The following is a 57130-nucleotide window of genomic DNA, read 5'->3' as shown; positions in this document are numbered from 1 at the left end:
GCCGCGCTCGTAACGCTGTCCGGCGGCACCGGCGCGCTGATCGCCTCGGGCGCGATCGGCATTGCGGTGGCGCTGCTGCTGATCATCATGAACATACCCGATGCCGGTGCGCACAAGAAGAAGCCCGGCAGCGAGAGCGCGCCAAAGCAGGCCATCATCACGCCGGCGCTGATCACGCTTACTGCGCTGTTCATGCTGCTCAGCCTGTCGGTGGCCGGCATCAACAATTTCGGCGTGGTGGCGCTGATGAGCGGCTACGGCGCCTCCTACTCTGCCGCCAACATCGCGCTGACGGCTTTCCTTGGCGCCAGCGCCATTGGCGTGCTCGCGGGCGGCTTCCTCGCCGACCGCACCGAGCGACACGGCTATGTCGCCGCGGCCTGCTTCGCTGCGAATGCAGCCATCGTGCTGCTGATCGCGCTTGTAACGCTGCCGGGCTGGGTCCTGATGGCGACAATGGCGACCGCGGGCTTCCTCTCCGGCGTGATCGCGCCATCCCGCGACATGCTGGTGCGCAATGCCGCGCCTCCTGGCGCAGCGGGACGCGCCTTCGGCATCGTCTCCACCGGCTTCAACCTCGGCGGCATCGTCTCACCGCTGCTGTTCGGCTGGATCATGGATCAAAGCGCGCCGCATTGGGTGTTCGGCGCGTCCGTGATCTTCATGGTGGCGACGGTGGTGCTGTCACCGTTCACGGAGCGGCGGCCGCCGAAAGCAGATTGAGTGGCGCGACGTCCGCTTACCCTCCCCTGGAGGGGGAGGGTCGGCACGCGATCGAGCGAAGCGAGATTGCGTGACGGAGTGGGGTGATCTCTCCACTCGGGCACTGTTCGTCGCGGAGAGACCGTCACCCCACCCCCGCTCGCGCTGCGCGCGATCGACCCTCCCCCTCCAGGGGAGGGTAGAAGAGAGCCGCCGCTTACGTCGGCGACACTGCGCCCTTCAGCGCCGTGCCCTGCGCCGCCGCACCACGCGTCAGCCTGGCCTTCTCCGTGTTCGGCCACAGCAGCAGCAGGCCGATGACGCCGGAGCCGATCATGACCACCGCGTTGATGGTGAAGCCCGTCAGGTAGCCGTCGAGCATGCTGCCGGCGCGCTGGATCACGGTGCCCATCACGCTCGGCGCGATGATCCCTGAAAGCGTGTAGAGCGCGCCGTAGATCGCGAGCACTGCACCGCGCTGCGAGGCCGGCGTGAACTCGCCGAGCATCGGCGGGCAGACCACGTAGATCGCTCCGCAGAGTCCGGAGCCGACGACGAGCAGCGCGATCTGCAGGCCGGCGCCCTCGACATGCGCCATCGCGGTGAGGATCAGGCCGCCGACGATGAGCGGCACCGAGCCGAGCACGCCGCGCGAGACGCGCGTGGTGTAGCCGCGGGCCATCATCACCTGCGAGATCCAGCCGGTGAGGATGACGATGGTGGCGCCGAACACCCAGGGCAGGATCGAGATGAAGCCGGCCTGGCTCTGCGAGAAGCCGAGCCCCTTGACGATGAAGGGCGTGAACCAGGTAAGGCCGAGCGACAGCGCCCAATAAGCGCCGAAGGTCGCGACCACGCACCCGAGGAAGGTGCGCGAGGTCAGCAGCTGCACGTACGGAATCTTCGGCTCGGTGGCGGCCAGGACCTCGGTATCCTCCAGCGGGCCTTCCTTGCCGAGCGCGAGCCAGGCTGCGACCCAGATCAAGCCGACGACCCCGAGCGCGCCGAAGGCGTAGTGCCAGGAATGGTTGACGATGATCCAGTTCAGCGCCGGCACCGCCAGAATGACGCCGAAGGCCGAGCCCTGTGACAGGATCGCGGTCGGCAGCGTGCGCTTCTCGTCGGGGAACCATTTGTAGATGGCGTGCGCGGCGACCGAGAAGGCCGGCCCTTCGCCCGCCCCCAGCACGATGCGGCAGATCAAGAGCGTGGTGAAGGAGACTGTGCCGACCATCGGGAACTGCGACACCGCCCAGATCACCGCCAGCGTCAACAACACCCAGCGCGTCGGCACCTTGTTGACGATGAAGCCGACCACGATGGCCGAGATCGAGAACAGGAAGAAGAACGAGGACCCGAGCAGGCCGAACTGCTCGGCGCTGAGCTTCATGTCGGTCATGATCGGCACGCCGGCGAGACCGACCACGATCTTGTCCGCGAAGTTCACTACCATGAAGAGAAAGAGGAGAAATGTAACAGTCCAGGCGCCCTTTGGCGTTTTGGTCGTCTTAGCCGCCACATTCGGCATTTCCTGCGCGCTCATCATTCTCCCCGTATGTCTTTTCGGTACCTATTTGATTTGGCCGTCTTGGAAGCTAACAGCGGCTTCAGGGCCAACGCAACCCCGGCATTTCCGCATCAGGTGTGCTAGGCAGCAATTCCGTTAATTCCGTCCGGCGCCATCATCGTGCTGAGCATCCGAAACCTCTCAAAGACCTTCTCTTCGGCCGGCGAGCCCGTCCATGTTCTGCGCGGCGTCGACCTCGATCTCGGGGCTGGCGAGCGCGTCGCGCTGACCGGTGAATCCGGCAGCGGCAAGAGCACCCTGCTGCACCTGATCGCCGGCCTCGACGCCGCCGATGGCGGCTCGATCCGGCTGGGTGACGCCGAGGTCACCACGCTATCGGATGCCGGACGCGCCAGCTTGCGGCGGAATCGCGTTGGCCTGGTCTTTCAGCAGTTCAACCTGATCCCGAGCCTCTCCGTCGCGGACAATCTCGCCTTCCAGGCGCGGATCGCCGGCCGGCATGATGCGGCCTGGACGAAAGAGCTTGTCGAGCGCCTCGGACTCGGCAGCCTGCTCAAACGGTATCCAGAGCAGATATCAGGCGGCCAGCAGCAGCGGGTCGCGATCGGCCGGGCGCTGGCGACAAAGCCCGCGCTGCTGCTGGCGGACGAGCCGACCGGCAATCTCGACGAAGCTACCGCCGAGGAGGTGCTGGCGCTGGCGCGCGACCTCGTCGCGCGCACCGGCTGCGGCTTCCTGATGGTGACGCACAGCCTGCATCTCGCCGCCACGCTCGACCGTCATCTCACGTTGCATGCGGGGCGCATTTCATGAAGCGCGCGCTCTGGGTTCTCGCCGTGCTGCTCAGCCATTGGCGGCGCCACAAGATGCAGTTCGCGACGCTCCTGATTGGCCTGATTGCGGCGACCGCGCTGTGGAGCGGGGTGCAGGCCATCAATCAGCAGGCCCGCAATGCCTATGACCGCGCTGCAGCGACGTTCGGCGGCGTGCGCACCGCGATGCTAGTCGCTCCCAACGCGGCGACTTTCCCGCAGGAGCTGTTCATAAAGCTCCGCCGCGCCGGCTGGCCGGTGTCGCCGGTGCTGGAGGGACGCGTCCAGATCAACGGGCATTCGGTGCGGCTGCTCGGCATCGAGCCGGTCACGCTGCCGGTCGATGTCGGCAACGCGCCACGCCTGGGTGCCACGGATCTCAGCAGCTTCGTTGCTCCGCCCGGCCAGACGTTGGTGGCCCGGGAGACGCTGAGGGGCTTGCAGCAAGCAGAGGGCACGGCCCCGGCGATCAGCAGCGGCGCAAGGCTGCCGCCGCTGCGGGTCCAGCCGCAGCTCGCACCCGATGTGCTCGTGGTCGATATCGGCGTGGCACAGCGGCTGCTGAGCAAGCCCGACCAGGTCTCGCGGCTGCTGATCGGCAAGCCGAGGGGCAAGCCCGCACCGCTCGCGAGCGTGGTCGGCGAGCAGTTAGAGCGAGTCGAGCCCAATGCGGAGACGGAGCTCGAGCGTCTCACCGACAGTTTTCATCTCAACCTCACCGCCTTCGGCCTGCTGTCGTTCTTCGTCGGCCTGTTCATCGTCAATTCGGCCGTCGGCCTTGCGTTCGAGCAGCGGCTGCCAATGCTGCGCACTTTGCGGGCCTGTGGCGCCTCGGCGCGGCTAGTCAATACGGTGCTGGTGCTCGAGCTGGTGGCGCTGGCGCTGGTCGCAGGCCTGATCGGGCTCGCGTGCGGCTATTTCATCGCAGCCGCCCTGCTGCCCGATGTCGCGGCCTCGCTGCGCGGACTCTATGGCGCGCAGATCCCTGGGCAGCTCAGCCTGCGGCCCGAATGGTGGCTCGCCGGCATCGGGATCAGCGTGGCGGGTGCGCTTGTGGCGGCGGCGACCAGCCTGATCAAGGCGATCAGGATGCCGGTGCTGGCGACGGCGCAGCCGGGCGCCTGGCAGCAGCGCCAACGCCGCTGGCTGATCCTGCAGAGCTGTGCGGCCTGCGGCGCGTTCGCCGTCGCGCTGCTGCTGCTCCACTACGGGCAATCACTGATCGCAGGGTTCGGCGTGCTGGCCGCGCTGATGTTCGGTGCGGCACTGATCCTGCCGGCCTTCCTCGACATCATCCTGCTCGTAGGCCAGCGCTTCGCGCGAGGCCCGCTCGTGCTGTGGTTCTGGGCGGACGGCCGGCAGCAGCTCTCCGGATTGTCGTTGGCGCTGATGGCGCTGCTGCTCGCGCTTGCCGTCAATGTCGGGGTCTCCACCATGGTGGAGACCTTCAGCCGCACCTTCATCGGCTGGCTCGACGGGCGCCTTGCGGCCGACGTCTACATCAGCGCCTCCGACAATGCGCAAGGTACGGCGATCCGCAACTGGCTGAAGGATCGCAGCGATGTTCAGGCGATCCTCTCGGGCGGGCGCGCGGAGGCGCAGGTTCAGGGCCAGCCGGTCGAGTTGCTCGGTCTGCCCGATCACACGCTCTATCGCGAACGCTGGCCGCTGCTGGACACGGCGCCGCGGGCCTGGACGCGGCTGGTGCCGGGCAATGCCGCCTTCATCAGCGAGCAATTGAGCCGCCGGCTGAACGTGCAGATCGGCGACGTCGTCGAGGTGCCGGCGCCGGGCGGGACCTGGGAGCTCGACATCGTCGGCATCTATGCCGATTACGGCAACCCCAAGGGGCAGCTCACTGTGAACGTCGCCGCATTGATCCGGCAGTTTCCGCAGACGCCGCAGACGCGGATCGGCCTGATCGTCGCGAGAGAGAATATCCCCGGCCTGATTGCGGCTTTGCAGAAGCAGTTCGGGCTCGACGACCGCAGAATCGCCGACCAGGCGACGGTGAAGGCGGAATCGATCCGCATCTTCAACCGCACCTTTGCGGTGACGTCGGCGCTGAACGCCTTCACGCTCGGCGTCGCCGGAATCGCATTGCTCACGAGCCTGCTGACCCTGGCGAACTCCCGACTGCCGCAGCTTGCGCCGCTGTGGGCGATCGGCCTGACCCGGCCGCGCCTTGCCGCGATCGAGCTGACCAAGACGCTCTCGGTCGCGCTGTTCACGGCACTGCTGGCCGTGCCGCTCGGACTACTGGTCGCCTGGTGCGTCATCGCGATCGTCAATGTGAAAGCATTCGGCTGGCGGCTGCCGTTCCATGTGTTTCCGCTGCAATTGGTCGAGCTGGTCGCGGTGGCGCTGTTCGCCTCGCTGCTTGCGGCGCTGCTGCCGATGGTGCGGCTGGCGCGGATGCAGCCGGCGAACCTCGTCAAGGTGTTTGCCAATGAGCGTTGAAAGAATCACGCGGCGCGCCTTCGCCGCCGGCATCGTCGCCCTCGCCCTCCCGCGCCGCGCCGGCGCACAGGGCTATGCCGGGCTCGGCGAGACCGCCGATGGGTTTGCAAAGGTAACGCCGGGAAAGACATTCACCTTCCCCGAAGATCACGGACCGCATCCGCAGTTTCGTATCGAATGGTGGTATCTCACGGCAAACCTCGTCGACGCGCGCGGCGCGGCGTGCGGCCTGCAATGGACGCTGTTCCGCCAGGCGGCGCAGCCAGGTCCGCAAGGCGAGGGCTGGGCCAATCAGCAGGTCTGGATGGCGCATGCCGCGGTGACGCGCGCCGAGACCCACCGCTTCTCCGAAACGTTTTCACGGGGTGGCGTCGGGCAAGCCGGCGTGACGGCAAAACCGTTCGATGCCTGGATTGACGATTGGGAGATGAAGAGTTTTGACCGCACCGATGACCGCGCTTTGGCGCCGCTGTCGCTGAAGGCAGCTGGCACCGATTTCAGCTACGCACTGACGCTCGAGGCCGACCGGCCGGTCGTGCTGCAGGGCGATCGCGGCTTCAGCCGAAAGTCGGAGCGTGGGCAGGCCTCGTACTACTACAGCCAGCCGTTCTACCGCGCGCGCGGTACGCTCAGCATCGACGACAAGCCGGTCGAGGTCTCGGGCCAGGCCTGGATGGACCGGGAATGGAGCAGCCAGCCACTCGACGCCGACCAGACCGGCTGGGACTGGCTGTCGCTGCATCTGTCATCCGGAGACAAGCTGATGCTGTACCGGCTGCGGCAGAAGGACGGCAGAAATTATCCGTTCGGCAATTGGATCAGCGCGGCCGGCGAGACGCAGATGATTGCAGGCAGCGACATCCAGATGATGCCGAAGGCGACGGCTGAGATTGCGGGACGCAAGTTGCCGTTGCAATGGCAGATCGCGATCCCCGCGCGATCATTCTCGATCCTCTGCAAGCCGCTCAATCCGAACGCCTGGATGGGGACCGGTTTCTCGTACTGGGAAGGGCCGATCAGCTTTGCCGGCACACATGATGGCATTGGCTATCTCGAGCTGACCGGCTATTGAGGCGCGATTTCTATGAAGGAACCGACGATGTATCATCTCACCGCCCTCGTCACGCTGCTGGCGATCGCGTTTTATTTCTTCACCTCCATCAACGTCTCGCGCTCGCGCACCAAGACCGGCGTCAAGGTACCTGCGATGTCGGGGCATCCGGATTTCGAACGGGCCTTCCGCATCCAGATGAACACGTTGGAATGGATGCCGATCGTCCTGCCAGCCCTTTGGCTGTTCGCGATCTATATCAGCGACGCCATCGCGGCGGCGATTGGCGTGATCTGGATCATCGGCCGGATCGTCTATTTCATCGGCTATTCGCAAGCCGTGGCCAAGCGCGGCACCGGCTTTGCGATCCAGGCGCTCGCGGCAATGGCGCTGTGGGTCGGGGCGCTCGGGGCGGTGGTGCTGCGGTTGGTGTGAGGCAATCCGCCGCCACACATTCCGCTGCCGTCCCGGACAAGCGTAAGCGCCGATCCGGGACCCATAACCGCAGGAAGATGTCGTGATGCGAGCTGATCACTCCGAGTCCCCGTAACCACGCGTGCCTGTGGTTATGGGTCCATGATCGGCGCGCGCTTGAGGCGCGCTTGTCCGGGACGACAGCGAGGGTGTGGCGCTCGCTGTGCCACTTCCCTACTTCGTCAGCGGACAGCCGCTCTCCTTGGCGGTGAAGAAGGCCTTGTCGCCGGGGACGGTGGCGAGCAGCTTGTAATAATCCCAGGGCTTCTTCGATTCCGAGGGCTTCTTGACCTCGAACAGATACATGTCGTGGATCATGCGGCCATTCTCGAGCACCTTGCCGCCTTGCGCGAAGTCGTCGTCGACCGGCAGCTCCTTCAGCTTCTTGGCGACGGCATCCGGATCCTTGGTGCCGGCAGCCTTGACGGCCTTGAGATAGCTCAGCGTCGCCGAATAGGTACCGGCGTGGATCATGCTCGGCATCCGCCCGGTGCGCTTGAGGAAGCGCTCGCCGAGATTGCGCGTCCTGTCGTTGAGATCCCAGTAATAACCTTCGGTCAGCACCAGGCCTTGCGCGGCCTGCAAGCCGAGGCCGTTCACCTCGGCAAGCGTCATCAGGAGGCCCGCGAGCTTCTGGCCACTCGCGACGATGCCGAACTCGGACGCCTGCTTGATCGAATTGGTGGTGTCGAGGCCGGCGTTGGCGAGGCCGACGATCTTCGCCTTCGAGCTCTGCGCCTGCAGCAGGAAGGAGGAGAAGTCCGACGAATTGAGCGGAACGCGCACCGAGCCGAGCACCTTGCCGCCATTGGCGGTGACGATCTCGCTGGTGTCCTTCTCCAGCGCGTAGCCGAAGGCGTAGTCCGCGGTGAGGAAGAACCAGGTGTCGCCGCCGGCTTTGGTCAGCGCGCCGCCGGTGCCGACGCCGAGCGCGCGGGTGTCGTAAGCCCAGTGGAAGCCGTAGGGCTGGCAGGCATCGCCGGTGAGGCGCGATGTCGCGGCGCCGACGACGATGTCGATCTTCTTCTTTTCCTTGGAGAGCTCGTGGATCGCGAGCGCGACCGAGGAGGTCGTCAGCTCCGTGATCATGTCGACGTTCTCGACGTCATACCAGCGCCGCGCGATCGAGCTTGCGAGGTCAGGCTTGTTCTGGTGGTCTGCAGTGACGAGCTCGATCTTCTGGCCGAGTACTTCGCCGCCGAAATCCTCGATCGCCATCCTGGCCGCTTCGACCGACCATTTGCCGCCGTAATCGGCATAGACGCCGGACTGGTCGTTGAGGATGCCGATCTTGACGCCTTGCGCGGAGGCGGGAACCGCAATCAAGAGGGCCGAGGCCGCTGCGGCCCAAAGTGCTGATTTCATATGTTAACTCCCGGCATTCTTCTGTGAAATCGCGCGGATAGTAGTGAAGAACCCCGCGCGCGCCCATCCATTTCATGTTGGTCGTTAGTATGGGATTCTGCGTGCCACATTCTCCACCGTCGTCCCGGGGCGTGCGCAGCGCGAGCCCGGGACCCATAACCACAGGATGGTGTTTGGCGAAGACTCGCCGCTGTCGCGCTAAACCCCTCCCTGTGGTTATGGATTCCCGCGTTCGCGAGGATGACAGCGGAGGATGTGGCGGAGTCTTTGGCCATCGAGAGAGACGTCAGGCCATCGCCTCCGGCTTCTTGTCGCGCCGCCCTTCCGCCAGGTTCCGCACCACGACGTAGAAGATCGGTGTGAACAGAAGGCCGAACAGGGTGACGCCGATCATGCCGAAGAACACGGCGACGCCGACGGCCTGGCGCATCTCCGAGCCAGAGCCGGTCGAGATCACCAGCGGCAAGACGCCGAGGATGAACGCGAACGAGGTCATCAGGATCGGCCGCAAGCGCAGGCGGCAGGCATCGATGACGGCCTCCAGCCGCGGCTTGCCTTCGTTCTCGATATCGCGCGCGAATTCGACGATCAGGATCGCGTTCTTCGCCGCCAGTCCCACCAGCACGACGAAGCCGATCTGGGTCAGAATGTTGACGTCCTGGCCCATGACGCGAACGCCGATGGTGGCGGCGAGCAGGCACATCGGCACGATCAGAATCACCGCGAACGGCAGCGTCCAGCTGCCATATTGCGCGGCGAGGACGAGATAGACGAACAGCACGCAGATCGGAAATACGTAGAGACCGGCATTGCCGCCGGTGACCTGCTGATAGGACAGGTCGGTCCATTCGAAGGTGAAGCCGCTCGGTAAAGTATCGTTCGCGAGCTGCTTGATGGCGTTGAGCGCGGTGGTCGAGCTCGTGCCCGGCGCCGGCTCGCCCTGGAGTTCGGACGCCGCATAGAGATTGTAGCGCGCGACGCGGTCGGGTCCCGAGACGTCCTTGAACTCGACCACGCTGCCGAGCATCACCATGTCGCCGGAAGCGTTGCGCGTGCGCAGGCGCGCAAGGTCGCTCGGTTCTTTCCGGAACGGGAAGTCGGCCTGCGCGGTGACGTGGTAGGTGCGGCCGAACAGGTTGAAGTCGTTGACATAGGTTGACCCGAAATAGGTCTGGATCGTCTCGTTGATGTTGGAGATGGGCACGCCCAGCTTCTGCGCCTTGGTGCGGTCGATGTCGACGAAGAGCTGCGGCGTGTTGGCCGTGAACGGCGAGAACACCGAGGGGGCGAGCAGCGAGGGCGATTTGCGCGCGGCGGCGACAAGCTCGTCGGTGGCGGCTGCGAGCATTTCAGGCCCGCGGCCCTGGCGGTCCTGGATGCGGATGGCAAAGCCGCCGCCGGTGCCGATGCCGGGCACGGCCGGCGGTGGAATCACGATGATGAAGGCACCCTGGATCGCGGACAGGCGCTTGCGCAGCTCGGCCGTGATGGCATTCGCGGACAGGCCCTTCTTCAGCCGCGCCTCGGGCTCGTCGAACACCGGGAACAGCGCCGCCGCATTGCCGGCCTGCGTGCGGGTGGCGCCGGAGAAACCGGCAAAGGCGGCGACTCGAACGATGCCCGGCGTATCCAGCGAGATCCGCTCGATCTCGCGCACGACCTCGGTGGTGCGCGCCAGCGACGCCGCGCCCGGCAATTGCACGGATATGATGACGTAGCCGCGATCCTGCGCCGGGATGAAGCCCTGCGGCGTGGTCACGATCAGCCAGCCGGCGCCGCCGATCAGCACGACGTAGATCAGCAGCATCACCACCGAATGGCGAATCGCGAAATTGGCGAGGCCGGCATAGCCATGCGCCAGCCGGTCGAACACGCGATTGAACACGCCGGTGAACGCATTCCAGCCGCGCGCGATGATGTTCCAGGCGGCCGGCGGCCGCTTTTCTTCGTGTGGTGTGAGGATCTGCGAGGCTAGCGCGGGCGAGAGCGTCAGCGAGCAGAAGCAGGAGATCGCCGTCGCAACGGCGATGGTGACGGCGAATTGCTGGAAGAACTGCCCGGAGATGCCGCCGAGGAACGCGGTCGGGACGAACACCGCGCATAGCACCAGGGCGATCGAGACCAGTGCGCCGCCGACCTCCTCCATCGTCTTCAGCGCGGCATCGCGACGACTGAGGCCGTGTTCGAGATGGCGTTCGACATTCTCGACCACGACGATGGCGTCGTCGACCACGATGCCGACCGCGAGGACGAGCCCGAACAGGGTGAGATTGTTGATGGAGAAGCCGAGCGCCGCCATCACCGCGAACGTGCCGACCAGCGAGACCGGAATCGCGATGATCGGAATGATCGCGGGCCGCCATCCCTGCAGGAACACCAGCACGACGACGACCACGAGCAGCATGGCCTCGTAAATGGTCTTGATCAGCTCGTGGACCGACTGGGCGATGAACTCGGTCGGGTTGTAGCCGATATTGAAGTCGAGCCCCCTGGGAAAGCTCTCCTTGAGCCTCGTCATGGTGTCGGAGATGTTCTTTGCGGTCGCGAGCGCGTTCGAGCCCGGCCGCTGCGTCACCAGCATCGCGACCGCCGACTTGCGCAGCAGGAAGCTGTTGGTGCTGTAGGCCAGCGCCCCGAGCTCGATGCGGGCGACGTCGCGCAGCCGCACCGTGCGGCCGTCAGGGCCGGCCTTGATCAGGATATCCTCGAACTGCTTCTGGTCCTTCAAACGTCCGGTGAAGGTGAGATTGGGCTGGAAGGCCCGATCGGTGATCGGCGGCTCGGCGATCTGGCCGCCGGCGATCTGCACGTTCTGGGCGCGGATGGCCGCGAGCACCTCGGCCGAGGTCAGGCCGAGATTGGCGATTCTGTCAGGATCGAGCCACAGCCGCATCGAATAGTCGCGGGCGCCGAAGATCTGGATGTCGCCGACGCTGTCGATGCGCAAGAGCTGGTCGCGGACCTGGAGCAGCGCATAATTGGAGATGTAGAGCTGGTCGAACGTGTCGTCCGGCGACAGCATGAACACGACCATTAGGATGTCGGGCGAGTTCTTGCGGGTGGTGACGCCGTTGCGCTGCACTTCCTCTGGAAGGCGCGGCTGCGCGATGGCGACGCGATTCTGCACCAGCACCTGGGCCTTGTCGAGATCGGTGCCGAGCTTGAAGGTGACGGTGATGGTGAGCTGGCCGTTCGAGGTCGCCTGGCTGTAGAGATACAGCATGTCCTCGACACCGTTGATCTCCTGCTCGATGGGAGCTGCGACCGTGTCGGACACGGTCTGGGCGGAGGCGCCGGGATATTGCGTCGTGACGACGACGGTCGGCGGCACCACTTGCGGATATTCGGAGACCGGCAGCGTGGTGTAGGCGAGTGCACCGACGATCAGGAGCACGATCGACAGCACCATCGCCAAAATGGGCTGGTTGATGGAGAGGCGGCCAAGATTCATGACTTGCCACCGGCCGGCGCTTGCGCGGTCTGGGGAGCGACCTTGGCGCCGACGCGGGCGCGCTGGATGCCGTTGACGATGACGCGATCGTCCGGCTTCAGCCCTTCACGGATCACGCGCAGGCCGTCGTCGAGCGGACCGAGCACGACGGGGCGTGCCTCGACCGTATCATCAGGCTTGACCACGAACACGATCTTGCGGGACTGGTCGGTTGCGATCGCAGCGTCCGGAATCAGCAGCGCCTCGTAAGGCGCGCTGCCGATCAGGCGGACGCGGCCGAACTGGCCGGGCAGGATCGAAAGATCCGTGTTCTTCACCACCGCGCGGCTGCGCAGCGTGCCGGTCGACACGTCCAGCCGATTGTCGAGGAAATTGACGGTGCCCTCGCGCGAGGGCTTGGTCTCGCCGGCCAGCGTCACTTGCACCGGGTTCGCGGTATCGCGCGAACTTGGCCGCCGTCCTTCGAACCACAATTTGCTGTATTTGATGAACGTCGCCTCATCCATGTCGAAATAGATGTAGATCGGATCGAGCGCGACGATCGAAGTCAGCAGCGTCGAGGTGCCGGTGTCGCTGCCCTGCACGAGATTGCCGGGGCTGACGAGATGGCGGCTGACGCGGCCGGTCAAGGGCGCTGCCACATGCGTGAACTCGATGTTGAGCTTGGCGGCCTTCAGCGCGCCCTCGGCCTGCATCTCGGCGGCGTGCGCAGCCTGCAAGGCCTGGCGGCGCTGATCGACGACCTGTTCGGAGACCGCGCTGGTCTGCACGAGGCTGAGACCACGGTCGAGCTCGCGCTTGGCGAGCTCCACTCGCGCCCGTGCGTCTGACAGCTGGCCCTCCGCCTGAGTGGCCACCGCCTCGAACGGGCGCGGATCGATCACGTAGAGCAGGTCACCCTGACGCACGATGGCGCCGTCCTGGAATTCGACCGAGTTGACGAAGCCGCCGACCCGCGGCCGCACCTGGACCTCCTCCACCGCCTCGAAGCGGCCGGTGAACTCGTCCCAATCGGTGACTGTGCGCTTGACCGGCTGGGCGACCGTCACCGCCGGCGCCGGCGGAGCCGCAGCCTGCGATGCCGGCTTGTCGCAGCCGGACAGGGCGAACGCGGCGGCGAGAAGCCCGGCAATTGCGCTGACCTGAACGAAATCGTGCTTTTTGATCAACTGCCTGCTTCCGTCCGGTCCGCTCATCCCCAGGTCCTCGCATCAAAGCCGCAGAAGATGCAGGGTACGCCTCTACCTGCGGGCGCCACAAGATGTGTTGCAAAGATGAACTCTTCAAGACCAATGCGCGCGCAATGCTCCGAACGGCGCCCTGACCGGATGACGGGTTGACAGAGAGAGAGACGGTGCCGGGCAAGGCAGTTGCGGCAAGCCGAACCCTGCCGTGAACGACGGGCACTCGGAATTGCGAGCTTTTCCCGGCGGCTGTCCTTCGAGACGCCCGCTTCAGGCGGGCCCATCCTGACAAAGAGAGCTACTTACGCAGCCTGGCCTTGGCGCCGGCGACGATCTGCATGGTGACGCCGGCCATCCAGCCGACCAAGACGAGCCAGGTCCAGGCCATGTGCGGATCGAGCCGGAGCACGATCACGGCGACCGAGGCGAAGGCGGTGAGCGTGGCGGAGAGCGTGCCGGCGGCGCTCATGAGCTCGGCGGCGTCAATTTGGCTGTGCGCATCGTCGAAAGGCATCTGCGGCGTGTCGATGCCGAGATAGAAGCCGATGCCGCCGAGCAGCATCATCAGCAGCAGGAAGCCCTGCGTGGTGAGGGTGGGGATCGCCGAGCCGACATAGGCGCCGACGAACAATCCGCACGCGGCCCCCGCCATGGCAAGGCCAACGCGCTCGAACACATGGGCAGTTTTACGAAAACGAAAGCGCATGGCCAGCCTCCGCGAGGCGTTGAGTATGGAGAGGTTAGGCCAGTTTTGGGGGGCATGGAAGGTGAGGAGGTTTACGGATGCGTGAGGGGTGGCAGCGCGCGCACCCCACTCGCTCTCACCTCGCCCCGAACGTGGTCTTGCCGAACAGCGCCTTTTGCGTGGACGGCTGCGAGCGCCAATATTGCGGCGGCGCCTCGACCACGCCGCCGAGCTCGGCGGCGGCGTGCCAGCCCCAGCGCGGATCGTAGAGCAGGCCGCGGGCGAGCGCGACCATGTCGGCCTTGCCCGACGCGACGATCTCCTCCGCGTGCTTCGACTCGGTGATCAGGCCGACGGCAATCGTGGGCAGGCCGGTTTCGCGCTTGATCGCCTCTGCAAACTGCACCTGATAGCCGGGGCCGAGCGGAATCTTCTGCAGCGGCGAGACGCCGCCGGACGATGCATCGATCCAGTCGACGCCGCGCGCCTTCAGCGCGTTCGCGAATTCGATGGTCTGTGCCAGATCCCAGCCGCCCTCGACCCAATCGGTCGACGACACCCGCATGCCGACCGGCTTGTCGGCGGGGAACGCGGCGCGCACCACGTCGAACACCTCCAGCGGAAAGCGCATGCGGTTCGCGAGGCTACCGCCATATTCGTCGGTGCGCTTGTTGGAGATCGGCGACAGGAATTGATGCAAGAGATAACCATGCGCGCCATGGACCTCGATGGCGTCGATACCGAGCCGCGCGGCGCGCTCGGTCGAATGGACGAAGGCCTCGCGGATGCGCTTCAGGCCTGCCGCATCCAGCGCCAGCGGGGCGGCCTCGCCCTCCTTGTGCGGCACCGCCGACGGCCCGACCGTCTGCCAGCCGCCCTGCCCTTCCGGAATCAATTGGCCGCCGTCCCAGGGGCGCGCGCTCGAGGCCTTGCGGCCGGCATGGGCGAGTTGCATCGCGATCGCGGTGGAGGAATGCTTGCGCACCGAATGCAGGATCGGCTTCAGCGCGGCCTCGCAGGCGTCGCTGTAGAGCCCGAGGCAGCCCGGCGTGATACGGCCGATCGCCTCGACATGCGTCGCCTCGATGCAGAACATCGCCGCGCCCGACAGGCTGAGATTGTTGATGTGGGTGAAGTGCCAGTCGGTGGCGACGCCGTCATCGGCCGAATATTGGCACATCGGCGACACCACGAGGCGGTTCTTCAACGTCAGGCCGCGCAGCTTGATCGGGGAAAACAGGGCGCTCATGCGAGGGTCCGGGGCTGGAGAAATGGAAGCGATTGCATGAAGTTTAGTGGGTGGGCGGCGAATTGCCAGCCGCACGGGCAGCATGGCGACCAGCAGCGGCATGCATTGCGCTGGAGATGCCGCGGCGAACATGTCTCCCTATTGTCGTCCCGGATCCGCGCTTCGCTTGTCCGGGACGATGGAGGAATGCGGGCGTAACCCGCCCCTACGGCTTGATGCCGGCGGCCTTGATCAGCTCCTGATTGGCCGCCAGCTCGCGCTTGACGAGGTCGTCCATCTCGGCGGGCTTCATCGGCCTCGGTTCGAGCCCGAGCTTTGTCAGGCTCACCTGCGTCGCCGACGTGGCCAGGACTTTCTCGGCGGCCGCGTGCAGCTTGTCGACGACCTCGCGCGGGGTCTTCGCCGGCACGAACACGCCGAACCAGATCTCGCTGTCGGCGTCCTTCAAGCCGATCTCGGCCGGCGTCGGCACATCGGGCAGCTCGGCAACGCGCTTCGATGTCGAGACCACCAGCGCGCGCACTTGGCCCTCGCGGATCAGCGGCAGCGCGGTCGCCAGCGGGCAGAAATACAGATCGATGCGCCCACCGAGAATGTCGGCGATCACTTCCGGGCCGGCGCGATACGGCACATGAATAGCCTCGATGCCGGCGGCGTAGCGGAACTTCTCGCTCGAGATGTGCACGGCGCTGCCGATGCCGACCGAGCCGAACGAGATCGAACCGGGCTTTGCCTTGGCAGCGGCGATGAAGTCCTGGATGGTTCTCCAAGGGCGCTCCTTCGGCACGATCATCACATTGGCACCGGATCCGATCATGAACACCGAGGCGAGATCGCGGCTGGGGTCGAAGCTCGCATTCGGGAACATCAGGGGCGCAATGGTCAGCGCCGACGACTGGGCGAGCAGGCTGTAACCATCGGGATCGGACTTCGCCACCGCCGCCGAACCGACCACACCGCCGCCGCCGGCGCGGTTTTCGATCACGATCGGCTGACCGAGTTCGGCGGAGAGATGCTCGAACACCAGCCGCGGCACCACGTCCGCCGCGCTGCCCGGACCGAACGGAATGGTCGCCTTGATCAGTCGCGCCGGCCAGTCTTGTGCCTGGACTTGTGTTGCAGCGGCGATCCAGAAGGACGCATATAGACAAAACACGCGAAGGAACCTGGTCATCGAAATCTCCGGTCGACTCTCGCGATCGCTGCAAGAACCGTTCCGGCGCGATCTCTACTCCGCCAGCGTGAATTGCAGCAGCAGGGTTCGCTGCAGCATCGAGAAATTGTCGTCGGAGATCAGGGTCAGCACCGTCTCGCCGTCGGCGGTGACGTGGGCGTCGATGCCTTCCATGTTGTCGATCTCGTGGCCGAGATCGGCGGCGAACAGCGTCAGGCCGTCGACGACGGCGCCCGGCGCGATTCCCTTCAGCGGGATCGCGCGGATGCGGATGTTGACGCCGGTGAACCAGGAAAATTTACGTTCGAGGATGAGCAGATCGCCCGAGGGCAGCAGCACCGCGTCGCTGATGTCGAAATTCTCCGAGCGCCGCACGCTGAATTGGCCGGGCGTCGAGCCGCCGATCAGGAAAGCGAGGAGGTTGCCGTCGGCATCGAGCCCGCGCTCGGAAAAGGCGATCAGCGTGCCCGCGAGCGGCTGGGCCTGGCTCTTGCCCGGTCCCTGCGCTTTGGGCACGACGACCATCGCCTCCAGCCCCTTGTTGTAGGGCAGCTTGCGCAAGGCCGGCGGGACGGCGATCACTTCGCCGCGGGCGCCGGTAGCACCCTTGGCGAAATCATAGCGCAGGATCTGGTTGACGCGTTCGAGCCCGACATAGACGAGGTTGCCGTCGCGCGCGAGCGACTCGGTATCGTACCAGAGCCGCTTCTCGGTGATCGGCCGCCCGTCGGCGCCCAGCACCGGCGCGGCCTCGACGTCGGCGAGCCCAATCATCTCGCGGCCGGAATAGCGGATGCTGCCGGTGAACCAGCCGCCCTGATCGGAGATCGCGAGAAAGCGCTCGCCCTTGCCGTCGAGGAAGCGGAGGCCCGACAGCCCGCCGAAGCCGCGATAGGGCGAGGTCAGCACCAGGCCGCTGCGAAAATCCAGCGAGCCGAAGCGCGTGCGCGAGCGGTCGCGCGGCTCGAAATTGGCAATGCTACGCGCGTTGACCTCGACGCTGACCGGCGCGGTGACGGCATGCTCGAGCTGGAGGGCGCGCGGCGGCGGCTCGGTCTTGGGCTGCAGCTGCGCCTGCGCCAAGCGCGGCAACGCGAGAGTGGAAAATCCCGCCGCCGCGAGGCTGACGAAGCTGCGGCGGGATGGATGCGTGCTCACGAATGCAATTTGCGTCGCGGGCGACCGGCCGCTTGCGTTGGCGCCGTGTTGGTCTCGCTGAAGAGCTCGGCAAGCTTTTCGGTGATCGCGCCGCCGAGTTCTTCCGCGTCCACGATGGTCACCGCGCGGCGATAATAGCGCGTCACGTCATGGCCGATGCCGATCGCGATCAGCTCGACCGGCGAGCGGGTCTCGATCTCCTCGATGATGTGGCGCAGATGCCGCTCGAGATAATTGCCCGGATTGACCGACAACGTGGAATCGTCGACCGGCGCGCCGTCCGAGATCATCATCAGGATCTTGCGCTGCTCGGGCCGGCCGAGCAGGCGCTTGTGCGCCCAGTCCAGCGCCTCGCCGTCGATGTTCTCCTTCAAGAGGCCCTCGCGCATCATCAGGCCCAGGTTTTTCCGCGCACGACGCCACGGGGCGTCCGCGGACTTGTAGATGATGTGGCGGAGATCGTTGAGGCGGCCGGGATTGGCCGGCTTGCCGGCGGCAAGCCATGCCTCGCGCGATTGCCCGCCCTTCCAGGCCCGCGTGGTGAAGCCGAGAATCTCGACCTTGACGCCGCAACGCTCCAGCGTGCGCGCGAGGATGTCGGCACAGGTCGCGGCGACCGTGATCGGGCGGCCGCGCATGGAGCCGGAATTGTCGAGCAGCAGCGTCACTACGGTGTCGCGGAACGTCGCCTCCTTCTCGTGCATGAAGGACAGCGGGTGATAGGGATCGGTGACGACGCGCGACAGCCGCGCAGGGTCGAGGATGCCCTCCTCGAGATCGAACTCCCAGGCGCGATTCTGCTGCGCCATCAGGCGGCGCTGCAGCCGGTTGGCGAGACGGGCGACGATGCCCTGCAGATGTGCGAGCTGCTTGTCGAGATAGGCGCGCAGCCGCTCCAGCTCGTCATGGTCGCAGAGATCCTCGGCGGCGATGACCTCATCGAACTTGGGCGCGAAGGCGTGATATTCCGGCCCACGCGGCTCGTTCCTGCCGTGCTGGTTCGGGCGCGTCGCCTCGCCCGGCGTCTCGTCATCACCGAGCTCGCCATCGTCGAAGGTGTCGGAGGTGGAGGCCTGCGCGCTTTCCATCGCGCTCTCGCTCATCTCCTCGCTGGTTGCCTGCGCCTGGTCGGCGCTCATTTCCTGCGCGGCGTCGGAATCGGGCGAGCCTTCGGCGCCGGACTGGTCGTTGTCGCCGTCCTGGTTCTCCTCGTTCTCGTCATTGTCTTCGCTGTCGGCGTTGCGCTCGTCGCCGAGCTCGAGTGCCGACAGCAGGTCATGCACGGCATCGCCGAACTTGGTCTGATCCTCGAGCACGCCGTCGAGCCGATCGAGCCGCTTGCCGATCTTGTCTTCGAGGATCGGTCGCCAGAGATCGACCATCTTCTTGGCCGCCGTCGGCGGCGCCATGCCGGTGAGGCGCTCGCGCACCAGCATCGCCAGCGCGTCCGCCAGCGGCGCGTCGGCGCGGTCGGTGATCTCGTCGAACTTGCCGCGGTGGAAATGGTCGTCGAGCATCGCGGTGAGGTTCTTGGCAACGCCCGCCATGCGGCGCGCGCCGATCGCCTCGACGCGGGCCTGCTCCACCGCCTCGAACACGCCGCGCGCCTGCGGATTGCCGGGCATCAGCTTGCGGTGAACCTTGGGATCGTGACAGGCGATCTTGAGCGCGATGGAATCGGCATGGCCGCGCACGATCGCGGCGTCACGCTTCGTCATCTTGCGCGCGGGCTCGGGCAGCCGCGCCTTGCCGGGCGCAAGTCCCGGGCGCTCGGCCGCGAAGGAGACGTCGAGCTCGGGCGCCTTTGCGATCGCCTTCAGACAGGAGGCGACCGAGCGCTTGAACGGCTCGGTCGGTGCTTCCTTGTTGCTGCGGAATTTGGAGTTGGAGGTGGTCATCTGACCCTATCTGTCGTCCCGGCGAAGGCCGGGACCATAACCACCGGCCGCTCTTGTGTCAGGAAACTATCAGCGTCGCTTCAATCGAGACATCACGCGGTATGGGTCCCGGCCTTCGCCGGGACGACACACCGTGAGAGATCAGCTCAGCGCGACGTTGATTGCCGATTCCGGCAGCTCGGCATTGAAGCAGCGCTGGTAGAACTCGGCGACCAGGGGCCGTTCGAGCTCGTCGCATTTGTTGAGGAAGGTGACGCGGAAGGCGAAGCCGATATCGCCGAAGATGTCGGAGTTTTCCGCCCAGGTGATCACCGTGCGCGGGCTCATCACCGTCGACAGATCGCCATTGGCGAAGGCGTTGCGGGTGAGGTCGGCGAGGCGCACCATTTTGTTGACGATGTCGCGGCCCTCCTGGGTGCGATAGTGCTTGGCCTTGGCCAGCACGATCTCGACTTCCTCGTCGTGGCTGAGATAGTTCAGCGTGGTGACGATCGACCAGCGGTCCATCTGGCCCTGGTTGATCTGCTGGGTGCCGTGATAGAGGCCCGAGGTGTCGCCGAGGCCGACGGTGTTGGCGGTGGCGAACAGCCGGAACGCCGGATGCGGCTTGATCACCTTGTTCTGGTCCAAGAGCGTCAGGCGGCCCGAAACCTCCAGCACGCGCTGGATCACGAACATGACGTCCGGGCGGCCGGCGTCGTATTCGTCGAACACCAGCGCGACGTTGTTCTGCAGCGCCCAGGGCAGGATGCCGTCGCGGAATTCGGTGACCTGCTTGCCGTCGCGGACCACGATCGAGTCCTTGCCGACGAGGTCGATACGGCTGATGTGGCTGTCGAGGTTGACGCGCACGCAGGGCCAGTTCAGACGTGCCGCGACCTGCTCGATATGGGTGGATTTGCCGGTGCCGTGATAGCCGGTCACCATCACGCGGCGGTTCCTGGCAAAGCCCGCGAGAATGGCCAGCGTGGTGGCGCGGTCGAAGCGGTAATCGGAATCCACTTCGGGCACATGAGGATCGACTTCGGAATAGGCCGGGACTTCGAGATCACTGTCGATCCCGAACACCTGGCGCACCGACACCTTCATGTCGGGCAGGCCGGAAACTTCCTCAACTTTGGACAGGGCGGCGGTCGTCATCAATCCTCCGAGGTCCCGGGCGGTCCCGAAACCGGTTATTCGCACGTTGGCTGCGGCTGGGTGCTGAAAATCAACCTATCAGAGACAACGAGCCGGCAGAAGCCCGCCCACCAATCAAAGTTCCGTTGTCTTTTCATTTAGATAGGCAAGGAACGCAGTTTTTGGAGGGCTGCCTTGCGAATCACGCCGAAATTCGGGCGGGTCGGCCCCAATCCGTGCGAATGGTACTTTGGCCGTATGCAGTTACTTATGTAGGGTCCGAAGTCCTCATGCTCCAGCCCTTCAAGAGACGACGTGACGTCCTTCCTCGATCCCCTCATCGCCTTCGTTTCCGCCCATGCGTGGCTGGCCTATCTGACCCTGTTCCTGGCGGCGCTGCTCGAAGCCGTTCCGGTGGTGGGATCGGTGATCCCCGGCTCGACCATCATCCTGGCGCTGAGCGCCCTGATCCCCGGCGGCGAATTGCAGCTGCCATGGGTGCTCTTGGCGGCCGCAACTGGTGCCGTACTCGGCGACGGGGCGGCCTATTGGATCGGGCACAGGCGGCAGCGCGAGATCCTCAACACCTGGCCGCTGACCAATTATCCACGCGTGGTCGCGGAGAGCGAAAACTTCTTCAACCGCTTCGGCACCTGGGCCGTGTTCTTCGCCCGCTTCGTGCCGCCGATCCGCGCCTTCGTGCCCGTGACCGCCGGCGCGCTGGGCATGGCGCCCACGAAATTCTATGCCGTGAACATCCCGGCGATCCTGGCCTGGGCGCCCGCCCATGTGCTGCCGGGCGTCTTGGCCGTGTCGGCCCTGCATGAATATGCCGGGCTGCATCATCATGCGCATGTCGGCAAGCACATCTGGATGCTGACCGTTGCAGGGGTTGCGATCGTGCTGGGCGTGGGGATGTGGATCTATCGCCGACGGTATGGCGGCGCGACGGCCAAGCCGCAGGTTTAGGCAGACGCTACATCACAACCGTCGTCCCTGCGTTCGCAGGCACCGAGTTTGTGCGAGAGCATCGCACCCATGACATCCGTGTGATTGACCTGCTCCACCGCTAGCGGCACGTTGGCCCGGATCCTCGCGCCCGCCACCCCATGTTCACCATCGCCAGCCTCTGGATTCCCTTCACCATCGTTGCCGCGCTCGGGCAGGTCGCGCGCAATGCGATGCAGCAGTCGTTGACGAAGCCGCTGGGGACCTGGGGCGCGACCAATATCCGCTTCCTGTTCGGCTTTCCGTTCTCGCTGCTGTTCCTGGGGCTGGTGCTGCTCGCGACCGGCGATCATCTGAGCCCGCCGCCAGCCGTGTTCTGGCCATGGCTGCTGTTGGGCGCGCTCAGCCAGATCGTCGCCACCGGGCTGATGCTGCTCGCGATGAACGACCGCTCGTTTGTCGTGACGACGGCCTACCTGAAGACCGAGGCGATCCAGACCGCGATATTCGGCTTCGTCTTCCTCGGCGATCACCTGACCTGGCTGAAGGTGCTCGCGATCATGATCGCCACCGTCGGCGTCGTCATCACCGCGCTCCGCCCCGGCGGCGACAAGAGCTTTGCCGAGCTGAAGCCGACCATCACCGGCCTCGTTGCCGCGGCGGCCTTCGCGCTGTCAGCGGTCGGCTTTCGCGGCGCCATCATCAATGTGCCCGACGTGTCCTTCGTGACCGCGGCGTCAATTACGCTGGCGCTCGGCCTGTTCGTGCAGACGCTGGTGCTGACGATCTACCTGCTCTGGCGCGCGCCGGACGTGCTCCGAGGAATCCTCAGGTTATGGCGACCGTCGATGCTCGCCGGCTTCATCGGCGCCTTCGCTTCGCAATTCTGGTTCCTCGCCTTTGCACTGACGGCGGCCGCCAACGTCCGCACACTCGCGCTGATCGAGGTGCTGTTCGCGCAAGCCGTGGCGTATTACTCGTTCAAGCAGCCGATCGCGCCGCGCGAGCTTGCAGGCATTGCGCTGATTGTCCTGGGCGTCGCTGTGCTGGTGGGAGCTTAATTCCGGTCTTCCGGCAGCGTCGGCAGCGGTGAGACCTCGATGCCTTCGTCGATCAGCGACTTCGCCTCTTCGGGCGAGGCTTCGCCATAGATTGGGCGGTGCTCCTTGTCGCCGTAATGCATGGCGCGGGCTTCGTTGGCGAAGCGCTCACCGACATTGTCGGCGTTCTTGACGATGTGGTCGCGCAGCTCTTTCAGCTTGGCGCGCAGCTCGCGCTCCTGCGCCATCAGCAGCGAGGTCGGCCCTGACGGCGCAGCCTCGGGTGTGGTCGCGGCCACGGGCTCCGGCGGCGGCGTGGCGCGGCCGCGCCCCTTCTTGCCGACGATGCGCGGCGCCATGATCGCCTTGTCGACCTTGGCTGAGCCGCAGATCGGGCAGGTCACGAGCTTGCGCTTCACCTGCGAATCATAGGCCGACGAGCTCTGGAACCAACTTTCGAAGGCGTGATTGCGGTCGCAGTGGAGCGCGTAGCGGATCATGCCGAGCCCCGCACGAGGTGCAAATGGTCCGGCCCGGCCTTGGGATCGGAGACGCCGAAGCGGCGGCCGTGCTGGAGCGAGGGAATCGCCCGGCGCGCGGTCTCGACCTTGGCCGGGTCGATCCTGGCCATGATGATGCCCGGCTCGACATCGCCTTCGGCGAGGATCTCGCCCCAAGGATCGACGATCAGCGAATGCCCGTAGGTCTCGCGCTTGTTCTCGTGGGTGCCGGCCTGCGCCGCGGCGAAGACGAAGCAGCCGGTCTCGATCGCACGGGCTCGCAGCAGCACGTGCCAATGCGCTTCACCGGTCTTGCGGGTGAAGGCGGACGGCACGGTGATGAAATAGGCGCCGCTTTCTGCGAGCGCACGGTACAGCGCCGGGAAGCGCAGATCGTAGCAGATCGTCAAGCCGATGCGGCCCCAGGGCAGATCCGAGATCACGGCGGTCTCGCCCGGCTGGTAATTGGCGGATTCGCGATAGCTCTCGCCGTCCGGCAGCTCGATGTCGAACATGTGGATCTTGTCGTAGCTCGCGAGCACATTGCCCTCGGGCCCGATCAGGAAGGAGCGGTTGACCGCCTTCTCCGGCGAGAAGCGCAGCGCCAGCGAGCCGACATGGAGGTGGATCTTCAGCTCCGCCGCGAGCGCCCGGTAGGCCTTCAGCGAGGCGTCGTCCTCTTCGCTCTGGAGGTGCTCGAACAGCGCCTTGCGGTTCAGCTGCATCATGTTGCTGACTTCGGGTGTCTGCACGTAATCGGCGCCATCGGCCGCAGCCTGCCGGATCAGCTTCGTAGCCTGCTCGAGGCTCGGCCCGGGCATCAGGCCGGTGCGCATCTGCACCATGGCGGCCGTGAACGTGCGGTTCTCGCTCATGATACCGCCTTCACGCTTTCGAGCATGCCATCGAGCTTGCCTTCGCGATCGAGCGCATAGAGGTCGTCACAGCCGCCGACATGGGTGCCGCCGATCCAGATCTGCGGGAAGGTCGAGCCCTGGCCGGCGCGGCCGTACATTTCCTGGCGCCAGGACGGGTTCTTGGCGACGTCGAATTCGGTGAAGGTCGCCTTCTTGCGGGTCAGCAGTGACTTGGCGGCGGAACAATAGCCGCAGCCCGGCCGGGTGTAGATCTCGACAGCAGCAGTCATTCGTCTGGCGCTCTCATGTCATGAATTCATTGAATTATATGGGACGGGGCCCGCTCTCGACAACCCGGGCAAAGACCAGCACGTCGACCTGGGCCGCCTTGGCGCGGAGCAGGGCCCGCGCGCAGGTGTCGAGCGTAGCCCCTGACGTCAGGACATCGTCGATCAGGACAACGCGGCGGCCCTGGATCTCGGCCTGACGGTCGGGAGATACCTGAAATGCGCCCTGCACATTGGTGGCGCGCTGGGCCCGCGACAGGCCGATCTGCTGCTCGGTGGCGCGCACCCGCCGCAGCACGTCGCCCCGCACCTTGATCCCGCTCTGCCGCTCGATGACACGCGCGAGCGCGCCCGACTGGTTGTAACGGCGCCGCCAGGCCCGCCGCCAATGCAGGGGCACGGGCACCAGCATGTCGGCGCCGGTCAGCAACTCGCGGCCCGCGCGCGCCATCCAACGGCCCATGGCCGGTGCCAGATCGGTACGGTCCTGATATTTCAGCGCATGCACCAGCGTGCGCGCGACGTCGTCGTAGCGTACCGCCGCGCGGGCGCGCTGGTAGGTCGGCGGGCTCGCGATCGCCTCCATCGACAGCATCTCGGGGCCGGGGTCGTAAACGAAGGGAATGCCGAGCCGCGGGCAATAGGGCCGCTCGATGAACGACAGCCGCGCCCAGCAGGAAGCGCAAACGCCCTCGCCATCGACCGGCTCCCGGCACGATACGCACTGTGTCGGCAGGGCGATGTCGAGCGCGAGCCGCGCCGCCCGCGCCAGCACGTGGCGGCCGGCCGTCCACGCGCTCCGCAGCGGTGCGGCGATGGAACGGATGGGGGGAGCGTCGGCTTCCATGTGGGGAGGCTAACGCTGCACGCAGCGGATTGCCAGAACTGTGGAGATCGGCGTAACCAGCGGCATGGTCCGGACCGCTCAAATCCCGCCCGCCTTGTTTGATCGTGCCTTGCTGCAGAGGCGGCAGCAGCGCGCCCAGGCCCAAGGCGCGGTCACATTCCTGCTCGAGCGGGTCGCCGAGGACATGTCCGACCGCTTGGCAGCGGTGATGCGGGAGTTTCAAGCTCCCGCCGACCTCTGGACGCCCGGCGCGGGACTGGCGGCGTTGCGCACGCGGCTTCCCTCCATCGAACACATCGCGCTCGACGCGGCCGGCGCGGAGAAGTTGCCCCTCGCGCCTGAGAGCCTCGATCTCGTCGTCTCGGCGCTGGCGCTGCAATACGTCAACGACCTGCCGGGTGTGCTCGCGCAAATCCGCCGGGCACTCAAGCCGGACGGGCTGCTGCTTGCTGCCATGATCGGCGGCGACAGCCTCACCGAGCTGCGGCAGGCCTTTGCCGCGGCGGAAGCCGAATGCGAGGGCGGTGTGTCGCCGCGCGTGGCGCCGTTCGCTGACCTTCGCGACATCGGTGCGCTATTGCAGCGGGCGGGCTTTGCGCTGCCGGTGACCGACGTCGACCGTGTCGTGGTGCGCTATGCCAATGCGTTCGCCTTGATGCAGGATCTCCGCCGCATGGGTGCGGCCAACGTGCTGATCGAGCGGCGGCGGACACCGACGCGCCGCGCGACGCTGCTGCGCATGGCCGAGATCTACGCCGAGCGTTTTGCCGATGCCGACGGCCGCATCCGCGCGACCTTCGACATCGTCTGGCTCTCGGGCTGGGCTCCGCATGCGAGCCAGCAGCAGCCGCTGAAGCCGGGGTCGGCGAAAGCGAGCCTGGCGGAGGCGGTGAAGAAGGCGGGGAAGGAGTGATCTTTCTCTTCCGTCATGGCCGGGCTTGTCCCGGCCATCCACGTCTTTCAGGCTGGCACGAAGGCCGTGGATGCCCGGGACAAGCCCGGGCATGACGCCAGAGAGCGGCACCCTTCGACCTCACATCAACAAATCGATCAGATGCGGGATCAGCGGAATGTCCGCGGGCGGCATCGGGTAATCGCGCAGCTTGTTGGCGCGGACCCAGGCAAGGTTCTGGCCCTCGCGTGCGGTGACCAACCCCTCCCAGCGCCGGCAGATATAGAGCGGCATCAGCAGATGGAAGGTCTCGTAACCGTAGCTGGCGAAGGTCAGCGGCGCGAGGCACGGCTCGGCGACGTTGATGCCGAGCTCCTCATGAAGCTCCCGGATCAGGCTCTGCTCCGGCCGCTCGCCCGGCTCGAGCTTGCCGCCGGGGAATTCCCACAGGCCGGCCAGGGCCTTTCCTTCCGGGCGCTGCGCGATCAGGACGCGTTTGTCGGCGTCGACGAGCGCGCAGGCCACCACCAGTGTCAGTTTGAGATCGGCCATGCGCGTCTGTCGCTCGCTGAGATCGTTTGCAACGGTTTGTTAACCTCGTTGCAGTCTACGTTTCCAAGGTCACCATAAGTCATATTTAATCCGCAGTTCCTAGAGTGGGAACTCTTTAAACCACTCCAGGCCACCTCATGCGCGCTGCGCCTTCGGTTCTCGTCCGCCGGTTCGTCCACGACCGGAGCGGCAATATCGCGGTGATTTTCGCGCTCGCCTGCGTTCCCCTGATCAGTGCGGTCGGCTGCGCCATCGACTATTCGCGCGCGACGATGATCCGGTCCAAGCTTCAGGCCGCGGCGGATGCCGCCAGTGTCGGTTCGATCGCCAAGGCTTCGCCCGCCTTCAAGGCCGCCGGCAACATGACTGCGGACGGCTCGATTTCGGTCGGCATCACGGACGCCACGAACATTTTTAATGCCAATCGCGCCAGTCAGTCCGGCTACACGCTGACCGGCCTCACGCCGACCGTGGTCAAGTCCGGCTCGACCGTCACCGCGACGGTTTCGTTCACCGCAACTTTGAACACCATGTTCCTCGGCGTGATCGGCAAGTCGGTGCTGACGTTGAGCGGCACGTCGAAGGCGACGGCCAGCATGCCGCTCTATATCGATTTCTACCTGCTGCTGGACAATTCGCCGTCGATGGGCGTCGGTGCGACCCCGGCCGACGTGCAGAAGATGGTCAACAACACGTCGGACAAGTGCGCTTTCGCCTGCCACGATCTCAAGGACAAGAACAACTATTACGACCTTGCCAAGAAGCTTGGCGTGACCACCCGGATCGACGTGCTTCGGAGCGCCACCGAGTCCTTGATGGATACGGCAAACGCCACCGAGACCTATTCAAACCAGTTCAGAATGGCGATCTATGATTTCGGCGGCTCTGCAAGTTCGCTCGGCCTGCGCAGTCTGTTTTCGTTGTCGGCCTCTCTCTCCAGCGCCAAGGCGGCGGCCGGCAAGATCGACTTGATGTCGGTGAACGGCCAGAACGAGAATCACGATCAAGATACCCCATTCACCGCGGTCTTTCCCGCGATCAACGGCGAGATCAGCTCCCCCGGAAGCGGCACGTCGGCCAGTCCGCTCAAGTATCTGTTCTTCGTGTCCGACGGCGTGGCCGATGAGAGCAACACCGGATGCCTGAAACCGCTCTCGGGCAGCACGCGGTGCCAGTCGCCGCTCAACCCTGCGCTTTGCAAGACGATGAAGGATCGCGGCGTCAAGGTCGCGGTGTTGTACACGACGTATCTCGCGCTGCCGACCAACCCCTGGTACATGAAGTGGATCGATCCATTCAATGCCGGCCCCTATGGCCCGTCGCCGAACAGCCAGATCGCACAGAACATGCAGAGCTGCGCTTCGCCGGGCCTGTATTTCGAGGTCAGCCCGACGCAAGGCATCGCGGACGCCATGAACGCGCTGTTCAAGAAGGCGGTCGCGGACGCGCGGATCTCCGGATGAGGGCGCTCACCTCTCCCCGTAAGAACGGAGAGAGGGAGAAGGCCTACGACCTGTAGTCCCCGTTGATCGCCACATATTCCTTGGTGAGGTCGCAGGTCATGACGCGGTCGCGGCCTTTGCCGAGGCCGAGCGAGACCAGAATCGCGATCTCCGGCGCCTTCATCGCTTCCGACACCTGCGCTTCGTCATAATCGGGATCGCGCGCGCCGCGCTTGGCGACGCGGATGCCGTTGAACGAGATCGACAGCTTGTCGCGATCGGCCGGCTCGCCGGCCTTGCCGACTGCCATCACCACGCGGCCCCAATTTGCGTCTTCGCCCGCGATCGCGGTCTTCACCAGCGGTGAGTTCGCGATCGACATCGCGATCTTGCGGGCGGAGGCCTTGGTCTTGGCGCCCTCGACGGTGATCTCGACCAGCTTGCGCGCGCCTTCGCCGTCGCGGGCGACCTGCTCGGCGAGATTGGCGAGCACCTGGTTGAACGCCTTGACGAAGGCCTTCAGGCACGGGTCGCTGGCGCGGCTGATCTTCGGCGCGCCGTGCTCGGCGGCGGCGCCGGTCGCAAACGCCAGCAGCGTGTCGGAGGTCGAGGTGTCGCCGTCGATGGTCACGGCGTTGAACGTGTCCTCGACGCCGCTCTTGAGCAGCGCCTGCAGCGCGGCGGGCGCGATCGGCGCGTCAGTGAAGATGAAGGACAGCATCGTCGCCATGTCGGGCGCGATCATGCCGGCGCCCTTGGCCATGCCGTTGATGGTGACCTTGGCCTTACCGAGCTTGACTGTCGCGGTCGCCACTTTCGGGAAGGTGTCGGTGGTCATGATCGCCTTGGCCGCGGCGAGGTAATCGCCGGGCTCGGCGGCTTCGGCGAGGCGGCCGAGCACGCCGTCGAACTTGGTGGCATCCAGCGGCTCGCCGATCACCCCGGTCGAGGCCAGGAAGATCTCGCTCTCGCTGCAGCCGACCGCCTTGGCCGCGATCTTCGCCGTCAGCGCGGTGGAGGCGCGGCCGGTCTTGCCGGTGAAGGCGTTGGCATTGCCGGAATTGACCACCAGCGCGCGCGCCTTGCCGCCCTTCAGCTTGGCGCGGCACCATTCCACCGGGGCCGAGGGACACTTCGACCTGGTGAAGACGCCGGCGACGGCAGTGCCCTTGTCCATCACCGCGAGCAGCACGTCGGTACGGTTCTTGTAGCGGATGCCGGCTTCAGCCGTCGCCAGACGGATGCCCGCGATCACGGGCATATCAGGGACGGTTTTGGGGGCGAGCGGAGAGACGGAGGAGGACATCGCGGGCGCCTTGGTAGGGTCTGGACATGCAGATGGCCGGGGGAGCCCCGGCCATTGCGACGTTAGATATACTTGGCGTCCGCGAAGTGACAGCGAATTCTTACTTCTTCGCCGGCGGCGCCATCTTGCTGTCGGACGGCTTCGCCTCCGGCTTGGCGTCCTTCGACGCATCCGGCGCCGGCTGGTCCAGCCGCTCGACCTTGGCTTCGGTACGCAGCTTGGCGACATACTCGGCCTGGGCCTTGCGGGTCACGTACTGCTCGATCTGGGCCTTGACCTGCTCGAAATCGGGCGCCTTGCGGTTGCGCTTTTCCTCGACCTTGATGATGTGCCAGCCGAACTGCGACTTCACGGGGTCGGAGATCTTGCCGGGCTCCAGCGAGAAGGCCACGGCCGAGAATTCCGGCACCATCTGCTCCTTGGTGAAGAAGCCGAGGTCGCCGCCATCGGCGGAGCCGGGGTCCTTGGACTTCTTCTTGGCGAGCTCGGCGAAATCGGCCCCCTTCCCGAGCTCGGCCTTCACCGCCTTGGCCTCGTCCTCGGTTTCGACCAGGATGTGGCGGGCGCGCACCTCCTGCTCGCCGGTGATCTGCTTGGCGGCCTCCTCATAGACCTTCTTCATGGCGTCCGGCGTGGTGGCGGCCTTGCCCTCGCTGGCGAGCAGGCTGTCCATCAGAAGCCGGTTGCGGGCGAAGGCCAGGCGCTTCTTGAACTCCTCGCCGTCGGCGATTTTCCTGTCTTCGGCAGCCTTGCTGACGATCTTCATGTCGATCAGGAACGACAGGACGTTCTCGTCCTTGGTCGCTGGGTCCATCTGGGCGAGGCTCGGCCCGAGTTCCTCCTCGGCCATGGTGACGTCGCTCTTCTTGATTTCCGCGCCATTGACCTTCGCCAGCACCGGATCATCGGCGGCCCGGAGCGGGCCCGCAAACGCCAGGGACAGCGCCAGAGCGAGGCTGCCAGCCAGGGCGGACGCGGAGCGGAAGCGCTGGGTTGCCGGGAACGAGGTGGTCATGGAAAATCCTTATGTTGAAGCAGGGGGCTGCTCGAGCGGGGCGGACACTCGCCCAATCAGGGGGGCTTGGCAACGCGAAAAGTCTGTCAAAATGATGAATTAGCCGCACTGCGCCCGCCGTTGACAAGGCCCCGACCGGGCCATATCTCTGCGCGGTCGCGACCATGGCGATGGCGTTTATTTTGCTGCGTTTTTGGCCGTTGAACCCAGACTTGCCCAATTCCCACCCATATGGCGGATGTCCCCCGCAGTCCGGGCTCTGACGCCGCGAAGCGTCACGGTGAGTTGATAGGCGGGCGGGTGACAACTTCTTAGGCCCAACGCGGTTGAATCGCGAACACAGGAACCTGGCATGATCGGCGCGCTCGCCCGCAAGTTTTTCGGCTCCGCCAACGACCGGCGGGTGAAGGGATATCAGTCCCGCGTCAACGCGATCAATGCGCTGGAGCCCGAGGTCTCGAAGCTCTCCGACGAGGCGCTCAAGGCCCGCACCGCGGAATTCAAGCAGCAGCTCGCGAACGGCAAGACGCTGGACGATCTCCTCGTCCCGGCCTTCGCCACCGTGCGCGAGGCCGCCAAGCGCACGCTCGGCCAGCGCCATTTCGACGTCCAGCTGATCGGCGGCATGGTGCTGCACGAGGGCGACATCGCCGAGATGAAGACCGGCGAAGGCAAGACGCTGGTCGCGACGCTTGCGGTGTATCTGAACGCGCTCGCCGGCAAAGGCGTCCACGTCGTCACGGTCAACGACTACCTCGCCCGCCGCGACTCCGGCTGGATGGGCCAGATCTACGGCTTCCTCGGCATGACCACCGGCGTGATCGTGCACGGTCTCGACGATGCCGAGCGCAAGGCGGCCTATGCCTGCGACATCACCTACGGCACCAACAACGAATACGGCTTCGACTATCTCCGCGACAACATGAAGTACCGGCTCGAGGACATGGTCCAGCGGCCGCACTTCTTCGCCATCGTCGACGAGGTCGACTCCATTCTGATCGACGAAGCGCGCACGCCGCTGATCATCTCCGGCCCGCTCGACGACCGCTCCGACTTCTACAACACCATCGACGGCTTCCTGCCGAGGCTCGACAAGACCGACTACGAGGTCGACGAGAAGCAGCGCACGGTGACGCTGACCGAAGGCGGCATGGAGAAGATCGAGACGCTGCTGCGCGATGCCGGCCAGCTCAAGGGCGAGTCGCTCTACGACGTCGAGAACGTCTCCGTCGTGCACCACATCAACCAGGCCCTGCGCGCTCACACGCTGTTCACGCGCGACAAGGACTACATCGTCCGCGACGGCGAAGTCGTCATCATCGACGAGTTCACCGGCCGCATGATGCCGGGCCGCCGCTATTCGGAAGGCCTGCATCAGGCGCTGGAGGCCAAGGAGCACGTCCAGGTCCAGCCCGAGAACCAGACGCTGGCCTCGATCACCTTCCAGAACTACTTCCGCATGTACGAGAAGCTGGCGGGCATGACCGGCACCGCCGCGACCGAAGCGGACGAATTGTTCGACATCTACAAGCTCGAGGTCGTGGAGATCCCGACCAATCTGTCGATCGCGCGCCTCGACGAGGACGACGAGGTCTATCGGACCCAGAAGGAAAAATATCAGGCCATCCTCGCCGAGATCGAGCGCGCCAATGCGCGCCTGCAGCCGGTGCTGGTCGGTACCGCCTCGATCGAGAAGTCGGAGGTGCTCGCCGAATTCCTCAAGAAGAACGGCTACAAGCAGATCGATTTCGGCAAGGAGGGCGCGCTCGACAAGCTCTATGCCGCCGCCCGCGCCGGCAAGCCGGCGAAACTGTTCGCGGTGCTGAACGCGCGCTTCCACGAGCAGGAAGCCTACATCGTCGCCGAAGCCGGCGTGCCGGGCGCGATCACGATCGCCACTAACATGGCCGGCCGCGGCACCGACATCAAGCTCGGCGGCTCGCTGGAGATGCGCATCCAGCAGGAGACTGCTGATATCGCCGACGAGGCCGAGAAGGCCAAGAAGATCGAGCAGATCAAGGCCGATATCGAGCACTTCCGCGACATCGTGCTGAAGGCCGAGGAGACCGTCGAGGTCGAGCCGGCCAAGGGAAGCAAGCCTGCCAAGACCGTGAAGAAGCCCGGCGGCCTCTACATCATCGGCTCCGAGCGCCACGAGTCCCGCCGCATCGACAACCAGCTGCGCGGCCGTTCCGGCCGTCAGGGCGATCCCGGCCGCTCGAAGTTCTTCCTGTCGCTGGAAGACGACCTGATGCGCATCTTCGGCTCGGACCGTCTCGACAGCATGCTGCAGCGTCTCGGCCTGCAAGAGGGCGAGGCCATCATCCATCCCTGGATCAACAAGGCGCTGGAGAAGGCGCAGCAGAAGGTCGAGGCGCGCAACTTCGACATCCGCAAGAACCTGCTCAAGTTCGACAACGTCCAGAACGACCAGCGCAAGGTGATCTTCGACCAGCGCGTCGAGCTGATGAAGGACGAGAGCGTCGCCGAGACCGTCGCCGACATGCGCCACGCCTTCATCGACGACCTCGTCGCCAAGCACGTGCCCGAGCATGCCTATGCCGAGCAGTGGGACGTCGCCGGGCTCAAGGACGAATTGAAGCGCGTGCTCGATCTCGACCTGCCGGTCGACGAATGGGCCAAGGAAGAGGGCATCGCCGACGAGGAGCTGCTGACTCGCATCGAGACCAAGGCCGACGAGCACATGGCGGCGAAGGTCGCGCAATGGGGTCCCGACGTGATGCGTTACGTCGAGAAGACCATCCTCTTGCAGACGCTCGACCATCTCTGGCGCGAGCACCTGATCATGCTCGACCATCTGCGCCAGGTCATCGGCCTGCGCGGCTACGGCCAGCGCGATCCGTTGCAGGAGTACAAGACCGAAGCCTTCAATCTCTTCCAGGAGATGAGCGCTCACTTGCGCGAGGCCGTCACGGCGCAGCTGATGCGCGTCGAGATCGTCCCGCCGGAGCAGGAGGCCCCCGTCCTGCCGCCGATGGAGGCGCACAAGTTCGATCCGAACACCGGCGAGGACGAGATGGCTCTCGCCAGCGTCACCCTGGGCGCCCAGGCCACGGATGCGTCGATGCGCGACCCGAAGAACCCGACCAGCTGGGGCAAGGTCGGCCGCAACGAGGACTGCCCGTGCGGTAGTGGCAAGAAGTACAAGCACTGCCACGGGCGGTATGCTTGATCGATGACCTCAAAACCCAGCGAACTCGCGGTGTTGTCTTGGCCCACGAGTTCGCCAGGCGTCGAATGCTTTCGATCCATATGATGCCTGCTGGTCTTCCGTTGCATAACGAATGGTAGGCGCACGCCATTGAGGATGGCTGGCGCACAATTGTCAGACGGTCCTTTATCCGTCACGCGCGGCTGAGCACGCTTCAGTCATCTGGCAACCCGCCTCAGCGCCTGTTCCTGTGATCACTCCGGAGTGCTGCTGCTTCTGCAGATGGCCGGCGGCCACTCGCTCGCGCGGCTGCGTCGCTGAAGAACTCTTCGCCGGGAGAGCCAATGGTCAAACCGCGGCATCGTGTCTCGGCGAACGCCCTCGGGTAGACCATCCAACTTTTTACCACTGCTCATTGTGATCTGGATCACCGCTACAGAGCTCAATCCGTGGTTTGATTGATTCACGAGACGCGGCCTGAAAATTGGAGCCAGACAATGCCCAAACGCGCGCTGCCAACCGCCTTTTGTGTCCTTGCCCTGAGTCTTTACGCCTGCGGTTCCGCCCCTGCGAGCCAAGTGGGCGGATGGTGGGGCGGAACATGGTCGTGCAACATCGACGGCCGCCCGGCCCGGATGAAATGGGCCGCCGTCGATGACAGTCAGACAACCTGCAACGGCAACACTTGCACCAGCACTTCGGGAGCACGCTGGTCAGGCCGCTTCTCAGATAATGGCTCGCGATGGGTGAAGTTGACAAATCCACGCAGCGGAACCCAGGGCGGCGTGTACTTCAACCATGCCGACGGCAACAGATGGTATCTAGCCAAGCCGGTCAGCAACAAGGCCGTGGGCTGGACGACATGGAATGGCCAACGCTATCGCCTCTCGTGCTGGCGATGATGCGCGAGTGCTTTCCTCTGGCTATGCATTGAAACGGCAGATGTGTGTGTGCGCTTCGCAAGGCGCCACGCTCCACTTCACGAGGTCTAATTCGAGCTGTCGATCAAGCTCTCCAGCAGCCGCTTGAGCTCGCTCGTCGACTTGTCGCCGTAGCTCTCCAGGATGTGCTCCTCCTGGTCGACCGCGAGCGAGTTGAGCTTCTTGCACAGCACCTTGCCGCGGTCGGAGATGAACATCAGCACCTTGCGGCGGTCGTTCGGGTCCTGCACGCGGTAGACCAGCGTGTCGGAGACCATGCGGTCGATCATCTTCGTGAGCGTCGGATGGTTGAGCAGCACGGCGTCCGCGAGCTCGCCCATCGAATGGCCCTCGCCGTCCGACAGCACTTTCAGGATGCGCCATTGCTCGACCGGCACGCCCTCCTTGCTCAACCTCAGTTCGAGCTGCCGGTTGATTTCCCGGTTGGCTTGCGCGAGCAGGTAAGCGAGGTGTTCGGTGATTGGGGAATTTTGTTTCGGCGGTTTTGCCACGGCTGAGACTTCGCCTTGACCCAAATGAGTGAATGTCTTGCAATCGATGCTGCATCTATATGCACTTCAATTCTTGAATATTCAATATTTTCAAAATAAGATCATTGCCCAACAAAAGGGCGGAAGCCGCGGCCGCCTGCTCAATGTGCTTTCAGGTCTGGCCTCAGACAGGAGTTGGCGTGCGCGCGACGGTGAACTTCCCGGCTCACGGCGGCTCGGCGTTACCGCCGTCCTTGCTGTTCAGGAATCTGTCGTCTTCGGCAGCTGGCGGTGCCTTGTCGCCGCACGGTGACGCCTTGTTCAAGCGCCGCGGCGTCAACAAGCTGCGCGTCGGCGGCTTCATCTGCTGCACCGGCTCGCCTGGCGTGTGGGGCCCGTGTGCCACGAACAGCGCGCAGCTTGCCGTCGCCGAGATCAACAAGCGCGGCGGCATTCTCGGCCGCGAGCTCGAGCTGTCGATCTACGATGCCGGCGGGCCGCTGGATGAGGTTCTGGACCGCGCCGAGCAGGCAATCGCATTCGACGAGGTCGATCTGATCGTCGGATTGCACACCAGCGCGGTTCGCGTGGGCCTCCGCGACGTCACCACACGCCACCGCATTCCCTATATCTACACGCCGGTCTACGAGGGCGGCGAGCGCACGCCCGGCGTGATGGCGATCGGCGAGACGCCGCGCTGGCAGAGCCGCCCCGCCATCCATTGGCTCGCGGACGTCAAGAAGGCCAAACGCTGGTACCTGATCGGCAGCGACTACGTTTGGCCCTGGCAATCGCATCGCGCGGTGAAGAACTACATCAAGGAAACCGGCGGCCGCGTCGTCGGCGAAGAGTTCGTCCCGCTCGGCGAAGACAATCACGGGCCGCATCTGGCGCGGATCCGCGCCGCCAAGCCCGATGTCGTGTTGATCTCGCTGATCGGTACCGACAGCATCACCTTCAACCGGGCCTTCGGCGAATGTGGGCTAGGCGCCACGACGCTGCGGCTCGCGGGCGCGATGGACGATACCGTGCTACTCGGCATCGGCGCCGACAACAGCGAGAACATGTTCTGCGCTTCCGGCTACTTCACCGGCACCGGCGCGCGCGCCAATGACGACTTCCAGAGCCGTTATCACGCGATGTTCGGGCCGAATGCGCCGCCGATCGGCTCGGTGGGGCAATCGAGTTACGAAGGCCTGCGCTTCCTCGAAGCCGTTGCGAACAAGGCTGGTTCGCTGGCGATGCGGCCGCTGCTCGCGGCCGGCCGCAACATCGTCTACAGCGGCGCCCGCGGTCGGGTTACCGTCTGCAACGGGCACGTGCGGATGCCGATGCATCTCGCCGAGGCCGACGGTCTCGATTTCAAGCTGATCAAGCCGCTCTGACCGCCTCGCGGCTTGACCGGCCGGCGCATTTGCAAAATAATACTTGAAAAGGAAAATATTTCCGTTTTGAATGTTTCGGCGAGGCCGCGGGTGCGTGCGTCGCGCCGGGGCGGCCACGCCCAACGTTGCAAAGAACTTCAAGGAGAGCGCCGTGACAGTTGCCCTTCCCACGCCAGCCCAACTTCGCAGTGTCGCCGAGCAATGCGGTCTTTCGCTCACCGATGACGACGTCGCCTCGTTCCGCGGTCTCATGCAGGGCTCGATCGAAGCCTACAATCTCGTTGCCGCGATGCCGGACGAATTGCCCGAAGTGAAATATCCGCGCACGCCGGGCTATCGGCCCTCGGCGGAGGAGAACCCGCGCAATGCCTGGTATCGCAAATCGACCGTGAAGGGCGCCGCCAGCGGCAAGCTCAAGGGCAAGACCATCGCGCTGAAGGACAACATCATGCTGGCCGGCGTGCCCATGACCAACGGCTCGTCGACCTTGGAAGGCTATGTGCCCGATTTCGACGCCACCATCGTCACGCGCATGCTGGATGCCGGCGCCGAGATCAAGGGCAAGGTGCATTGCGAGCATTTCTGCCTGTCCGGCGGCAGCCACACCGGCTCCTACGGGCCGGTGCATAATCCGCACAAGATGGGCTACTCGGCCGGCGGCTCGTCGTCGGGATCGGGCGTCGTGGTCGCGCTCGGCGAGGTCGACATGGCCATTGGCGGCGACCAGGGCGGCTCGATCCGCATGCCGTCGTCGTTCTGCGGCATCTACGGCATGAAGCCGACCTGGGGCCTCGTCCCCTACACCGGCATCATGCCGATCGAGATCTATGTCGATCACACCGGTCCGATGACGGCAACGGTCGAAGACAATGCGCTGCTGCTCGAAGTGCTCGCCGGGGACGACGGCTACGATCCGCGCATCAAGGCTCCGAAGGTCGAGGAATACACCAAGGCGCTAGGCCAGGGCGTCAAGGGCATGAAGATCGGCATCGTCAAGGAAGGCTTCGAGCAGCCGACCGCCGAGTCCGCCGTGAACGAAAGCGTGCGCGAAGCCGCAAAGCGCTTTAGGGATCTCGGCGCCACGGTCGAGACCGTCTCGATCCCGATGCACCTGATGGGCGGGGCGATCTGGACGCCGATCGGCACGGAAGGCCTGACCCAGACCATGATGTTCGGCGACGGCTACGGCCTCAGCCGCGGCGATCTCTATTCGACCTCGCTGATGGATTTCCATCGCGGCTGGCGTCGGCAGGCCGACTCGCTGTCCGAGACCACGAAGCTGTTCATGATGCTCGGCACCTACATCAACAACAATTTCGGTCCGCGCTTCTACGGCAAGGCGCTCAACATCTCGCGCCGGCTGACCGCGGCCTACGACAAGGCCTTTGCGGATTACGATCTGCTCCTGCTGCCGACCACGCCGATGAAGGCGACCAAGCTGCCGGAGCCCAATGCCAGCCGCGAGGACTATGTCGCCCGCGCGCTCGAGATGATCTCCAACACCGCGCCGTTCGACATCACGCACCATCCCGCGATGTCGCTGCCCTGCGGCATGGTCGACGGCCTGCCGGTCGGGCTGATGCTGGTCGGCCGCATGTTCGAGGAATCCACGATCTACCGCGCCGCCCATGCCTTCGAGCAGATCGGCGACTGGAAGAAGATGTGAGGAAACCTTCGCTTCAACTCGGCGGAAACGCAACGCATGGCTAACGCGTTCGTCGCGGCGTTCGAGATCCTGAGCTTCGGCGCGATCATCGTCCTGATCGTGCTGGGGCTCGGGATCATCGCCAGCATGATGGGCATCTTCAACTTCGCGCAGGGCGAGTTCGTCCTGCTCGGCGCCTACATAACCTATCTCGCTTATGCCAAGGGCCTGCCGATCTGGGCCGGCATGGTTGCGGCGCCTTTCGTGGTCGGTGCGCTCGGCTTCGTGCTGGAGGCGCTGATCATCCGACGATTCTACGCCGCGCCGATCGTTGCCATGCTCGGCACCTATGCGCTCGGCCTGATCATCCGCGAAGCCGTTCGCGGGCTGATCGGCGGCTTCTATCTCACCGTACCGGAGCCGATCGGCGGATCGATCGACATCGGCGCCATGCATATCTCGGCGTGGCGCTTCACCATCATCGTCATCACGCTGCTGGTGATGGGCCTCTGCTATCTCTTGCTGTCGCGCACCAGCTTCGGCCTGCGCGTGCGGGCGACGTTGGAGAACCCGTCGCTGGCGCGTGCGTCAGGCATCTCGACGCCGCTGATCTACGGCGCCACCTTTGCCTTTGGCGCTGCACTCGCCGGCCTTGCCGGCGCGCTGATCGTGCCGGTGTTCAGCCTGTTTGCCGATCTCGGCCTGCGCTTCCTGATCCAGGGTTTTGTCGCGGTCATGGTCGGCGGGGTCGGCTCCTTCATCGGCCCGGTCGCGGGCGCCGGCGTCATCGGCACGCTGAGCGCGGCGCTGCCCTGGGTAATGGCACCCGTCGTCGCCGACGTGCTCGTCTTCGTGCTCGCCATCGTCTTCATCAAATTCCGTCCGCAAGGTCTCATCGCTGGAAAAGGGGTTTAATCACATGCTCGATCGTACTCAGCTCACGCGACGTCGTTTCCTGTCCAATTTCGCCTTTGCATCCGGCGCGGTCGCAACCGGCGTCGGCAGCTGGGTGATTCCGGCGCCCTGGGCCAATGCGGCCGAGGCGCCGATCAAGGTCGGCATCGCCACCGACCTCACCGGCCCGATCGCCTATGCCGGCAACGCCGACGCCAACGTCGCGAAAATGGTGATCAAGGAGATCAACGCGGCCGGCGGCCTGCTCGGCCGTCCGCTCGAGCTCTACATCGAAGACACCGCCTCCAACGAATCCGTCGCCGTCGGAAACGTGCGCAAGCTGATCCAGCGCGACAAGGTCGACATGGTGCTCGGCGGTATCACCTCGTCGATGCGCAACGCGATCAAGGACCCGATCGTCGCGCGCGGCAAGACCCTCTACATCTATCCGCAGCTCTACGAGGGCAAGGAGTGCACGCCCTATTTGTTCTGCACCGGCCCGACGCCGGCGCAGCAATGCGACGAGTTCATTCCCTGGCTGATCAAGAACGGCGGCAAGAAGTTCGCGCTGCCCAGCGCCAATTATGTCTGGCCGCACACGCTCAACGTCTACGCCCGCAAGGTGATCGAATCCAATGGCGGCGAGGTCGTGTTCGAGGAATATTACCCGCTCGACCAGGTCGACTTCTCCGCGACCGTCAACCGCATCATCTCCAACAAGGTCGACGTCGTCTTCAACACCGTCATCCCGCCCGGCGTCGGCCCGTTCTTCAAGCAGCTCTATGAAGCAGGCTTCCTCAAGAACGGCGGGCGCCTGGCCTGCGTCTACTACGACGAGAACACGCTCAACATCAACCAGGCCGCCGAGATCGAAGGCCTCGCCAGCTGCCTCGACTATTTCAAGGTGCTGACCAAGGAGAACCCGTTCGACGCCAAGATCCAGGCGGCCTATGAAAAGGATTTCCCGGGCAACTTCCTGTTCGCCGCCGGCAGCGCTGCCACAGGCACCTATCGCGGCCTCAAGCTGTGGGAAGCCGCGGTCAAGGAAGCCGGCAAGATCGACCGCGAGTCCGTGGCCGCCGCGCTCGACCATGCCAAGATCGCCGAAGGTCCGGGCGGACCCGCCGAGATGGTGCCGGGCAAGCGGCACTGCAAGATGAAGATGTACACCGCCGTCGCCAAGAGCGGAAATTACGAGATCGTCGGGCGCAGCAACGGCCTCGTCGATCCCAAGGAATGCTGATTCTTCGCCTCTCCCCTCTCGGGGAGAGGTGAATCCCGCCGTGATTGACACGGCTGCCTCTGACGATGTTGAACTCGGAATGCTGAAGCCGATGAGTGTGGTAAGAGAGGCCATCGTCGCCGACGTGGACGACGAAATGGACGGTGCGATGGCTGAGGGCGCAGCGGCGGAACGGGCCAATGACCGGGACAAGGCAGGACGAAAAATCCTGCCCATCATCGAGGGCCTCGTGCTCCTCGCGGCTACTCGCGCCGCTGGTGCTGCAGGACTATCTCACGGTCTTCGCGACGCGCGTGATCATCCTCGCGCTGTTTGCGCTGTCCTTCGACCTGGTCTGGGGCTATGCCGGCATCATGAGCTTCGGCCAGGCGCTGTTCTTCGGCTCGGCCGGTTACGGCGTCGCCCTGCTCGCGCGCGACCTCGACATCACCAACATCTTCCTGGTGTTGCCGGCAGGCACGCTGATCGGCCTCACCTTCGCGCTGCTGCTCGGCGGCTTCCTGCTGCTGGGACGGCATCCCTCCAGCGTGATCTTCGTCTCGCTCGGCACGCTGACCGGCTCCTACGCCGCCGATCGGCTCGCGCGCGGCTGGTACTATCTCGGCGGCCAGAACGGCATCCCCTCGATCGCGCCGATGTCGCTTGGGTCATACGACTTCACGGAAGGCCCAGCGTTCTATTATCTCGTGCTCGGCATCCTCGTCGTGGTCTATCTGCTCTGCCGCTTCCTGGTGCGCTCGCAATTCGGCCTTGCGCTCGCAGGCCTGCGCGAGAACGAGCAGCGCATCGCCTTCTTCGGCTACAAGGCGCAGCATCTCAAAGCCATCATCTTCACCATCGGCGGCGCCGTCGCAGGCCTCGCCGGCAGCCTCTATGCCTTCCACGAAGGCTTCGTCTGGCCCAACATGGTGGGCGTCGTGGTTTCGACCCAGGTCGTGCTCTATGTGCTGTTCGGCGGCTCCGGCACGCTGATCGGTGCCGTCGTCGGCGCTGTCATCGTCGAGGGCGTCAGCTTCTGGCTCTCGGACAATTACCGCGAGATCTGGCCGATCATCCTCGGCCTGCTGCTCCTGCTCGTGATCTTGTTCCGGCCGCTCGGCCTGATCAGTTTTGTGCTCGGCGAGCGCGAACGCGTCGGCAGCTTTGGTGCCAAGCAAAAGGAGAGGCGCAATGCTCCTTGAAGCGGCCGGCATCAAGAAGGTCTTCGGCAAGCTCACCGCGCTCGACGGCGCAGCCCTCACGGTCGGCGAGAATGAGTTTCACGGCCTGATCGGCCCGAACGGCTCGGGCAAGAGCACGCTGATGAAGTGCATCGCCGGCGCCGAAGTGCCGACCCAAGGCAAGGTCTCCTTCGTCAACACCGACATCACCGCGTTCACGCCGACCGAACGTGCGCGCGCCGGCATGAGCCTGAAATTCCAGATCACATCCGTGCTGCCGTCGCTCACGCTCTACGACAACATCCTGCTCGCGCTGCAGGCGCAGTCCTCGCTGTTCGACCTCGTGTTCTCGCGCACGCGCGGTGCGTTGCACGACCAGGTCATGTCCATGCTGACGCAGTTCCGTCTCGCCGACCGCGCCTTCGATGCGGCCGCTGCGCTGTCGCACGGCCAGCAGCAATGGCTGGAGATCGCGATGGCGCTCGCCGGCAAGCCGAAGCTCCTATTGCTCGACGAGCCCACCGGCGGCATGAGCCTGGAAGAGCGCCGCGTCACCGGCGAGCTGCTGCAGCCGATCAAAAAACATTGCTCGCTGGTCATCGTCGAGCACGACCTCGATTTCATTCGCGACATCTGCGATCGCCTCACCGTGCTCGACCAGGGCAAGGTGCTGGCAACAGGCACGGTGTCCGAGATCCAGGCCAACACATCCGTCCAGGAGATCTATCTGCGCCGTGCCTGAATTTTTGGACATCAAGCATCTCGATGCCGGCTACGGCCGCAGCCAAGTCCTGTTCGACGTCAGCCTCGGCATTCCCTGGCGCGGCGGTGTTGCCGTGCTCGGCCGCAACGGCGCCGGCAAGACCACGCTGATGAAGACCATCGTCGGCGAGCTGCCGGCATGGAAGGGCGAGGTCGCCTTCGACGGCCGCGACATCAGTCGCCGCGCCACCCAGGAGCGCGTCCGCGCCGGCATCGGCTACGTGCCGCAGGAGCATTCGGTGTTCGCGCGCCTGTCGGTGCGCGACAATCTCGCCGTCGGCTCGCTGGCTAAGAAGGATTCCTCCGCCATCGACCGCGTGCTGGCGATCTTCCCAAAGCTCGGCCAGCGCCTCGACCAGCCCGCCGGCACGCTTTCCGGCGGCGAGCGCAAGATGCTCGCGATCGGCCGCGCCATGCTCGGGGATCCAAAACTGCTGCTGCTGGATGAGCCCACCGAGGGCGTCTGGATCGGCGTCATCGAGGAGATCACCGAGCGCCTGATCGAGCTTGCCAAGAGCATCGCCGTCATCATCGTCGAGCAGCACCTCGACCTCGCTTTGCGAGTCGCCGACTACGCCTATGTGCTCGACCGCGGTCGCGTCGCGCTGCAGGGCGACGCCGGCGAGGTGAAAGGCAGTCCGGAGCTGATGCGGTATCTGGCGCCTTAGCGCGCGGCGCCCCTCGCACTGCGAAATATTCGGTTGTTCAAGAGCTTCGCGGCATTCCATCGATTTTATTCAGATCGGAACGAATCTGTCGGGCCGCGTTGAATCCCGCATGTGTGCCGTTGCGTTGCGTCAGTCGGGACTATCGCGCCTAGCCGGCGCGCGGAAGATTCCGATTCCATCATACATCGTGCCATGCGATCCCACGCTACGCGAGAACCCGCCGCAAGGCAGCGGCTGGGTGTTCGAGATAAAAGCCGACGGCTATCGCGCGCAACTTCACCTGCAGGCGGGCGCGGCGACGGTCTATTCGCGCGCCGGATACGATTGGACCGAGCAGTTCTCGTCAATTGCAGCCGGCGCGCGAATGCTCAGAGCCGGGAGTGCGATCATTGATGGCGAGGCCGTTGTCTACGGCAGTAATGGCCGGCCGGACTTCCAGCAGCTGCGGCGCGAGCTCGGCGCCAAGCAGAGCCGCCGCATTCGCTATCACGCGTTCGATCTATTGTATCTTGACGGATACGATTTGCGCGGCGTCGGCTTTGTCGAGCGCAAGCAGCTGCTGCAGCGGCTCCTGAAAGAAGCGCCCGAGACTTTCATCTACGTCGAGCACGTCGAAGCCGACGGCGAGCAAATCCTTCGCCATGCTTGCAGGCTTGGCCTCGAAGGGCTGCTCGCCAAGCGCGCGGACGCACCTTATCGCTCCGGACGGCAGGAAGCCTGGCTCAAGCTGAAATGCAAGAAGAGCGAGACGTTTCCGATCGTCGCATTCGTCGAAAAGCTGGGCGCGTACCCGCGCAAGGTGGCTTCGCTTTACGTCGGGCATCACGAGGATGGGCGCCTGCTTTATGCCGGCAAGGTCCGCACCGGATACACCGAGGCGACCGCGCGTGAATTGCGTGAACGGCTTGACCCACTGATCCGGCGCGATTCTCCGCTCGATCTGCCGGTAAAGAAGCCCAAGGCTACGTGGGTTGAGCCCGTGGTGAATGCCGAGGTGGAATATGGCGCCCTGACCGACGATGGCCTGCTGCGTGAAGCCGTATTCAAGGGCCTGCGCGACGATCTTGCGCCGCGGAAGGTCAGGGCGCCCCGGTTGGTGCCTTCATCGGTCGGACGGCCGAAGCTCGGCGTTCCCAAAGAGAATATCCTGCAGCTGCTGCCCGATGCGATCGTGCCGTCCAAAGAAGAGCTCGCGCGTTACTGGACGCGTGTCTGGAAGAAGGCGCTGCTGCATCTAGGACATCGACCGCTCAAGCTGGTGCGGCACGTGCACGGCACGACGTTCTATCACAAGGGGCCGCTGCCGAGGGACATTCCGCAAGCGGTGCACCAGCTATGCATCCGAAAGCGCGAAGGCGGCGAAGGCACGCGGCTTTGGGTGGACAGCCTTGAGGGTTTCCTGGGACTCGTCGAGATCGGCGCAGTCGAATTGCATCCCTGGAATTCGACTGTTGAGGATTTCGAGCACGCCGATCGCATCGTGATCGACCTTGATCCCGGCGAGGGCGTCGAATGGGATGCTGTGATCGAGACCGCCCTGGAACTTCGCGCGCTAATGAGCCGTGAGGGGTTTGCGACTTGGCCCAAGTTGACCGGTGGCCAGGGCATTCATCTGACGGCGCCGCTTGAGGTGGCAATGCTGCACGATCAGGCGCATCGCGTGGCGCGCAGTCTCGTGGCCGATTTCGCATTGCGTCGGCCCGACCGCTACGTCCTCGCGGCCCAGGCCAGGCGCAGCGGCCGCATTTTTCTCGACTATTTGCGCAACGGCCGCGGTACCACCGCGATCGGCACCTTCTCGCCGCGGGCACGCGAGAACTTTCCCATTGCTGCACAGGTGACATGGAAGCGGATCGAAAGCGGCATAGTGCCCGACGCGTTCACGATTCACAGTCCCTACCGTGCGGTGCGGAGGAAAGAGCGATAATTGCGCGCTCGGGCGCTAGCCTACTTCACCGCCGAGAAGCGGCTGTCGAACGAGTTCGACTGCACCACCGGCGCGGCGCCTGATATCATCGGGGTGCTATCGCCCGCGCCGTCGCTCACCGATGGCTTCAGCGCCGGACGCGTCGCGGCAAGGCGGGTATCGGGCTTCGGCGGCTCGGCCGGCTTGGCGGCTGTTACGGCCGGCTTCGGCGTCTCCTTCGCCGCATCCTTGGACTTGTCTTGCCCCGGCACGAAGCGGGTCACGGCGGCCTTGAGTCGCGAGGCGGCCGTGGCCGGCGTCGTGGACGTCTGGGCGGCCGGGGCCACGGACGCCGTGGCCTGCGGCGCGGGCGTTGCGGTCGCGGTGGTATCGGCGGTGCCGAATCCCATCTTGCGGCCGAGGTTGGAGAAGAAGCCGCTGCCTTCAGACTTTCCGGCGGGCGCAGCCGAAGCGACGCGGGTGCTCGCGGCAGGCGCGCTGACGGCAACCACCGGCTCTTCCTTCGGCGCCGGCGCGCTTGCCACAGCGTCGAGGTTCGGCTTCGGCGGGTTGACGTGGCCGGGGATCGTGCCCGGCGCCTTCGCCATGGCCAGCATCTGCAGCGTGGTGCCTTCGGCGCTCTCCGACAGGCCGGTCGAGCCTTCCGGAATTTTGGCGGCGAACACCTTGTGCATGCCGCCGTCAATGCCGGTGTTCATCCGCGCCACCGGCGTGCCCTTGGCGACGAGCCTTGCATATTCCGTCTCGTCCTTGGCCTGCTTCTCGCGGACCGCGCTGGCGATCTCTTCGGGGATCACATAGGCCGGACATCTGGCGGAGGCGTCGAACACCAGATCGCGCTTGGCGTCCGCCGGCTTGGCGGCGTCGAACACGTATCTCTTCTCGCAGAAATCGACCTTCGGCTCCTGCCGCGTCACCTCGAAATGATCATAGCCTTCCTTGATCATCTTCCAGAACGGCATGTTCGGATTGTTCCGGTGCCTGGCCATGTTCACCGGCGTCATCTTGAACGGATAGGCCTGCAGCTGGAACGCCTTCTGGCCGCCGAAGAAGGACTCGCGGCCGAGCGAATAGATCTCCGCGATCTGCTCGTCCGTCATCGCGTAGCAGCCGCGCGACGAACAGTCGCCGTGCACCATCAGCTGCGAGCCGGTGCGGCCCAGCGCCTTGTCGAACGCGTTCGGGTAGCCGGTGTTGAACGAGAGGTAATAGGACGATTGCGGATTCATCTGGCTCGGATTGATCGAGTAGAATCCCTCCGGCGCCTGGCGGTCGCCTTCGCGCACCTTGGGGCCGAGATCGCCCGACCAGCGGCAGATCGGATAGGTCTTGAGCAGCGCGAACTGGCCCGAGCGGGTCTGCTTCCAGACCTCGAGCTCGGCCTCCTGCTTGAACAGGCGGACCAGGATCGGCGATTGCAGGTCCATGTCCTTCTCGGCCATCGCGGCGATCAGCTTCGGCGGCACCGGCTGATTGGCCTTGGCGTTGGTCGCAAGCGAGACCTGATCGGTGTTGCAGCCGGCGAGCAGACCGCCGGCCGTCATCAGCGCAACCGAAACCAAGAGCGCGCGAGCAAGCGAACGAGAAATCAAGATGGACCCCACACCGTGCCGGGCATTGAAGCGCGAACCCCAATTATTCCGAAGCGCAATCCGACCGGTAAACCGACCCGCCGAGACGGGCCCGGTCAGACCCCGCTCCAGCGCTTATGCCCTGAAGCCATTGATTAAAATTCTAACCTCTGGGTCATGTGGTCGCAACCCGAGCGGGGATCACGAGGGCGTTGGCCCAGTGGCATGGTCAACGAAGACTAAATGGACACGACTTGGGACGGAACTTGGGCTTTCGGGCCGAGGGGACTCAGATCGCCGATTTGGGCAAAAAAAGGGTTAAGGCGGGGTTACCGGGGGCTGCTCGAAAGGCCTGGTAGGGTGGGCAAAGGCGCGAAGCGCCGTGCCCACGAGCCGTTCGTACAGCCGGGATTGGTGGGCACGCTTCGCTTTGCCCACCCTACGAGACCGGAATCGAGGCGAATCAGCCCAGTTTGCGGCCGATATCGAGGAATTTCTGCCGCCGCTGCTTGCGGATGGCATCCCCATCAAAGTTCCGGAGCTCGTCGAACGCCTTGGCGATGGCCTCGCCCGTGGTGGCGATCATGGCGGCGGGGTCGCGGTGGGCGCCGCCGACCGGCTCCTTCAGGATGGCGTCGATCACGCCGAAGCGGAGCATATCCTGGGCGGTGATCTTCATGTTGTTGGCGGCTTCCTGCGCCTTGGTGCCGTCGCGCCAGAGGATCGAGGACGCCGCCTCCGGCGAGATCACGCTGTAGATCGCGTGCTCGAGCATCAGGACCTTGTTGGCCGTGGTGATGGCGATGGCGCCGCCCGACATGCCCTCGCCGGTGATGATCGCGACGTTGGGCACGGTCAGCGCCAGGCACGCATCGGTCGAGCGCGCGATGGCTTCCGCCTGGCCGCGCTCCTCGGCGCCGATGCCGGGATAGGCGCCGGCCGAATCGGCGAGCGACAGCACCGGCAGGCCGAACCGCTCGGCCATCTCCATCAGCCGCACGCATTTGCGATACCCTTCCGGCCGCGCCATGCCGAAATTGTGCCGGATGCGGCTCTCGGTGGAATCGCCCTTTTCCTGGCCCATCACGCAGATCGGCTCACCGCGGAAGCGGCCGAAGCCGGCGACCAGCGCCTCGTCCTCGCCGAACTTGCGGTCGCCGGCGAGCGGGGTGAATTCGGTGATCAGGCCCTTGATGAAGTCGTTGAAATGCGGCCGCTGCGGATGCCGCGCCACAAGCGTCTTCTGCCACGGCGTCAGGTTCGCATAGAGGTCGGCCAGCGCCTGCGCCGCCTTGTCCTCGATCCGCCCGACCTCGTCGCTGATGTCGGTGCCGGTGGCGGCGAGCGCGCGCAATTCGTCGACCTTGGAGTCGAGCTCGGCGACGGGCTTTTCGAAGTCGAGATAGCTGCGCATCTGGTCTAGCATCAACTCAATATAGGGGGACGGGGCGCGAGAAGCGAAGCAAGTTGGGGCGGCGGAAAGAAGTGTAGCGTCTTCAATGGTTTGGCTTGTGTGCTGGTGCAGTCGGCCAAATCAGCCGTGAGGCCCCGGCTCTTTCCGCGGAGATGTGGCCGAAGTCAAGGCGGTTTCACCCTTTACCCGTAGCCCGGATGGAGCGCAGCGCAATCCGGGAAGGTCTGGCCGCGAGGAGGCGGCCCCGGATTACGCGTCGCTCCATCCGGGCTACCAGCAGCAACTACTTCTCCGCCAGCGGGTGCAGGTCGCGCACCAAGCTCTTCAGCCGCTCCTCGACCACATGGGTATAGATCTGGGTGGTCGAGATGTCGGTGTGACCGAGCAGGGTCTGCACGATGCGCAGGTCCGCGCCGTTGTGCAGCAGATGGCTGGCAAAGGCGTGGCGCAGCACGTGCGGGGAGACCAGGCGGGCCTGCAAGCCGGACGCAACCGCGAGCTCCTTGAGGTCGCGGGCAAAATGCTGGCGCGTCAGATGTCCGCTCTCGCCGAACGAGGGGAACAGCCATTTCGACGCGGCCACGCTGTTCTTCCTGTCGGCCTTTGCCGCTTCCGTGGCGGCGAGATAGTCCGCCATCGCCTGCCGCGAGGCGTCGTTGAGCGGTACCAGCCGTTCCTTGTTGCCCTTGCCGCGCACCACGATCATGCGGGCGTCGCGCTTGGCCGCCGAGCGCGGCAGCGCCACCAGCTCGGAGACGCGCAGGCCCGTGGCGTAGAGCACCTCGAGCAGGCAATAGAGCCGCAAGGCACGCAGCCGTTTCGACGGCGAGGCATCTTCCGCCTCGCTCAATTCCCTGGCGCGGCGGAGCATGCGGTCGACGTCGGCGATCGACAACACTTTCGGCAGGCCGCGGCCGCGCTTCGGACCTGACAGGATCGCGGCGGGATCGTCACCGCGGATGCGCTCGTTCAGCAGGAAACGGTAGAGGTGCCGCATCGCGGACAGCCGGCGGGCCACACTGGTGGATTTGAAGCCGCGGGTGTCGAGATCGACGAGATAGTCGCGCAGCGTCTGGGTCTCGGCATCCACGAATGTTTGGCCGACGCGGCCCAGAAATTCCGAGAAATCGCTGAGGTCGCGGCGGTAGGCATCGAGCGTGTTGGGGCCGGCGCCCTGTTCCGCGGCGAGCATGTCGAGGAACAGGCCGATGAGCCTGGTGTCTGAGGGTTTGGCGGGCATGCCCGGGAGGCTAGCTCCTATTTCTTGAGAAACTTGTCCGGCGGGATCGTCACCGTCATTTCCCGCGGCTTCGGGTTGACGAAGTTCGCCAGCGCGAAGACCACGCCATAGACGATGCCGCCGATCACGGCGACGACCGTCAGGAAGCGGAACAGGCTCGGCATCGTTCTGGGGTCTCGGGTCGGGGCGCGGCAGCCAAATTAACCAATGAAATCATCCAACATGTTCGCCGTTTCGTGGCAAGAGTCCTCTGGCGAGGGCCCCCATGGGGTCGTATAGGTGGCCAAAGCCATGCCGCATCTGGCGGCAGTTCGAGCGAGATCCAGTCGAGCGAGACGATGTCCGACGCCGCGTTGCCGCTTCCTGCTTCGCCCGAGGCCGACATCCTGTCGGCGCTCGGGGCGCGCTCGATCGTGCTCGTCGGCATGATGGGGGTGGGCAAATCCACCATCGGCCGCCGCCTCGCGGCCCGGCTCAGGCTGCCCTTCATCGATGCCGACACCGAAATCGAGGTGGCCCATGCCGGCATGACCATCCCGGAGATCTTTGCGGCCCATGGCGAGCCCTATTTCCGCGACGGCGAGGCCCGTGTGATCGCGCGGCTGCTCGAGGGCGGGCCGATCGTGCTGGCGACCGGTGGCGGCGCTTTCATGCGCGAGGAGACGCGCGCACGCATCGCGGCGAAGGCCATCTCGATCTGGCTGAGGGCGGACCATGACGTCATCATGCGCCGCGTGCGGCGCCGTGCCGACCGTCCGCTGCTTCAGACCGCCGATCCCGAAGGAACCGTGACGCGCCTTCTCGCCCAGCGCGAGCCGATCTATGCCAATGCCGACCTCACCATCGCCTCGCGCGACGTGCCGCACGACAGAATCGTCGAGGAATGCATCGAGGCGCTGCACGCCCGTCTCTGCGGCGGAGAGCCAGCCCAACCGCCTGCCGACATTGCGAGTGCGTCAAGATGACTGCGCCGTTGAAACATTCCGATCCCATCAAGGTCGACGTCGCACTCGGTGACCGCGCCTATGACATCGTCATCGGCCGCGGCGTGCTGGCCTCGCTCGGCGAGCGTGTCGCCGCTCTGCGTCCCGGCGTGCGCACGGCCATCGTGACCGACCGCACCGTCGCGAAATACTGGCTCGAGCCCACTGAGGCGTCGCTCGCAGCCAGCGGTATTCCGACCTCGCGCATCGTCGTCGAGGAAGGCGAGATCTCGAAAACCTATGCCGGGCTCGAAAAGGTCAGCGAGGCCCTGATCGCAGCGAAGATCGAGCGCAACGATCTCGTCATCGCGCTCGGCGGCGGCGTGGTCGGCGATCTCGCCGGCTTTGCCGCGGCGATCCTGCGCCGCGGCGTCGATTTCGTGCAGGTGCCGACCTCGCTTCTCGCGCAGGTCGATTCCAGCGTCGGCGGCAAGACCGGCATCAACTCGCCGCAGGGCAAGAATCTGCTCGGGGCCTTCCACCAGCCGGTGCTCGTCATCGCCGACACCGCCGTGCTCGACACGCTGTCGCCGCGCCAGTTCCGGGCCGGCTATGCCGAGGTCGCCAAATACGGCGTGCTGGGCGACGAGGCCTTCTTCAGCTGGCTGGAGAAGAACCATGCCGACATCTCGAGGGGCGGATCGGCCCGCGAGCATGCGATCGCGACCTCCTGCCGGGCCAAGGCCGCAATCGTCGCGCGCGACGAGCGCGAGACCGGCGAGCGCGCGCTGCTCAATCTCGGCCACACCTTCGGCCACGCGCTGGAGGCTGTGACCGGCTTCTCCGACCGCCTGTTCCACGGCGAGGGCGTCGCCATCGGCATGACGCTGGCAGCGCAGTTCTCCGCGAAGCTCGGCATGATCGGCGAGCGTGAGGCGGCGCGCATCGAGCGCCACCTGATCGAGGCAGGCCTGCCGACGCGCCTGCAGGACATCGCCGGCTTTGCGCAGGAAGGGCTCGCCGATGCCGACGCGCTGATGGCGCTGATGGCGCAGGACAAGAAGGTCAAGCGCGGCAAGCTCACCTTCATCCTACTGGAGGCCGTGGGCCGCGCGGTGATCGCAAAGGACGTCGAGCCGGCGCCGGTGCGCGACTTCCTGAAAGAGAAGCTCGCGCAGTGATAACGGGACCGTTCAGATCGGCCGCCCGCGAAACGGCGGGGAACGCCGGGGCGGTCGCGAGGCAAACATGAGTTCGATCTCGATCAATCTGCTGCTTGCGGCCCTCCTGCTCGCCGCCAACGCGTTTTACGTGGCGGCGGAATTTGCGCTGGTGAAGAGCCGCGGCTTCCGCGTCAAGGCCATGGTCGAGCAGAACCGCTTCGGCGCGCGCCTGCTGCAGACGATGATGGGGAACATCGAATCCTATCTCGCCTGCTGCCAGCTCGGCATCACCATGGCCTCGCTCGGTCTCGGCTGGATCGGTGAGCCGACGGTGTCTGCGCTGCTGAGCCCCGTCCTCAGCTCGCTCGGAATGTCGGAGGCCACGCTGCACTTCACCTCGTTCGTGGCGGGTTTTCTGGTCTTCTCTTCGCTGCACATCGTCATCGGCGAGCAGGTGCCGAAGACGCTTGCGATCAGGGAGCCGATGCCAGTGTCGCAGTGGATTGCCTATCCGCTGCATTTTTCCTACCTCCTGTTCTACCCGCTGAGCTGGTGCCTCAACACGGCGTCGAGCGCGATCCTCCGTCTGATGGGGGTGCAGGAGTTCTCGCAACACGAAATCCTGACGGATTCGGAGATCGAGGGCCTGGTCGAGGAATCGGCCGTGCACGGCAAGATCGAGAGCGGCGAGGCCGAGTACATTCACAACGTCTTCCGTCTCGGCGAGCTGACGGTGTCTGACGTGATGGTCCACCGCACGGCCATGGTGATGATCAACGCCGACCTGCCGCCGGAGGAGCTGGTGCGGGAGGTGCTGGCCACCGAATACACCCGCATTCCGCTGTGGCGGGACAAGTCGGAGAACATCATCGGCATTCTGCACGCCAAGGATCTGTTGCGCGCGATCCGCGCATCGGAGGGCGACACGTCGCGCATCGACGTCACCACCATCATGCTGCCGCCCTGGTTCGTGCCGGAGATGCGGCCGATATCCCAGCAGCTCAAGGCGTTCCGCCGCCGCAAGACCCATTTCGCACTCGTCGTCGACGAGTATGGTGAGGTCGAAGGCCTCGTGACGCTGGAAGACATTCTGGAGGAGATCGTCGGCGACATCTCCGACGAGCATGACGTGGTGGTCGCCGGCGTGCGCCGTCAGCCGGACGGCTCCGTCGTGGTCGACGGGTCGGTGCCGATCCGCGACCTCAACCGCGCCATGGACTGGCATCTGCCCGATGAAGAGGCAACCACGGTCGCCGGTCTCGTCATTCACGAGGCGCGCTCGATCCCCGACCGCGGCCAGAGCTTCACCTTCCACGGTTTCCGCTTCCGCGTCCTCCGCCGCGAGCGCAACCGCATCACCGCGCTCCGTATTTCACCGGTGACGCGCGAGGCCGAGCTCGAAGAGGCAAAGCCGAGACGGGCCGGGACGTCGTTCTAATTTTTCCCTTACCCTCCCCTGGAGGGGTCCGGGACGAGCGTAGCTCGCCCGTGGGTCGCTACGCATGAAGAGCAGCGCAATGCGTAGCGGGGTGGGGTGACGGTCTTCCCACATCCAACAGTACCCGAGTGGAGAGATCACCCCACCCCGCTCGCGCTGCGCGCGATCGACCCTCCCCCTCCAGGGCAGGGTCAGAGAATTCAACCTTCCCCCGGTGCCTGCGCATTGATCGCCAGCGCGTGCACGCTGCCGGCGAGTTCCGCGGCCAGCGCTGAATTTATCATGCGATGACGGTCGATCCGGCTCTTCCCTTTGAAGGCGGCAGACACGATATACACACGGAAGTGCGTCTCGCCGCCTGCTCGGTGGCCGGCGTGGCCCTCATGCAAATGTGACTCGTCGACGACTTGCAGGCTTTCCGGCGTGAAAGCTTCCTGCAACTTGTTGCTGATAGTGTCTTTCATAGCCATGTGTGCCATTAAGGTGCGCACTCGCATCCCGTCAATACCCGGACGTCCAAGCTCGTCGCGACCGGGTGCTCAGCGAATTGCAATGTCAAGACTTGAAGGTTTTTGCATTGCGTAGTCAAAGTCAGCCATGCCGATCGATTCATCAAAATTCTTCGACTCCATCCGCGTGAAGCCGCGGGGCAAGCAGCCGGAAGTGAAGCCGCGCGACACCGCGGTCAATTGCGAATGGGCGGGCTGCGCCAACAAGGGCTCGCACCGGGCGCCGAAGGGCCGCGAGAACCAGCGCGAGTACTGGCACTTCTGCCTCGACCACGTGCGCGAGTACAACCAGAACTACAATTTCTTTTCCGGCATGAATGCCGAAGCCGTCGCGCGCTATCAGAAGGATGCGCTGACCGGTCACCGTCCGACCTGGAAGATGGGCGCCAATGGCGGCAAGAAGGGCGCGGAAGAGATCGACATGGCGGCCGATCCTTTCAGCATGTTCAGCGAGATCAACGGCCGCGCCAGCTGGCGCAAGGGCCCCGAAGCGGAGCCCAAGGCCGAGACGCGCAAAGTGATGAACGCCGAGCGCAAGGCGCTTCAGGTCATGGGCCTCGGCCCCAGCGCGACGCTTGCCGACGTCAAGACCAAGTACAAGGCGCTGGTGAAGCAGCACCACCCCGACGCCAATGGCGGCGACCGCTCGACCGAAGACCGCCTGATCGAGATCATCAAGGCCTACAACTATCTGAAGACGGTCGTGCGCGAGGCGTAAGGCCTTCCCCAGCTTCGTAGCCCGGATGGAGCGCAAGCGTAATCCGGGACCTTTCTCTCCCAATGGCGACTTTCCCGGATTACGCTTCGCTCCATCCGGACTACACATTCCCTACCCCTCCGGCATCGCCCCGACATAGGACGAGCTCGGCCTGATCAGACGCCCCGTCCGCTGCTGCTCGCGGGCATGCGCGGTCCAGCCCGCGCTGCGCGCGATCGCGAAGATCGGCGTGAACGCCTGCCGCGGAATCGCCAGCGCATCGAGCAGGATCGCGGTGAAGAACTCGACGTTCGTCTCCAGCGGCCGCTCCGGATTCTTCTTGCGCAAGGCGCTGCGGATATAGGCCTCGACCTCGCCGGCAAACGGCAAATCGGTGCCATTGGACGCAAGCGCCTCGACCGCGGTCTTGAGCACGTCGGCGCGCGGATCGCGGACGCGATAGACGCGGTGACCGAAACCCATCATGCGCTCGCCGCGCGCCAGCGCCGCGTCGACCCAGGACTGAATGCGCTCGCGCGAGCCGATCGCGTCCAGCATTTCCAGCACCGGCTCCGGCGCGCCGCCATGCAGCGGACCGGTCAGCGCGCAATAGCCGGCGGTGACGGCCGCGAACAGGTCGGCCTGCGTCGAGGCCACCACGCGCGCGGCGAAGGTCGATGCGTTCATGCCGTGGTCGCTGGCGGTGACGAGATAGGCGTCGAGCGCCGTGACCTCGCGCGTTGCAGGCGAACGGCCGTGCAACATGCGCAGCGTGTCGGCGGCATGGCTCACGGTGGGATCGGGCGCGACCGGCTCGAGCCCCTTGGCGCGCCGGACCAGCGCGCCCGCGATCACCGGAAACGCGCCGACGATCGTCGCCTCGTGCTCCAGCCCGTGCTCGGCGCGAAGTCCGGCGACGGCGGCACGAAACCCGTCGATGATGCCCATGCCGCGCGTCGCCGGGAGCAGGTCCGGCAGCCGCGCGAAGGCGCGCTCGCGCGCCACGCCCAGGTTTGAGCGCACATTGGCTTCGGTGAGGGTGGTCTTGCTGGCGCCATTCCAGAGCCGGGCGGTAACGCCTTCGAAGCTCGAGATGGCGGCGAGCCGCCCGACGTGCTCCCCGGCGATGATGAGCTCGCCGCGCTCGCCGTCGACATGGCTCAGCACGGTCTCGGCCGCGGGAACGCCGTCCAGCCCGATCTGGCTTTTGGTGAGGTGGATGTTCATGACCCAAATCTCCTGTTCACGGAGAACAAGGTCAGGCCTCTCGACACATTGATCAATCTTGATTACATAAATCAATATGAAAAATTCTGATGGGCTGTACCTCTCCGCTCGGGAAGCCGCCGCCGAGCTCGCGATCTCTCCGGCCACCCTCTACGCCTATGTCAGCCGCGGCCTGATCCGCTCCGAGCCGACGCCGGACTCGCGAAAGAACCGCTATCGCGCCGAGGACGTTCGGGCGCTGAAGGAGCGCCGTGTGCCGTCGCCGGAGCCACGCGGCCTGCGCAGCTTCGATGCCGATCTGCCGGTGATGGACACAGAGATCTCGACCATCACCGAGGAGGGCGCCATCTATCGCGGCGTCAATTGCGTCGATCTTTCCGAGAGTGACACGCTGGAGCACGCCGCGACGCTGCTGTGGGATGTCGCCGACGTCGATCCGTTTGCCCCCGACAATCAACCGGAACTCTCCGAGGAAATGCGCGTGATCGCGAAGGCCGCGCGCCGGGCCGCACCGATCGACCGCGCCATCGCCGTGCTCGCACTGGCCGCCAGCGTCGATCCCCGCGCCTTCACCCGGGCACCCGATGGCCGCGCTATGGTCGGCGCGCGCATCGTCCGCCTGCTGGTTGCGACCATGCTCAATGCGGACGCCTCGGCCGAGCCGCTGCATCAGCAGGTCGCGCGCGCCTGGGCGGCGGACAACAAGCACGCGCCCGACCTGATCCGCCGCGCGCTGGTACTGCTCGCCGATCACGAGCTGAACGCGTCGACCTTCACCGCGCGCTGCGCTGCCTCGACCGGCCTCAACCTTTATGACTCCGTCATCGCCGGGCTCGCCGCGTTGAAAGGGCCGAAGCATGGCGGCGCTGGCGTCCTGGCCTCACAGCTCGTCAAGACGCTGGTCGACCGCGACGTCGAGCCTGTCGTGCGCGAGCGTGTCGCCCTCGGTGAACGCTTTGCCGGCTTTGGCCACGGCGTCTACAAGCACGGCGACCCCCGCGCGCAGTCGCTGCTGAACGCGCTGTCGCGCTCCGGTGCGCCGCGCAAATTCACCAGGGAAGTGCCAGAGCGGATCGCGGAGGCCACCGGCGAGTTCGTCAATATCGACTACGCGCTCGCCGTGCTGGTCCACGCACTGCGCCTGCCCGCCGGCAGCGAGCTGGCGCTGTTCGCGATGGCCCGTAGCGTCGGCTGGATCGCGCATGCCAGCGAGCAATTGCAGTTCGGCAAGCTGATCCGGCCGAGGGCAAGATATGTGGGTCCTGCACCGGGACGCAGGGCGGGTTCTGCCGGTTAGAATCTCCGGGAGTGCGGCACTCTCCGCATTCGTCCCTACGAACGCAGAAGGACAGCGTTCTTGGAGTGACGGCTCGCACTGACCCGGGGCAGTTCACACCATCGCTTCCGCGACGACCATGTAGTTCACGTCCATATCGGACGACAGCGACCATTTGTCGGCGAAAGGCGAGTAGACGACGCCGGTCTGCTCGGTGATGACAAGACGGTTGTCGAGCAGGTATTTCGTCAGTTCGTCGGGCGTGACGAACTTGTTCCACTCATGCGTGCCGCGCGGTAGCCAGCGCAGGACGTATTCGGCACCGACGATGGCGAGGGCAAAGCTCTTCCAGTTGCGGTTCAGCGTCGAGACCACCATCAGGCCGTTCGGCTTCAGCATCGCGGCGCAGCGCTTCAGGAACATGCCGACGTCGGTGACGTGCTCGACCACCTCCATCGCCAGCACGATGTCGAAGCGCTCGCGCGGGTCGATCTCCTCCACCGTGGTGCAGCGATAGTCGATCGCCAGATGGCTCTTGTCGGCGTGCAGCTTCGCCGCCGCGATGTTGCTCGCGGAGGGATCGATGCCGATGACCTGCGCTCCGAGGCGCGACAGCGGCTCGCAGAGCAGGCCGGCGCCGCAGCCGATGTCGAGCACGCGCAAGGACCCAAGACAATTGAGGCTGCGCACGTTGCGCTCGAACTTGCGGCAGGCGGCGTCGCGGATATAGCCGAGCCGCAACGGGTTGATCCGGTGCAGCGGCGCCATCTTGCCCTTGGGATCCCACCATTCCGCCGAGAGTTTCGAGAATTTCGCGATCTCGGCGGCGTCGACGCTCGAGCCGAGCTGGGCGGAAAGAGAAGTATTTTGCTGCATGCTCATGGTTGGGCGCGGTCCTACCGCGTGGTGATCGAACTACGGAAGGCGAGCGGCGAGGCGATGGTCTTGATCGTCTCGATACCCTCGCCGACGCCGCGAATCGTCACGTCGCCGTAGTTGAGAATACGTCCAAGAATGGTCTGGTCGACGTCGACGCTCTCGACCTTGTCCAGCGCCATCTCGAAGGTTCGGCGTTTGATGAAGCCGGTCTTGTGCACGACCCTGAGGTTGGTGACGTCGGTCTCGGTGGTGAAACGATGGAACCAGCCCTTCACGGTCCAATACAGGGCCGCCAGAGCCGCGAGACCCGCGGCCCCGAGGCAAAGCAGAAAGAGCCAATCGACAGTCACCTGCCGCGACAGGATGAGCAGAGCCAGCGCCGCGATCCAGGCCACGATGGCCGGAAAGTAGAAGATCCAGTGCGCATTGGTCGAATACAGCACGCGCTCGCCGGGCTGCAGGATCTCGTCGATGTAACGCGCCATGATCTAGCTTAACCCACTACCCCACCCTGTCTCTTATACACATCT

At 65.1% G+C, this 57130-nt stretch carries 50 protein-coding genes and 1 pseudogene (1 of these 51 cut by a window edge); 25 read left to right on the top strand and 26 right to left on the bottom strand.

Going from position 1 to position 57130, the window contains the following annotated elements:
• A protein-coding gene (locus tag I6F36_RS27320) for an MFS transporter (RefSeq protein WP_225145204.1) crosses the window boundary here: on the top strand, positions 1–723 show its 3' portion. 486 nt of this gene lie to the left of the window's left edge; 723 of the gene's 1209 nt are visible here — the last part of the coding sequence; the start codon falls outside the window, past its left edge; the stop codon is at positions 721–723.
• 196 nt (positions 724–919) lie between these two features.
• Here I6F36_RS27320 and I6F36_RS27315 read toward each other — a convergent pair whose 3' ends face one another.
• Positions 920–2245: an MFS transporter gene (locus I6F36_RS27315; RefSeq protein WP_225172544.1), complete on the bottom strand. Its 1326-nt coding sequence runs from the start codon at positions 2243–2245 to the stop codon at positions 920–922.
• A gap of 144 nt (positions 2246–2389) precedes the next feature.
• On the opposite strand from I6F36_RS27315, the gene I6F36_RS27310 reads away from it, so the two are divergent.
• From I6F36_RS27310 to I6F36_RS27295, 4 genes are read left to right on the top strand one after another with little or no spacing between them, the layout of a single operon-like run.
• On the top strand, positions 2390–3043 hold the full coding sequence (locus tag I6F36_RS27310; protein ID WP_036014611.1) for an ABC transporter ATP-binding protein: 654 nt from the start codon (positions 2390–2392) through the stop codon (positions 3041–3043).
• A complete protein-coding gene (locus I6F36_RS27305; protein WP_225145203.1) occupies positions 3040–5502 on the top strand; it encodes an ABC transporter permease in 2463 nt (820 codons plus the stop codon). The genes I6F36_RS27310 and I6F36_RS27305 overlap by 4 nt, the downstream gene beginning before the upstream one ends.
• Complete coding sequence (locus I6F36_RS27300; RefSeq protein WP_225145202.1) at positions 5492–6574, top strand: lipocalin-like domain-containing protein; 1083 nt, start codon at positions 5492–5494, stop codon at positions 6572–6574. The genes I6F36_RS27305 and I6F36_RS27300 overlap by 11 nt, the downstream gene beginning before the upstream one ends.
• Positions 6575–6601: 27 nt before the next feature.
• On the top strand, positions 6602–6988 hold the full coding sequence (locus I6F36_RS27295; protein ID WP_057027794.1) for an MAPEG family protein: 387 nt from the start codon (positions 6602–6604) through the stop codon (positions 6986–6988).
• 213 nt (positions 6989–7201) lie between these two features.
• Here I6F36_RS27295 and I6F36_RS27290 read toward each other — a convergent pair whose 3' ends face one another.
• The 9 genes from I6F36_RS27290 to cobS form a co-directional block, all read right to left on the bottom strand.
• Entirely contained in the window at positions 7202–8392 is a 1191-nt protein-coding gene (locus I6F36_RS27290; RefSeq protein WP_036014626.1) for an ABC transporter substrate-binding protein, read from the bottom strand.
• Between the two features lie 286 nt (positions 8393–8678).
• Positions 8679–11843 carry an efflux RND transporter permease subunit gene (locus tag I6F36_RS27285; protein ID WP_225172543.1) on the bottom strand — a complete coding sequence of 1055 codons (3165 nt, stop codon included), beginning with the start codon at positions 11841–11843 and terminating at the stop codon, positions 8679–8681.
• A complete protein-coding gene (locus tag I6F36_RS27280) occupies positions 11840–13039 on the bottom strand; it encodes an efflux RND transporter periplasmic adaptor subunit (RefSeq protein WP_036026265.1) in 1200 nt (399 codons plus the stop codon). The genes I6F36_RS27285 and I6F36_RS27280 overlap by 4 nt, the downstream gene beginning before the upstream one ends.
• 286 nt (positions 13040–13325) lie before the next feature.
• Entirely contained in the window at positions 13326–13733 is a 408-nt protein-coding gene (locus tag I6F36_RS27275) for a hypothetical protein (RefSeq protein WP_109141731.1), read from the bottom strand.
• Between the two features lie 115 nt (positions 13734–13848).
• Positions 13849–14961, bottom strand: coding sequence for an NADH:flavin oxidoreductase/NADH oxidase (locus I6F36_RS27270; RefSeq protein ID WP_036026261.1), 1113 nt, complete (start codon positions 14959–14961; stop codon positions 13849–13851).
• Between the two features lie 205 nt (positions 14962–15166).
• Positions 15167–16135, bottom strand: coding sequence for a tripartite tricarboxylate transporter substrate binding protein (locus I6F36_RS27265; RefSeq protein WP_036026258.1), 969 nt, complete (start codon positions 16133–16135; stop codon positions 15167–15169).
• Between the two features lie 54 nt (positions 16136–16189).
• The gene (locus I6F36_RS27260; protein ID WP_036014638.1) at positions 16190–17293 is read right to left on the bottom strand and encodes an esterase-like activity of phytase family protein; all 1104 of its coding nucleotides are present in this window, start codon (positions 17291–17293) and stop codon (positions 16190–16192) included.
• Positions 17290–19191 (bottom strand): cobaltochelatase subunit CobT, encoded by a 1902-nt coding sequence (cobT, locus tag I6F36_RS27255; RefSeq protein WP_036026252.1) that lies wholly within the window; start codon positions 19189–19191, stop codon positions 17290–17292. The genes I6F36_RS27260 and cobT overlap by 4 nt, the downstream gene beginning before the upstream one ends.
• 141 nt (positions 19192–19332) lie before the next feature.
• Positions 19333–20331: a cobaltochelatase subunit CobS gene (gene cobS / locus I6F36_RS27250; protein WP_036014642.1), complete on the bottom strand. Its 999-nt coding sequence runs from the start codon at positions 20329–20331 to the stop codon at positions 19333–19335.
• Positions 20332–20625: 294 nt separating this feature from the next.
• Here cobS and I6F36_RS27245 point away from each other — a divergent pair, with 294 nt between their 5' ends.
• Entirely contained in the window at positions 20626–21279 is a 654-nt protein-coding gene (locus I6F36_RS27245; RefSeq protein WP_036026250.1) for a DedA family protein, read from the top strand.
• Between the two features lie 140 nt (positions 21280–21419).
• Positions 21420–22319 (top strand): EamA family transporter, encoded by a 900-nt coding sequence (locus I6F36_RS27240; RefSeq protein WP_225172542.1) that lies wholly within the window; start codon positions 21420–21422, stop codon positions 22317–22319.
• Here the strand turns inward: I6F36_RS27240 and I6F36_RS27235 are convergent.
• Genes I6F36_RS27235 through I6F36_RS27220 form a run of 4 tightly spaced genes read right to left on the bottom strand, consistent with a single transcriptional unit; the run spans position 22316 to position 24789 of the window.
• On the bottom strand, positions 22316–22798 hold the full coding sequence (locus tag I6F36_RS27235) for a DUF1178 family protein (RefSeq protein ID WP_036014648.1): 483 nt from the start codon (positions 22796–22798) through the stop codon (positions 22316–22318). The genes I6F36_RS27240 and I6F36_RS27235 overlap by 4 nt on opposite strands.
• The gene (locus tag I6F36_RS27230; RefSeq protein ID WP_225127131.1) at positions 22795–23673 is read right to left on the bottom strand and encodes a carbon-nitrogen hydrolase family protein; all 879 of its coding nucleotides are present in this window, start codon (positions 23671–23673) and stop codon (positions 22795–22797) included. Before I6F36_RS27230 ends, I6F36_RS27235 begins: the two co-directional genes overlap by 4 nt.
• Positions 23670–23945 carry a glutaredoxin 3 gene (grxC, locus tag I6F36_RS27225; RefSeq protein WP_036026245.1) on the bottom strand — a complete coding sequence of 92 codons (276 nt, stop codon included), beginning with the start codon at positions 23943–23945 and terminating at the stop codon, positions 23670–23672. The genes I6F36_RS27230 and grxC overlap by 4 nt, the downstream gene beginning before the upstream one ends.
• A 34-nt stretch (positions 23946–23979) precedes the next feature.
• Complete coding sequence (locus I6F36_RS27220; protein WP_225127133.1) at positions 23980–24789, bottom strand: ComF family protein; 810 nt, start codon at positions 24787–24789, stop codon at positions 23980–23982.
• Between the two features lie 64 nt (positions 24790–24853).
• On the opposite strand from I6F36_RS27220, the gene I6F36_RS27215 reads away from it, so the two are divergent.
• Positions 24854–25702 carry a methyltransferase domain-containing protein gene (locus I6F36_RS27215; protein WP_225127166.1) on the top strand — a complete coding sequence of 283 codons (849 nt, stop codon included), beginning with the start codon at positions 24854–24856 and terminating at the stop codon, positions 25700–25702.
• A gap of 120 nt (positions 25703–25822) precedes the next feature.
• On the opposite strand, the gene I6F36_RS27210 is transcribed toward I6F36_RS27215, so the two are convergent.
• Positions 25823–26233, bottom strand: a complete 411-nt coding sequence (locus I6F36_RS27210) for a (deoxy)nucleoside triphosphate pyrophosphohydrolase (protein WP_036014656.1) — start codon at positions 26231–26233, stop codon at positions 25823–25825.
• 137 nt (positions 26234–26370) lie between these two features.
• Here I6F36_RS27210 and I6F36_RS27205 point away from each other — a divergent pair, with 137 nt between their 5' ends.
• Positions 26371–27696: a TadE/TadG family type IV pilus assembly protein gene (locus tag I6F36_RS27205; RefSeq protein WP_036014658.1), complete on the top strand. Its 1326-nt coding sequence runs from the start codon at positions 26371–26373 to the stop codon at positions 27694–27696.
• Positions 27697–27739: 43 nt separating this feature from the next.
• On the opposite strand, the gene argJ is transcribed toward I6F36_RS27205, so the two are convergent.
• Both argJ and I6F36_RS27195 read right to left on the bottom strand, forming a co-directional pair.
• Entirely contained in the window at positions 27740–28981 is a 1242-nt protein-coding gene (argJ, locus tag I6F36_RS27200) for a bifunctional glutamate N-acetyltransferase/amino-acid acetyltransferase ArgJ (protein ID WP_225172541.1), read from the bottom strand.
• Positions 28982–29081: 100 nt separating this feature from the next.
• Positions 29082–29996, bottom strand: a complete 915-nt coding sequence (locus I6F36_RS27195) for a peptidylprolyl isomerase (protein ID WP_225127135.1) — start codon at positions 29994–29996, stop codon at positions 29082–29084.
• Positions 29997–30348: 352 nt separating this feature from the next.
• Between I6F36_RS27195 and secA the strand changes: the two genes are divergently transcribed.
• Both secA and I6F36_RS40025 read left to right on the top strand, forming a co-directional pair.
• The gene (gene secA / locus I6F36_RS27190; RefSeq protein ID WP_036014665.1) at positions 30349–33189 is read left to right on the top strand and encodes a preprotein translocase subunit SecA; all 2841 of its coding nucleotides are present in this window, start codon (positions 30349–30351) and stop codon (positions 33187–33189) included.
• Positions 33190–33665: 476 nt separating this feature from the next.
• Entirely contained in the window at positions 33666–34070 is a 405-nt protein-coding gene (locus I6F36_RS40025; RefSeq protein WP_225127137.1) for a DUF6006 family protein, read from the top strand.
• An 86-nt stretch (positions 34071–34156) separates the two neighbouring features.
• Here I6F36_RS40025 and I6F36_RS27180 read toward each other — a convergent pair whose 3' ends face one another.
• Positions 34157–34600 carry a MarR family winged helix-turn-helix transcriptional regulator gene (locus I6F36_RS27180; RefSeq protein ID WP_025032676.1) on the bottom strand — a complete coding sequence of 148 codons (444 nt, stop codon included), beginning with the start codon at positions 34598–34600 and terminating at the stop codon, positions 34157–34159.
• Between the two features lie 37 nt (positions 34601–34637).
• Here I6F36_RS27180 and I6F36_RS27175 point away from each other — a divergent pair, with 37 nt between their 5' ends.
• From I6F36_RS27175 to ligD, 9 genes and pseudogenes are all read left to right on the top strand, one after another.
• Complete coding sequence (locus I6F36_RS27175; RefSeq protein ID WP_162131185.1) at positions 34638–34892, top strand: hypothetical protein; 255 nt, start codon at positions 34638–34640, stop codon at positions 34890–34892.
• On the top strand, positions 34780–35964 hold the full coding sequence (locus I6F36_RS27170) for a substrate-binding domain-containing protein (protein ID WP_036026234.1): 1185 nt from the start codon (positions 34780–34782) through the stop codon (positions 35962–35964). Before I6F36_RS27175 ends, I6F36_RS27170 begins: the two co-directional genes overlap by 113 nt.
• 151 nt (positions 35965–36115) lie before the next feature.
• On the top strand, positions 36116–37630 hold the full coding sequence (locus tag I6F36_RS27165; protein ID WP_225172540.1) for an amidase: 1515 nt from the start codon (positions 36116–36118) through the stop codon (positions 37628–37630).
• A 36-nt stretch (positions 37631–37666) separates the two neighbouring features.
• On the top strand, positions 37667–38524 hold the full coding sequence (locus I6F36_RS27160) for a branched-chain amino acid ABC transporter permease (RefSeq protein WP_025032673.1): 858 nt from the start codon (positions 37667–37669) through the stop codon (positions 38522–38524).
• A gap of 4 nt (positions 38525–38528) precedes the next feature.
• A complete protein-coding gene (locus I6F36_RS27155) occupies positions 38529–39746 on the top strand; it encodes a substrate-binding protein (protein ID WP_036014678.1) in 1218 nt (405 codons plus the stop codon).
• Between the two features lie 79 nt (positions 39747–39825).
• Positions 39826–40927 (top strand): annotated as a pseudogene (locus I6F36_RS27150) (branched-chain amino acid ABC transporter permease).
• Positions 40917–41648, top strand: coding sequence for an ABC transporter ATP-binding protein (locus I6F36_RS27145; RefSeq protein WP_036014683.1), 732 nt, complete (start codon positions 40917–40919; stop codon positions 41646–41648). The pseudogene I6F36_RS27150 and the gene I6F36_RS27145 overlap by 11 nt, the downstream one beginning before the upstream one ends.
• Positions 41641–42336 (top strand): ABC transporter ATP-binding protein, encoded by a 696-nt coding sequence (locus I6F36_RS27140; RefSeq protein WP_036014686.1) that lies wholly within the window; start codon positions 41641–41643, stop codon positions 42334–42336. The genes I6F36_RS27145 and I6F36_RS27140 overlap by 8 nt, the downstream gene beginning before the upstream one ends.
• A 109-nt stretch (positions 42337–42445) precedes the next feature.
• Positions 42446–44263: a DNA ligase D gene (gene ligD, locus I6F36_RS27135; RefSeq protein ID WP_225172539.1), complete on the top strand. Its 1818-nt coding sequence runs from the start codon at positions 42446–42448 to the stop codon at positions 44261–44263.
• Between the two features lie 20 nt (positions 44264–44283).
• On the opposite strand, the gene I6F36_RS27130 is transcribed toward ligD, so the two are convergent.
• From I6F36_RS27130 to I6F36_RS27115, 4 genes are all read right to left on the bottom strand, one after another.
• Positions 44284–45807, bottom strand: coding sequence for a murein L,D-transpeptidase family protein (locus tag I6F36_RS27130; protein ID WP_225172538.1), 1524 nt, complete (start codon positions 45805–45807; stop codon positions 44284–44286).
• Between the two features lie 490 nt (positions 45808–46297).
• Positions 46298–47260, bottom strand: coding sequence for an acetyl-CoA carboxylase carboxyltransferase subunit alpha (locus I6F36_RS27125; protein WP_036014693.1), 963 nt, complete (start codon positions 47258–47260; stop codon positions 46298–46300).
• 271 nt (positions 47261–47531) lie between these two features.
• A complete protein-coding gene (gene xerD, locus I6F36_RS27120) occupies positions 47532–48488 on the bottom strand; it encodes a site-specific tyrosine recombinase XerD (RefSeq protein ID WP_225172537.1) in 957 nt (318 codons plus the stop codon).
• Between the two features lie 17 nt (positions 48489–48505).
• Positions 48506–48652: a hypothetical protein gene (locus I6F36_RS27115; protein ID WP_036026218.1), complete on the bottom strand. Its 147-nt coding sequence runs from the start codon at positions 48650–48652 to the stop codon at positions 48506–48508.
• A gap of 174 nt (positions 48653–48826) precedes the next feature.
• Between I6F36_RS27115 and I6F36_RS27110 the strand changes: the two genes are divergently transcribed.
• From I6F36_RS27110 to I6F36_RS27100, 3 genes are all read left to right on the top strand, one after another.
• Positions 48827–49453 (top strand): shikimate kinase, encoded by a 627-nt coding sequence (locus tag I6F36_RS27110; RefSeq protein WP_036042618.1) that lies wholly within the window; start codon positions 48827–48829, stop codon positions 49451–49453.
• The gene (aroB, locus tag I6F36_RS27105; protein WP_036014703.1) at positions 49450–50592 is read left to right on the top strand and encodes a 3-dehydroquinate synthase; all 1143 of its coding nucleotides are present in this window, start codon (positions 49450–49452) and stop codon (positions 50590–50592) included. Before I6F36_RS27110 ends, aroB begins: the two co-directional genes overlap by 4 nt.
• Before the next feature lie 67 nt (positions 50593–50659).
• Positions 50660–52012 (top strand): hemolysin family protein, encoded by a 1353-nt coding sequence (locus tag I6F36_RS27100; protein ID WP_225172536.1) that lies wholly within the window; start codon positions 50660–50662, stop codon positions 52010–52012.
• A 200-nt stretch (positions 52013–52212) separates the two neighbouring features.
• Here I6F36_RS27100 and I6F36_RS27095 read toward each other — a convergent pair whose 3' ends face one another.
• On the bottom strand, positions 52213–52482 hold the full coding sequence (locus I6F36_RS27095) for a BolA family transcriptional regulator (RefSeq protein WP_050995968.1): 270 nt from the start codon (positions 52480–52482) through the stop codon (positions 52213–52215).
• Positions 52483–52609: 127 nt separating this feature from the next.
• Between I6F36_RS27095 and I6F36_RS27090 the strand changes: the two genes are divergently transcribed.
• Positions 52610–53239 carry a J domain-containing protein gene (locus tag I6F36_RS27090; RefSeq protein ID WP_036014711.1) on the top strand — a complete coding sequence of 210 codons (630 nt, stop codon included), beginning with the start codon at positions 52610–52612 and terminating at the stop codon, positions 53237–53239.
• A 111-nt stretch (positions 53240–53350) separates the two neighbouring features.
• Here the strand turns inward: I6F36_RS27090 and I6F36_RS27085 are convergent, their stop codons facing one another.
• Positions 53351–54445 (bottom strand): citrate synthase/methylcitrate synthase, encoded by a 1095-nt coding sequence (locus I6F36_RS27085; protein ID WP_225172535.1) that lies wholly within the window; start codon positions 54443–54445, stop codon positions 53351–53353.
• Between the two features lie 76 nt (positions 54446–54521).
• Between I6F36_RS27085 and I6F36_RS27080 the strand changes: the two genes are divergently transcribed.
• Entirely contained in the window at positions 54522–55742 is a 1221-nt protein-coding gene (locus tag I6F36_RS27080; protein ID WP_225172534.1) for a citrate synthase family protein, read from the top strand.
• Between the two features lie 93 nt (positions 55743–55835).
• On the opposite strand, the gene ubiG is transcribed toward I6F36_RS27080, so the two are convergent.
• Positions 55836–56603: a bifunctional 2-polyprenyl-6-hydroxyphenol methylase/3-demethylubiquinol 3-O-methyltransferase UbiG gene (gene ubiG, locus I6F36_RS27075; protein WP_036026212.1), complete on the bottom strand. Its 768-nt coding sequence runs from the start codon at positions 56601–56603 to the stop codon at positions 55836–55838.
• 14 nt (positions 56604–56617) lie between these two features.
• Positions 56618–57085, bottom strand: a complete 468-nt coding sequence (locus I6F36_RS27070; RefSeq protein WP_225172533.1) for a PH domain-containing protein — start codon at positions 57083–57085, stop codon at positions 56618–56620.
• Positions 57086–57130 lie beyond the last annotated feature (45 nt).

Source organism: Bradyrhizobium sp. BRP19 (assembly GCF_020194195.1).
GTDB classification, from domain to species: domain Bacteria; phylum Pseudomonadota; class Alphaproteobacteria; order Rhizobiales; family Xanthobacteraceae; genus Bradyrhizobium; species Bradyrhizobium yuanmingense.
This window is presented reverse-complemented; position numbering and strand designations above follow the sequence as displayed.

Excerpts from the sequence above, each read along its gene's own strand:
- I6F36_RS27130 (WP_225172538.1), bottom strand. The coding sequence starts at position 45,807 with ATGACGGCCGGCGGTCTGCTCGCCGGCTGCAACACCGATCAGGTCTCG.
- I6F36_RS27110 (WP_036042618.1), top strand. The coding sequence starts at position 48,827 with ATGTCCGACGCCGCGTTGCCGCTTCCTGCTTCGCCCGAGGCCGACATC.
- I6F36_RS27160 (WP_025032673.1), top strand. The coding sequence starts at position 37,667 with ATGGCTAACGCGTTCGTCGCGGCGTTCGAGATCCTGAGCTTCGGCGCG.
- I6F36_RS27295 (WP_057027794.1), top strand. The coding sequence starts at position 6,602 with ATGTATCATCTCACCGCCCTCGTCACGCTGCTGGCGATCGCGTTTTAT.
- I6F36_RS27220 (WP_225127133.1), bottom strand. The coding sequence starts at position 24,789 with ATGGAAGCCGACGCTCCCCCCATCCGTTCCATCGCCGCACCGCTGCGG.
- I6F36_RS27300 (WP_225145202.1), top strand. The coding sequence starts at position 5,492 with ATGAGCGTTGAAAGAATCACGCGGCGCGCCTTCGCCGCCGGCATCGTC.
- cobT (WP_036026252.1), bottom strand. The coding sequence starts at position 19,191 with ATGACCACCTCCAACTCCAAATTCCGCAGCAACAAGGAAGCACCGACC.
- I6F36_RS27235 (WP_036014648.1), bottom strand. The coding sequence starts at position 22,798 with ATGATCCGCTACGCGCTCCACTGCGACCGCAATCACGCCTTCGAAAGT.
- I6F36_RS27155 (WP_036014678.1), top strand. The coding sequence starts at position 38,529 with ATGCTCGATCGTACTCAGCTCACGCGACGTCGTTTCCTGTCCAATTTC.
- xerD (WP_225172537.1), bottom strand. The coding sequence starts at position 48,488 with ATGCCCGCCAAACCCTCAGACACCAGGCTCATCGGCCTGTTCCTCGAC.
- I6F36_RS27095 (WP_050995968.1), bottom strand. The coding sequence starts at position 52,482 with ATGGCTATGAAAGACACTATCAGCAACAAGTTGCAGGAAGCTTTCACG.
- I6F36_RS27315 (WP_225172544.1), bottom strand. The coding sequence starts at position 2,245 with ATGAGCGCGCAGGAAATGCCGAATGTGGCGGCTAAGACGACCAAAACG.
- I6F36_RS27215 (WP_225127166.1), top strand. The coding sequence starts at position 24,854 with ATGGTCCGGACCGCTCAAATCCCGCCCGCCTTGTTTGATCGTGCCTTG.
- I6F36_RS27205 (WP_036014658.1), top strand. The coding sequence starts at position 26,371 with ATGCGCGCTGCGCCTTCGGTTCTCGTCCGCCGGTTCGTCCACGACCGG.
- I6F36_RS27070 (WP_225172533.1), bottom strand. The coding sequence starts at position 57,085 with ATGGCGCGTTACATCGACGAGATCCTGCAGCCCGGCGAGCGCGTGCTG.
- I6F36_RS27115 (WP_036026218.1), bottom strand. The coding sequence starts at position 48,652 with ATGCCGAGCCTGTTCCGCTTCCTGACGGTCGTCGCCGTGATCGGCGGC.
- aroB (WP_036014703.1), top strand. The coding sequence starts at position 49,450 with ATGACTGCGCCGTTGAAACATTCCGATCCCATCAAGGTCGACGTCGCA.
- I6F36_RS27240 (WP_225172542.1), top strand. The coding sequence starts at position 21,420 with ATGTTCACCATCGCCAGCCTCTGGATTCCCTTCACCATCGTTGCCGCG.
- I6F36_RS27145 (WP_036014683.1), top strand. The coding sequence starts at position 40,917 with ATGCTCCTTGAAGCGGCCGGCATCAAGAAGGTCTTCGGCAAGCTCACC.
- ubiG (WP_036026212.1), bottom strand. The coding sequence starts at position 56,603 with ATGAGCATGCAGCAAAATACTTCTCTTTCCGCCCAGCTCGGCTCGAGC.
- I6F36_RS27080 (WP_225172534.1), top strand. The coding sequence starts at position 54,522 with ATGAAAAATTCTGATGGGCTGTACCTCTCCGCTCGGGAAGCCGCCGCC.
- cobS (WP_036014642.1), bottom strand. The coding sequence starts at position 20,331 with ATGACGACCGCCGCCCTGTCCAAAGTTGAGGAAGTTTCCGGCCTGCCC.
- grxC (WP_036026245.1), bottom strand. The coding sequence starts at position 23,945 with ATGACTGCTGCTGTCGAGATCTACACCCGGCCGGGCTGCGGCTATTGT.
- argJ (WP_225172541.1), bottom strand. The coding sequence starts at position 28,981 with ATGTCCTCCTCCGTCTCTCCGCTCGCCCCCAAAACCGTCCCTGATATG.
- secA (WP_036014665.1), top strand. The coding sequence starts at position 30,349 with ATGATCGGCGCGCTCGCCCGCAAGTTTTTCGGCTCCGCCAACGACCGG.
- I6F36_RS27265 (WP_036026258.1), bottom strand. The coding sequence starts at position 16,135 with ATGACCAGGTTCCTTCGCGTGTTTTGTCTATATGCGTCCTTCTGGATC.
- I6F36_RS27290 (WP_036014626.1), bottom strand. The coding sequence starts at position 8,392 with ATGAAATCAGCACTTTGGGCCGCAGCGGCCTCGGCCCTCTTGATTGCG.
- I6F36_RS40025 (WP_225127137.1), top strand. The coding sequence starts at position 33,666 with ATGCCCAAACGCGCGCTGCCAACCGCCTTTTGTGTCCTTGCCCTGAGT.
- I6F36_RS27230 (WP_225127131.1), bottom strand. The coding sequence starts at position 23,673 with ATGAGCGAGAACCGCACGTTCACGGCCGCCATGGTGCAGATGCGCACC.
- I6F36_RS27270 (WP_036026261.1), bottom strand. The coding sequence starts at position 14,961 with ATGAGCGCCCTGTTTTCCCCGATCAAGCTGCGCGGCCTGACGTTGAAG.
- I6F36_RS27125 (WP_036014693.1), bottom strand. The coding sequence starts at position 47,260 with ATGCTAGACCAGATGCGCAGCTATCTCGACTTCGAAAAGCCCGTCGCC.
- I6F36_RS27210 (WP_036014656.1), bottom strand. The coding sequence starts at position 26,233 with ATGGCCGATCTCAAACTGACACTGGTGGTGGCCTGCGCGCTCGTCGAC.
- I6F36_RS27305 (WP_225145203.1), top strand. The coding sequence starts at position 3,040 with ATGAAGCGCGCGCTCTGGGTTCTCGCCGTGCTGCTCAGCCATTGGCGG.
- I6F36_RS27195 (WP_225127135.1), bottom strand. The coding sequence starts at position 29,996 with ATGACCACCTCGTTCCCGGCAACCCAGCGCTTCCGCTCCGCGTCCGCC.
- I6F36_RS27090 (WP_036014711.1), top strand. The coding sequence starts at position 52,610 with ATGCCGATCGATTCATCAAAATTCTTCGACTCCATCCGCGTGAAGCCG.
- I6F36_RS27275 (WP_109141731.1), bottom strand. The coding sequence starts at position 13,733 with ATGCGCTTTCGTTTTCGTAAAACTGCCCATGTGTTCGAGCGCGTTGGC.
- I6F36_RS27280 (WP_036026265.1), bottom strand. The coding sequence starts at position 13,039 with ATGAGCGGACCGGACGGAAGCAGGCAGTTGATCAAAAAGCACGATTTC.
- I6F36_RS27100 (WP_225172536.1), top strand. The coding sequence starts at position 50,660 with ATGAGTTCGATCTCGATCAATCTGCTGCTTGCGGCCCTCCTGCTCGCC.
- I6F36_RS27285 (WP_225172543.1), bottom strand. The coding sequence starts at position 11,843 with ATGAATCTTGGCCGCCTCTCCATCAACCAGCCCATTTTGGCGATGGTG.
- I6F36_RS27085 (WP_225172535.1), bottom strand. The coding sequence starts at position 54,445 with ATGAACATCCACCTCACCAAAAGCCAGATCGGGCTGGACGGCGTTCCC.
- ligD (WP_225172539.1), top strand. The coding sequence starts at position 42,446 with ATGTGTGCCGTTGCGTTGCGTCAGTCGGGACTATCGCGCCTAGCCGGC.